The organism is Marivita sp. (assembly GCF_051859345.1).
GTDB lineage: Bacteria > Pseudomonadota > Alphaproteobacteria > Rhodobacterales > Rhodobacteraceae > Marivita.
In genome coordinates, this window is sequence record NZ_JBHYFV010000006.1 from 110,448 (window position 1) to 156,050 (window position 45,603).

Sequence of the window (45,603 nt, forward strand, 5' to 3'; positions counted from 1 at the left end):
ACCGTGTTGGTCCCCGATGCCCGTGTCGCGGCCATCCCGCCCAGACTTGCATCCGCGCCGGGATCGACCGTAAACATCAACCCCGTTGCGCGCAGCGTCTCATTCAACTGAACGCGCGTGACCCCCGGTTCGACAACAGCATCCAGATCGCTCTGGTTGATCTGCAACACAGTGTTCATCCGACTGGTATCAACCGTGACACCCCCCTGCACCGGCACGATATGCCCCTCCAGAGACGATCCGACCCCGTAAGGCACCACCGGGCACCCATGTTTCGAGCAGATGCGCAAAATCTGCGACACCTCTTCCGTGGTTTCGGGAAAGGCCACGGCATCGGGAAGAACCGGCTTGGTGTAGGCCTCGTCATGGCTGTGCTGATCCAGAACCGACGGCCCCGTCGACAGCCGGTCTCCCAACAGCGCCCGCAGGTCGGACACGGCGGCATCTATAGTGATGTTGGACATAAGGGACTCCCTGTTGCGCCACAGGTGTAGCCACAAGCGAGGACAGGGAAAAGCCCGCTTAACGGTCCAGCGGGTCGATCAGGTCCGGGCCAGACGCGCGGTTGGAATTCACCTTGGGATCGACGCGGTAAAAATCCATGGCAGCGTCGGGTGCAGCCTGCATCAGCCTTGCCGCCCCATGTCCTGCCTCACCCAGCCAGAGCGGCCAGTCCTCGGAGCGCAGGGTGACGGGCTGGCGGTGATGGATGGCCGACATCGTGTCATTGGCGGCTGTGGTGACAATGGCGCAGGTCCGGTGCGCAACGCCACCCTGTTCCCAGTCCTGCCAGACACCCGCAAAGGCCAATATCTCGGCATCGGTCGGAAAAATGTACCACGGCAGCCGATTGTCCTCGGCATCTTTGGTCCACTCATAGAACCCGGTCGCCGGGATCAGGCAGCGCCGTTCGCGGCAGGCCGCCTTGAAAGCGGGTTTCTCGGCAAGGGTTTCCGCGCGCGCGTTGATCAGCAATGGACCGCCGTTTTCCGACTTGTACCAATGCGGCAGAAATCCCCAGCGCATCGCCACAAGGCGCCTTTGACCGTCTGCATGATGCACGGCATGGACCAGATTGGTCGGACAGACATTGTAATTCGGCACATCCGGCAGCGCGTTGGCGGGCACAGCCGCAAAAAGCTGTGCCATCGCGTCATGCGGCAGGGTGATGGCGAAACGTCCACACATGACACCAATCTACCGCACCGGACGGAGGCAACAACCCATTGCTGCAATGTCAGGCATGCGACGGATCACGCGCCTCTTCGGCCCGTTCCTGCAAGGCTTGCCGCGTGATCTGCCATGCCGAAGACAGGAAAAGCCCTGCCATGATTGCAGCCACCACAAGGTCGGGCCAACCCGACGCTGTTCCCCAGACGCCAAGCGCCGCAACCATCACGGCCAGATTGCCGATCGCGTCATTGCGCGAACAAAGCCAGACCGACCGGACATTGGCATCCCCATCCTTGTAGCGCACCAGAAGCATCACGCTGACAAGGTTGGTGACAAGGGCCAGAACACCGATCACCCCCATGATCTCGGCTTCGGGAACACCGGCGTAAAACACCCGGTAGACCGTCGATCCGAACACGAACACCCCCATCGCAAACAGGCTGAGCCCCTTTGCCAGTGCCGCCATCGTGCGGACACGCACCGATGCGCCGATCACCGCAAGCGAGATCCCATAGGTGAGCGCGTCCCCCAGAAAATCCAGCGCATCCGCCTGCAACGCCTGCGACCGCGCGACTTGCCCGGCGGTCATCTCGACCACAAACATCACGGCGTTCAGCGCAATGACAATCCACAATCGCCGACGGTAATCTGCCGACACCCCGTCGAATCTGGCTTCAGAGCCACAACATCCTGCCATCTTGTCCTCGTTGAATTTGGTCAGATGATGATGTAGTCCCTCTAGTGGCTAGAGGTTCAAGAGGTATTTTCGATGTTGTCCATTGGTCAGCTTTCGCAACAAACCGGCGTCAAGGTGCCGACGATCCGCTATTATGAAGAGATCGGGCTGATGCCTTCAGCGGGCCGAACCGGTGGCAATCAAAGGCGCTATGACAGAATAGGGCTGGATCGTCTGGGCTTTATCAAACATGCCCGCGATCTCGGGTTTTCAATCGACGCGATCAAGTCGCTGATCGACCTGCAAGACCATCCCGACAGAAGCTGTGCCGAAGCGAATGTGATTGCCCGAACCCAACTGGCCGACGTGTCCAGAAAGATCTCCAGATTGCGTGCTCTGGAACAAGAACTTGAACGCATCACGCAGGGATGTTCCGGCGACGGCATATCCGGTGACTGTTATGTGTTGACCTCGCTCTCCGATCACGGCCTCTGCGAAACACCTCATTGAGCGTAAAAAGGCCGGACACTTCTGCCCGACCTTTCAATCATGCTCAACTCATCCACAGATCGGACAGGACTGTCCGACCGGCGCGACGGTTACTGGTTCACGGTGATCCGGCCATCCGTGTAAGGCTGGTACGGCGCGTTTTCCGCAAGGTATTCAGCCGTCACATCCGCCAGATCGGGGCCGAAGTCATAGGCGTTGTCCGCATTGACGAACATCGCGAATCCGTCGCCGCCATTGCGCACAAAGTTGTTGGACACCGCGCCATAAACCTTGTCCATCTCGATTGGCGCACCACCAACCATCAGGTCAGAGACACGGCTTCCCGGCTCCTTGCTCAGATCGGCGGTAAAGCTCATGCCCGCCACCTGAAGGAACCGGCCAGAGCCGTCAGCAACCTGGCTCACGGCGTTCTCAAGCGCAGCGACAAGCGTTTCGCCGGTGATCTGGAAAGTGGACAGCGTGTTCTGGAACGGCAGCACGGTCAGCACTTCGCCCATCGTCACGTCACCCGCGTCGATCGAGGCGCGCAGACCGCCACTGTTGGCCAGCGCGACGTCGATGCCCTGATCCTTGACACGTTCGAGCATGGCATCGGCCACCAGATTGCCCATCGAGCATTCCATCACCCGGCAAACATCGCGGTTGCCTTCGATCGCTTCGGCGGTCGAGGCCACAACCTTGTTGCGGATCTCGTCAAGCGGTGCCGCCGCTTCGGTGATCCGCGCCTTGGTCGCTTCGTCCTCGGCCACGGCAGCATCCATGATCAATGGCGCACCGGCGGCTTCGGTCACGTTGCCCTCGTCGTCGAAGGTCACGTTCAACTCGCCCAGGAACTTGCCATAGGCATAGGCCTGCACGATGGCGGTGCTGCCGACCATTGTCGGATAGCTGCCGGCTGCGCCATCCATGTCCCCCAAAAGGGTGTTGGAGTGGCCGCCGACAATCACATCGACCCCGGTGGTGTTCTCGGCCACGCGAATGTCGGTGTTGTAGCCCGAATGGCTGAGCACGATGATCTTGTTCACACCTTCCTCGGTCAGGCGATCCACCTCTTGCTGCACGGCACCCACCGGATCGGTGAAGATCACGTTTGGACCGGGGCTGGCCAGTTCGGGTGTGTCCTGCGGTGTCAGGCCGATCAGACCCAGCTTTTCGCCGCCACGTTCGATGATCACAGATTTCTGGATCGCGTCGGCCAGCTGCGCCTCCCCCGAGATATCGGCATTCGACATCAGAACAGGGAATTGCACCGAATCAACAAAGCCGCGCAGAACCTCGGGGCCATCGTCGAATTCGTGGTTGCCCACGGTCATCGCGTCATAGCCCATCTGGTTCATCATCTCGGCCGCCAGCATGCCCTTGTAATAGGTGTAGAACAGCGTGCCCTGGAACTGGTCGCCGCCATCCACAAGGATGTGGTTGTTGGTGCGGGCCTTGGCGTCCCCGATGGCAGTCATCAGACGCGCTGAACCACCAAAGCATTCGCCGGCGGTGTTATCCTCGGCGGAACAACCGGAATCATAGGCGCTGATCGGCTCGAACCGGGCGTGGAAATCGTTGGTGTGCAGGATGGTCAGGGAATAATCCGCCTGAGCCACCCCTGCTGTCAGCGCCAGGGCTGCGGCGCTGCTGAGTAGTCGATATGACATGTGAGTCCTCTCTGTCGTCGTGTTATCGTTTATGGCGCAATCGTGCATCGCCACGCGGGGGGAGTCAAAACTTACGCAAGGGCCCCCGCAATTTTGCCTCTAACGCGCCCCTTCAACAGGCAGATGACATGGCTTGACGCGGCGGCGCGCAAGCGGCACATCGCGGGCATGATCTACAAAATCCTCCGCTCTGACGAATGGGCCGCGTTGCAGGCCAGTGGCGAAACCGTCGGTGCCCCGATCGACGGGGCCGATGGCTATGTGCATTTCTCGACCGCCACGCAGGCCGCCGAGACCGCCGCCAAGCATTTCGCGGGCATCGACGGCCTGATGTTGCTGGCCTATGACGAGGCCGCCATGATCGGCGATCTGCGCTGGGAACCGTCCCGCGGAGGCGCGCTCTTTCCGCATCTCTATGGCCCCTTGCGCCTTGCCGACATGGTCTGGGCGAAACCGCTGCCTTTGGGCGACACGGGCCACATCTTTCCGGACGACCTTGCATGAGCGCCCTTGAACAGGCCGGTCTGCGCCTGCTGCACCGGTTCGATCCCGAAACGGCCCATGGTCTGGCGCTACGGGCCTTGCAACTGGGCCTGTCTCCAACCACCGGCACGGTCACCAGCACACGCTTGCGTACATCGCTGGCCGGTCTGACGCTGGCCAACCCCGTGGGCCTTGCCGCCGGGTTTGACAAGAACGCAACTGCCCTAAGACCCCTGTCCCGCGCAGGGTTCGGCTTTATCGAGGTCGGCGCCGCAACCCCAAGGCCGCAACGCGGCAATCCCAAACCCCGGCTTTTTCGCCTGAGCGAAGATCGCGCCGTGATCAATCGCTTCGGGTTCAACAATGACGGCATGACGACCATCGCCTCGAGGCTGAAAGACCGCCCGCGTGACGCGATCATCGGTCTCAACCTTGGTGCCAACAAGGACAGCGACAACCGCGCGGGTGACTTCGCAACGGTGCTGGCCACATGCGCCCCGCATCTCGACTTTGCCACCGTCAACGTCAGTTCGCCCAACACCGAAAAACTGCGCGACCTTCAGGGCAAGGCGGCGCTGTCGGCCCTGCTCTCCGGGGTGATGGACACCAATAAAAGCCTCGAACGCCCGATTCCGATTTTCCTCAAGATCGCGCCTGACCTGAGCGAGACCGAAATCACCGACATTGCCGAGGTCGCATTGACCTGTGGCATCGACGGGTTGATCGCCACCAACACCACCACACAGAACCGCGATGGCCTCCTGTCGGTGCATGCGCAGGAAAAGGGTGGTCTGTCGGGCGCGCCATTGTTCGAGACATCCACCCGCGTCCTGGCGCAGCTTTACCGCGCGACCCAAGGTAAACTTCCGATCATCGGCGTCGGCGGCATCGCTTCGGCCAAGGACGCCTATGCCAAGATCAAGGCAGGTGCATCTGCGATCCAGCTTTACTCGGCCCTGACGTATAGAGGCCTTGGGCTGGTCCCGGAAATCGCAACCGGACTCGATGCCCTGCTCAAGCGCGATGGATACGCAAATGTTGCAGAGGCTGTCGGTTCGGGACACTGATCCCGGATCTTCTCAGGTTCAAGAATATCTTGGCGAAGGCCGAAGGCCGGGGACAGAGCCCGATTTTCCGTCAATAGATACTCCCGGACCTGTAGACGCGTCCGCTACCGCATCACCGGACTGCGCGTCGCCTCGACAAATGACCGGATCAGACCGGAGTCCTTGATCCCCGGCGATGCTTCGACCCCCGAGGACACATCGACCTGCTTGGCACCAGTGAGGGCAATCGCTTGTGCCACGTTCTCGGGCGTCAACCCGCCTGCCAGCATCCACGGAACCGACCAGCGCCGTGCAGAGATCAACCGCCAGTCAAATGTCACGCCATTGCCACCCGGCAGAACCGCGGTCTTGGGTGGTTTCGCATCGACCAGGATCTGGTCCGCCACTTCGGCATAGAGGTCCAGCGCCGCCACGTCTTCGGAATCCGCCACGCCCACCGCCTTTATCACCGGCAAGCCATAGCGCACCCGAACCTCTGTCACGCGCGCCGGGCTCTCGCCGCCATGCAACTGGATAAAGTCCAGCGGCACCTGTGCCATCAGGTCGTCGAGAAAGGCATCATCCGCATTCACCACCAGACCAACCTTGGCAAGACCGATCGGGGCCTCGACGGCCAGGTTTCGGGCCACGTCGAACGATACGAAACGAGGGCTTTTGGGAAAGAAGTTCAGGCCGATATAGGCCGCGCCCGCCTCGGCGCAGGCAGCTACGTCCTCGGGCCGGGTCAGCCCGCAGATTTTTGTGCGAATTCCGGGGGTCATGGAACGGGTCTAACTGGCCTCGTCAAGAAGTGCCAGAACCTCGTCCTTGTCCTTGTCCCGCTCCGCCTTGGTGCGACGCAGTTCGCGTTCAAGCTTCTTGACCTCGGCCTGACGTTGGGCTGCCGCCGCACGATGCTTGTGTTCACGCAGCCATTCCCAGACAAAGCCAATCAACAGTCCGGCGATGATCCCGCCAAAGATCACGATGAACAGGGGCAGTTCGACCGACCGGTTCATTCCTGTCAGATCGGCCATGCCCGATGGCAACAGCTGAAGCATGACCATGCCACGGTTTGCCAAAGCCACGGACACCAGCACGATGGCCAGAACCGCAAGAAATGCATAGCGAATGTATCGCATCAGTTTTTACTTCCCGTTTAATCTGTCTCGCAGCAGCTTGCCGGTCTTGAAGAACGGCACATGTTTTTCCTCGACCTCGACCGCCTCACCCGTGCGGGGATTGCGTCCCACACGCGCCTCACGCCGTTTGACCGAGAACGCACCGAAGCCGCGAAGCTCCACCCGATCACCCCGCGCCATGGCGTCGATGATTTCTTCAAAAATGGTGTTCACAATACGTTCAACATCGCGCTGGTACAAATGCGGATTGTCGTCGGCAATTTTTTGAATCAACTCAGACCTTATCATAGCCTCGCATCCCCTTGGTCGAACACAACTTTGAACTGTGTTCTTGCGACCGAGTATACGCAGGACATCGCAAGACGGAAACCATAGCCTTTGCGACAAAGTCAGAAAGTTGTGGCATATGAGGTGCTTCAGGGCCGTTCCCGGTCTCGATTTCCGGCGAACTGTCGCCGACGGGCGTCTTCTGCCGTGTTGAGATCACATTACGATTCGGGTCGACAAACCGTGCCAAACCGGGTGTGATCACGCCCCGAACCGGGACTTGGGGCTGGACTTCTGCCATGCCGCTGGCTCATTACGGGCGCATCATTTCGGAGGGGGAAATAATGAAATTGCTGCGTTTTGGAGAGACCGGAACAGAAAAGCCCGGATTGCTGGATGATGGTGGCACGATCCGCGATCTGTCCGCCCATGTCGATGATATCGCCGGTGCCGACCTGTCCGATGCCGTTCTGGAGCGACTGCGCGCAATTGACCCGGACACCTTGCCGATTGTCGATTCAACATCCCGGATCGGGCCCTGTGTCGGCAATGTCGGCAAACTGATCGGCATTGGCCTCAATTTTGCGGACCACGCGGCCGAAGCCAACATGGCGCTGCCCGAAGAACCGATTGTGTTCTTCAAGGCCACGTCCTGCATCTCGGGGCCCAACGATCCTGTGCATATCCCGCGCGGATCGAACAAGACCGACTGGGAGGTCGAACTTGGTGTCGTGATCGGGACCACCGCGAAATATGTGACCGAAGCAGACGCACTGAACCACGTTGCCGGGTATTGCATCGTCAATGATGTCAGTGAGCGCGATTTTCAGCTGCACCGCTCGGGCCAATGGGTCAAAGGCAAATCCGCAGACACTTTCGGCCCGCTGGGCCCTTGGCTGGTGACGCGCGATGCCATCGCCGACCCGCAGGACCTTGCCATGACGCTGACCGTGAACGGCAAGACCATGCAGGACGGATCGACCCGGACCATGCATTTTTCAGTCGCAACCGTGATCGCGCATCTGTCACAGTTCATGACCCTGCATCCGGGTGACGTCATTGCAACCGGGACACCTCCGGGTGTCGGCATGGGTCTGAACCCCCCGGTTTTCCTCAAACCGGGGGATGAAATGACGCTGGCCATCGAAGGGCTTGGCACGCAGCGTCAAAGCGTCATTGCAGCACCATAGACCGTACGGTTGGTCGGCGGCTTTCGCGTCCTGCGTACGAGGCCGTCGCGCCAATCGCGCTGTGTGGCTGTTGATGCAAGATGGTCAGCCACCGGATTTGAGCAGCGCCGGTGTCGTCAAAGTGACCGGTGACGCATCACAAACATTGGGATCAATATCCCAAGAACAAGCAGCCGAAAAACGTGATGTCCTGCAACGAAGGCAGGCTCCAAACCCGTTTCCACGGCAAGCGCAGCCATGATCTCGACCCCGCCCGGAGCAAACGCCAGCAGGAGCGCAGCCGGCGGCAAGCCGGTGATCCGCGCTGCAACAATCGCTCCAACAGCCGCAACGGCGCAGACCATCAAGGTCAGGACAACACCCGCAGACAGGGCGCTGGCAAGTTCGCGTTTGCCAAACCCGCGGAACCGCGTGCCGATCAATGACCCCATACAGACAAACGCCGCAACCGTGAGCCATGACGGAATTGCTCCGGGCGTGACGCTGGTCCCATGACCGACGCTCGAGACAAGCATTGCCCCGATCAAAAGTGGTGCCGGCACCTGCAAGCGCTTGAACAGAAGCCCTGCGGCAATCGCCACCGGAAAGGTCATGGCAAGTGCCAAGGGTGCAATCGTGCCGTGATCGACAAGCCGCGACGTCCCCGCAACCCCCCAGAACGAGACCAGAACCGGCACCAGGAGGGTCAGAAGAAGCACCCGAACGGACTGCACCAAGGCGACCTGCCGAACATCAGCGGCGATGTCCGCAGAGATGCTTAGAACATAACTCAGGTGTCCGGGCGCGGCCGACATGAGCGCAGTCATCCTGTCAAAGCCGAAACCGCGCATCAGGACGGTCTTGCCCAGCATCAGCGCCACAAGAAGCGTGGTGCCAAGCACAAACAGCGACAAGGGCCATGCCATTGCGGTGTCGATCACCTCTGGTGTCACGGTGCTTCCGATTGTGATTCCGATCAGCAGAAACACCCCGTCGCGCAGAAGTGGCGGGATCATCGTCGGCATGCCAAGGATTGTCGCCACGGACACAGCAGCCGCTGGTCCGGTCAGCACCGCCGCCGGAAAGCCGATCAGCCAGAACAGCGCCGCACCCGCTGCACCGACCGCCAGCGTTCCAAGCGCCTCGACCCAGGCGCGCTTATTCCCCATCATAGGTCCAAAGATAGGCTGGCGGCGTCGGCCCCTTGTTGCGCCCGCCCTGCTGCATCTGTTCCCACGAATGTGCCAGCAGCCCGACAGAGCGCGACAGGCAAAAAAAGCCCCGCGCCAAAGGTGCCGGGCAATCCAGTTCAGCATAGATTACCGCCGTGGCTCCATCAATGTTCATCGGCACCGGCGCACCGCGTTTCGCTGCCAGATGGGCTTCGATGGCGCGGGCTGCTGCGGCATATGTGCCGGACACGGCGCCGGTTGCGGTGGCATCGTCCACCAGTTCCAGAAGGCGCAAAGCGCGGGGATCGGCAGGTGTGTGAAAGCGGTGCCCGAACCCCGGCAGATAGCGACCATGTTCGGCCTGCCAGGTGTCGAGCGTGTCAGCCAACGCTTCGGGTCCGGCATTCGCGACGCCGTGATACAGCGCGACCGCCTGCTCTCCTGCTCCGCCATGCACATTGCCAAGCATGTTCAGCCCGGTGGCCATTGCCGATTGCAACCCAACCCCGCAGGTCGCGGCCATGCGCGCAGCGGCGATCGAAGGGGCTTGCGGACCGTGATCCACGGCTGCCACCAAGGCCGCCTCGAACAGCGCGGCGCGCGCACCCTCGATGGTCTCACCGGTCACCATCAGCCAGATCATCTGGGCAAAGCCGGTTCTCCCGATCAAATCCTGTACGGGGTGACCGCGCAGGTGAATGCGGCCCGGTTCCATGTCGATGATTTTTGTTCGCCACCAATCGGCAACGTCATGCCCGTCGTTCAAATCACGCCCTCCGCTCGCAACTGCGCGATGTCTTCGCCGGAATAGCCCAGATCACGCAGGATGTCCTCGCTGTCGGCACCAAGTTCCGGTGGCGGCGTTGTCACGGCTGGACGGCCCCCGTCGATCATTGCGCCGATGCGGGCCACGTCAATCGCACGGCCAACGCCCGGCACGTCTTCGAACCGCGTCAGAAACGCGCGACCTGCCACCTGTGGATGCGCAAGGATGTCCGGCACGCGCATCACGGCCCCCGACGGTACACCGGCCGCGTTCAATTCCCGCGCCCAATCTTCCGCCGGGCGGGTTGTCAGCACGGTTTCCAGTTCGGCCTTGAGGCGCAGCCGGTTGCGTTTGCGATCTTCACGCGTGGCGAAAGCGGGCATCTCGAGAAGGTCAACCCGCCCCAGATGGGTGGCCAGAATTTCCCACTGTTCGTCTTTGTTCGCGGCAATATTCATCAGTCCGTCGGCACATTGAAACGCGCCGGATGGTGCCGATGTGGGATTCTCGTTGCCAAGTGGCACAGGGTCCACCCCACCGATCAGGTGGTTGGACACAATCCAACCCATGGTCGCCAGCACGGACTCCAACATCGAGACGTCGATGAACCCGCCACGCGTCGGCGCGTTCAGCGCGGCGCAGATCATCATTGCGGCGGTCAATCCGCCAACTGTATCGCCAATTGGATAGCCCACGCGCAAGGGCGCGCTTTGGGCATCGCCAGTGATGGACATCACACCTGACAGCCCCTGGATGATCTGATCATAGGCGGGTCGGTCCGCCCAGGGACCGTCCTGCCCGAAGCCAGAGATCGCGCAGTAGATCAGCCCGGCATTTTCTGCCTTCAGCGTCTCGTACCCAAGGCCGAGCCGGTCCATGACGCCGGGACGGAAGTTTTCGACCACCACATCCGCCGTCCTGACAAGGCGCTGGAATGCAGCCTTGCCGCGCGGGTCCTTGAGGTTCAGCGCAAGCGACTTCTTTCCGGCATTCTGCGCCAGAAAGCTGATCCCCATGCCACGCGCCGACAGGTCCGGATCAGCGCCAAGATTGCGGGCCAGATCGCCCTTGCCGACCGCTTCGACCTTGATCACCTCTGCACCCAGATGGGCAAGTTGATGACAGGCGAAAGGACCGGCAAGAACATTGGTCAGGTCAAGCACACGGATCTTGGAAAGGGGCCTTCGTGCCGCCTCGCCGTCAGTCACCATCGGCAACACCCTCGGCCCGCTTGCGCGCGCGGTAGGCACGGAAGCTCGGCAGGACCACCAGCAAGACCGCCAGCCCCAGCAGCCCCAGTGTCATTGGGCGTTCCAGCACGAAATCAAAGCCGCCATACAGCTGCATCGCCCGGGCAAAGTTGTTCTCGAGCATCACGCCAAGGATGAACCCGATCAACAGCGGTGCCAGCGGATAATCCGCAAACCGCAGGATCGTCGCGATCACGCCAAAGCCCACCAGGATCAGCAGTTCGGTGGAATTGTTCTGCCCCAGATAACTGCCCATCAACGTGAAAAACAGGATGAAGGGAATCAGGAAGGTGCGCGGAATGGTCAGGATCTTCGCGATATACGGGATCAACGGCAGGTTCAGAACCAGCAACACCAGATTGCCGATATACATGGAAATGATCACGGCCCAGAACACATCCGGTTCATCTACCATCAGCCGCGGCCCCGGTGTGACGTTCAGTGCCAACAACGCGCCGAGCAGGATCGCGGTGGTTCCCGAGCCCGGAATGCCCAGCGTCAGCAGCGGCACGAAAGACCCCGTACAGGCAGCGTTGTTGGCAGATTCGGGCGCGGCAATGCCCTTGATCGACCCCTTGCCGAATTCTGCCTGTTCGGCCCCTTTGGCGATGTTGCGTTCCACCGCATAGCCCAGGAAGGATGCGATCGTCGCCCCGGCACCCGGCAGCACCCCGATGAAGAAGCCCTGAATGGATTGACGCCCGATCACCGGCGCGATGCTACGCGCCTCGGAGCGCGAAATCCGCAGCCCGCTGATCTTGCCGCCATCGTCTGTGGCGGCGCGGGCGGGGTTCATGACCAGAAACAACGCTTCTGGAAGGGCGAACATCGCCATGGCCAGCGTGATGAACGAAAACCCGGATTGCAGATCCATCAAACCAAAGGTGAAACGCGGTGTGTTCGACAGCGCCCCTTCCCCGACAGTGCCCAGCATCAGCCCGAGGATCGTCATCATCAGCGCCTTGGCGACCTGTCCCGTGCCGGCAAACGCGGCGATGGCCGACAGCCCCACGACCATCAGCGCGAAATACTCGGCCGAATGGAACAGTAGTGCCACGGTGGACAGGGCGGGCGCGAACACCATCAAGAGGATCGCGCCGATTGTGCCGCCCGCGAAACTGGCGATGGCGGCAATGGTCAGCGCCTTGCCCGCCTGCCCCTTGCGGGCCAGCGGATAGCCATCGAACGAGGTGGCGACCGTGCCTGCGACCCCCGGCGCATTCAGCAGGATGGACGAGGTGGAACCTCCAAAAATCGCGCCGTAATAGACACCGGACAGCAGGATCAACGCGGATGTCGGATCACCGATGCCGATGGCCACCGGGATCATGATCGCAATGATCGACATGGGTCCAAGTCCCGGCAACATGCCGATCAACGTGCCGATGATGCAACCCATCACCACCATGACAAGGTTGAAAGGTGTTACGGCCGTGCTCAGTCCGATCAGGATACCTTCAATCATCTTCCTGCTCCTTACATGAACATGCCGGGCCAGGGGCGCAGGAAGATTCCCAACACCTCTTGCACCAGATACCAGATCGAGCCTGCCGCGATCACGGCAACCGGAATCAGGATGTGAAAACGCCGCTCACCAAGGATCAGAGAACCGATCAGCAGAAAGCCGACGGTCGCCCCGACAAATCCCAAGGGGCGCAGCATCAATGCATAGGCGACCATCAGGGCGATCAGCGCCAAAGCCTGCCCAATCTTGTAGTCCCCGAGGCGGGTCAGATCGATCGCCCCATCTTTCTTGGTCTCTCCCGGCGCGCGCTTGGCACCGAACAGAATGATGAAACCGACGATCAGCCCCAGAATTGTCAGGATTTTCGGGAATGTCGATGGCCAGACCGGATTGCGCCTCAGGATTGGCGGCAACTGGTCGTCCATTGTGAAAAATGTGGCATAGCCATAGACGCAGCACAGCGTGATAAAGGCCAGCGCAATCCAACGATCAAGCGCCATCGGTGGTCCCTCCCCCAGGAAATTCAGTTCAAAGTTGGCGCGGATGCCCCTTCGAGATTGGGGCATCCGTCTTGAAGTGTCATGCCACCAGAGGCGACAGTTTCGTGGCTCAAAGGAACCCGAGTTCACGCATCAGATCGCCGATCTGGGTTTCCTGTGCCTCCAGGAAGTTGGTGAATTCGTCACCGGGATAGAAGATGTTGACCAGTCCCATGCGGGCCCGGACTTTTTCCCATTCAGGGGTTTCCATCATCTTGGCCAACATGTCCTGATAGGCGGCCAGCTTTTCCTCTGGAAGGCCGGGGGCAGCAAAGAACCCGCGCCAGTTCACGAATTGTGCGTCGATCCCCATTTCCTTGAAGCTGGGCGCGGCGTCATAAGCCGGGACACGCTCGGGCGAGGTGACACCCAGAATGCGGACTTCGCCCTGGGACGCCAACGCGATCGCTTCCGAGAATCCTGTGGAAAGCGCCTTGATCTCACCCGAAAGGAGACCGGCCATGGCTTCGCCGCCGGCGTCATAGCCGATGTAGTTGAAGGCGGTCGGATCTTCGCCCGCGCCTTGCATGATGATCGCGGCAACAAGGTGGTCCATACCACCGGGAACCGAACCGCCACCGATGGTCAGGGCGTCGGGATCTTCGCGGTACAGCGCCAGCGCCTCTTCCATCGACGTGATCGGGCTGTCGGCGAGGACGACCAGCGCCGCATAGTCTCCGACGGTTCCGGCGACCATCGTCAGGTCACGGAAGCTTTGCGAGATTTCGCCGGTCAGGGCGCGGATCACGATGGGCGTGGAGTTGACCATCAACGTACCTTCGCTGCTGGCCGCGTTTTCGATCAGGTTGGCAATGGCCACACCGCCGCCGCCGCCGGACAGGTTTTCGAAGGTCGCATTGCCGACAAGGCCAGCGTTCATCAGCGCCTCACCCGTGCCGCGCGCCGTGCCGTCCCAACCACCACCGGCACCGCCGGGGATCAGGAAATGCACGGACTCCATCATCTGGTGTCCGTCGGCCTTGGCCATTCCGAGCATTGCAAAACTTGTCATTGCCGTTGCGATCAATGCACGGCGGGTCCACCCATAGGTGTTCATTGGTATTCCTCCCATTTGACAGGCGGTCCTCTGCCGCCCATAAATCCATTTAATCACGAAAAGCTGACAGAACCCTGACAAGTGTCCTGGGCCAGTCATTGTGCGGAGATGCGGGGGGTGTCGCGTGCGTTATCTTCTGGTCGAGGACAACATCGAACTTGCCGAAGCTGTCACCAAACGACTGGCGCTGGACGGACATGCCGTCGATCACGCGACGACTCTGACCGGGGCCGAAGACTGTCTTGCCGGTGCAACCTATGACCTGATCCTGCTGGACGTGATGCTTCCCGACGGGGACGGGCGCGATTTTCTGGCGCGCAACCGCGCCCATCTTGAAACTCCGGTGATTGTGCTGACCGCCCGCAGCCAGGTCTCGGACCGCGTCGGAGCGCTCGATCAGGGGGCGGATGACTACATCACCAAACCTTTCGACTTTTCCGAACTCGAGGCCCGCTGCCGCGCCGTTCTGCGCCGTCGGGGCGGCACGGCGCGCAACGAGATCGCGCTTGGGCCTGTCTCGTTCGATCTGCTTGCCGGAACCTTGCGACGCGGTGACGACACGTTGGAACTGCGCAGTCGGGAAATCCGCCTGTTGGAGGTGTTCGCCCGCAGTCCCGGCCAGATCCTGTCGAAGTCGCATCTCATGGACCGATTGTTTTCCTATGACACCACCGTCACAGAAAACGCGATCGAGGTTTATGTCGGTCGGTTACGGCGTCGGATCGACCCGATGGGCCTGCGGATCGAAACCGTGCGTGGCCAGGGATACCGGATAGAGACCGGAGGAAATGACTAGACACCGATCCATCGGCAGACGCCTGACGCTGTTGCTGGCGGTTGTGGCGGCCCTCTTGTCCGTGCTCAGTTGGGCCATGGTGACGGCGCTGGCGCGCGAGGCGACTCAGCGCACCCAAGACAACGTGCTGGCGGCCTCGGTCACGACGATTGCCGAAACCTTGCGCAGCGAACAGGGCGAAGTGCGGCTGGAACTGCCCTATGCCGCCTTTGCCATGCTCGGCGCGATCAGCGAAGACCGTGTGTTCTACCGCGTGACGGCGAACGAGCAAACCCTGACGGGCTACGGCGATCTGCCGTCCTTCGAAGCGGGGCGGCAAGGGCGGGTGATGTTCCATACCTCGGACTATCGCGGGGCCGCGATCCGCATGGCCGCGACGACGCGGGTGATCTCTGTGGGGGACGGACAAACGCCGGTCACGGTCACCGTTGCGCAGACCCGCGATGGCGCCGGGGCCATCGCCTCGGACCTGTCGCAGCTCGCGGCATTCCTGTCAGTCGCCTTCTTTGCGGTGGCGGTGGCGCTATCGGCAATCGTGGCGGCCACGTCGCTGCGACCCCTGAATGAAATCGCGGCGGCCGTGTCGCGGCGCGGACCTTCGGATCTGCGTCCGGTGCAACGCGCCGCGCCGACGGAACTTGTACCGCTCCTGTCGGCACTGAACCGGTTGATGGACCGGTTGCGGAACTCGATCCGCCGGTCCGAGGATTTCATCGCCGAGGCCGCCCATCGCATTCGCACACCGCTCGCGACCGTGCGCGCACAAGCGGAAATCGCGTTGCGCACGGTACAGGGCGACACCGAAAAGGACCGCTTACGGCGGATCATCCGCGCGGTGGATGAAAGCTCCCGCTCGGCGGGGCAGTTGCTGGATCATGCCACGGTTGCCTATCGAACCGAAAACCTGACGCGGGACCGGCTGGACCTGGCCGAACTGGCCGCAGACACGCTTGCCGCGATGGAACCCACAGCGTCGATGCGCGACATCCGCCTGCAACTGGACGGCGCACCGGCACCCATTGCAGGCGATGCGATCCTGCTCGAAAGCGCAATTCGCAACGTTGTGGACAACGCCATAAAATACTCGCCCGAAGACACAAACGTGATCCTCCGTATCACCTGCACCGCCGACGAAGCCCGGCTCGAGGTCTGCGACGAAGGACCGGGGCTTGGCGAAGAACCGTTTGACAGTCTGACCGAACGGTTCCGCCGCGGCGCGAACACTGGCGGCATCGTCGGATCAGGGCTGGGTCTGACCATCGTCGCCGAGGTCCTGGCAGCGCATGGCGGCCGACTCGAGCTTGCCTCATCCAACACCAGCGAAAGGAGCGGCGCATGCGTTTGCTTGGTCTTGCCTTCAGCCTGATCTTTTGGACGGCCAGCGTCGCCAGCGCGCTGGAGGTCGAAGAACACCAGCTCTTCCCCGGTAGCGGTGAGCGCGTGCTGAAGGTGTTGTCGACCACCGACCTTGACCTTTTCGCACCCTATGTTCTGGGGTTTCAGGCAATCCGGCCGGACATCGCGGTGGATTACACCGTGGTGTCGTCAAGCGAACTGCATCGGGCGATCCGTGACGGCGCGCAATTCGATCTGGCGATTTCTTCGGCTATGGATCTGCAATTCCAGCTGGCCAATGACGGGTTTGCCCTGCCCTACCGGTCCGATGCGGTGGCAGAGCTGCCCGACTGGGCGCGCTGGCGCAATCTGATCTTTGCCATCACCGCGGAACCGGCAGTTGTGGTCATCAACAAGGATCGCTTTGCCGGTCTTGATCTGCCTGCCACCCGTCAGGATCTGATTGGATTGCTGCGCGACAATCCCGACCGCTTCGCTGGCGCGGTGGGCACCTACGATGTGCGCGACAGCGGTCTGGGCTATCTCTTCGCAACGCAGGAAGACCGGGCCACGGATGCTTTCTGGCGCCTGAACGAGGTCATGGGGCGGCTTCGACCTCTGCTGTACTGTTGCTCGGCTCAGATGATCGACGATGTCGGCACGGGGCGTCTCGCGCTGGCCTACAACGTGCTGGGCAGCTACGCCGCCGACCGGTTGGAGGTAGATGAGCGCGGCCGGACACAAATCCTGCAAATGCAGGATTTCACAAACGTCATGCTGCGCACCGTGCTGATCCCCGCCACCGCACAGGAAACCCAAGCGGCGGGCGCGATGATCGACCTGCTTTCCACGCTGGGGATGCGCAATCTGCCCGGCGACTGGCCATTGCCTCCGCTGAGCCTTTCGGGCCCCCTGGAAAGCTCGGGTTTCGGTCCGATCCGCCTCGGGCCTGCCCTGATGGTGTATCTCGATCCGCTGAACAGGCGCAATTTCCTGACCGAATGGGAAAACGCAATGGAGCAGCAATAAGGTCTTGGCCCCATCTCGCAAGGCCATTGGCCGCTCTCAAACTGACGGTTCTCGGGTGGTTTGACTCACGCAGCGATCGACCCGAAACGGGCCTTGTCGATTTGCGGTCCCAGAACACATGGAGCAGACAGATCAGTCGTTTCTTGCGGCATGGCACCGATGAATTAGGTATGTCAGGCAAGGTGGCTCGGACCAGGAATAGTCGGGGAAGATATCATGCAGTTCTGGATCACGATCAGCCTGATCCTTGTCCTGTCCACGATCGGATTGACCTACGAAATTGCGGCCGGTCGCGTGCTTGCACCTTTTTTCGGCACCTCGCTGGTGACCTGGACCGCGGTGATCGCGACCATTTTGGCCGGATTCTCGGTGGGCAGCGCGCTTGGTGGACTCGTGGCGGAAAAAGAACGGCATGAGGCGACAAGAACCGTTCAAAAGGCGCTGGTTGCGACGGCGATCTTGATGGCACTGTCGCCCACCGTGCTTGGCCTGATCTACGCTCTGGGCGCACGGGACACCGGCGGGATGCTTCTTGCTGTTTTCGTCGCCTTCTTCCCGGCGTCGGTGCTTGTGACATTGCCATCGCCGCTGCTGGCCAGACTGGCGGTCGAGGCGCGACCGGGGCGGGAAGGCTCATCGCTTGGGCTTGTTCTGGCGGCGGGGTCGCTTGGCGCGATTTTCGGTGCGATCCTTGCGGGTTTTGTCGCGCTGCCGCTGGTCGGTTCGGTGGCCACCTTTGCGGGGTGCGCAATCGTGGCGCTGCTCTGTGTCCCGTTCATCAAGGGCAAATCACCGCGCGACGGCGGCAGTGACCAGAACACCGACCCAAGACGTTTGCTTGGGGTTGCGGGGGGTGTCATCCTGTTGAGCTTTGTCAGTGGTCCGGTCTGCCGCTACGAATCCGGGCTGTCCTGTATCGACGTGGTGGCCCAGGGCAGCACCGTTTTCCTGTATTCCGACCGCACCCAGCAGGCGGCCGAGCGGACTTTGACGAACGCGGACACACCCCAAGCGCCCCCCGACCTTGTGATGCCCTATGCGCAATGGATCTGGGCACGCATGGATCGCGATCTGGGGCCAGAGCCTTCGGTTCTGTTCATCGGTGGCGGCGGGTATACCCTTCCGACCAAGCTGTTGGAAACGCGACCCACGGCGCAGGCGGTCGCGGTGGAAATTGATCCGCTTGTCACGAATGTTGTGCGCCAGCACCTGCCTTGGGCCGGGGCGATGATCAAACGTGCAGGGTATGATGCGCAGTCCCGACGCGCTGACGAGGCTGGACGTTTGGGCATCGTCCACGCAGATGGTCGGGTGTTTCTGAACGAGACACATCGCGCGTTCGACGCCGTTGTGATGGACGCATTTTCGTCAGGGTCTGTCCCGGCGCATCTTGCCACGATGGAAACCTACACACGGCTTCGGTCAATCGTTGACGGGCCGGTCTATGTGAACCTGATCGATGTTCCCGATGGTCCTCTTGCCCGCGGCATTCATGCTATCCTCAGCGACCTTTACCCACATATCGACACGGTACAGGGTCCGATCAGCACGCGCGGGCGGGCGAATATCGTGCTGGCAGCATCTGCGACGCCTCTCGTACCGTTGAAGGCGCTGCCAACCGGATATGACCCTGTGCGGATCACGCCCGGACGTGCATTTACCGATGATCGTGGCTGGGTCGGTCACCGCTAGACGCCCAATCGCCCGAAGACATCTCGGACCAACGGTGTCCAATGCGACACCCAGACTTTTGGTGCCATCAAGTTTCGCTGACGAATAGCTGATCCTCAAGGCGGTGACGACCCCAAATGCTACAGCGTCAACTCACCTCAAATGGCGTCAGATCAGCCGCACTTGCTGTGTCCACAAGACCCACATGTCATGCAGCCTTCGATCATGCGCATGTCATACTGACCGCAAGAAGGGCAGGCTTTGCCACGCGGCGCGTCGAGGTTCACAACCTGCGCCTGCGGATCGGATTTGAGGCCCATACCTTCGCCTTCCAGAAACCCGATAGCGATGAAATGCTGTTCGATCACGCCGCCAATCGCGGCCAGGATCGACGGGATGTACTTGCCCTGCACCCATGCCCCGCCGCGCGGATCGAACACCGCCTTGAGTTCCTCGACCACGAAGGACACATCTCCACCCCGCCGGAACACCGCCGAGATCATCCGGGTCAGCGCCACGGTCCAGGCGAAATGCTCCATGTTCTTGGAGTTGATGAACACCTCGAACGGCCGCCTGTGCCCGCCGACGATGATGTCGTTGATCGTGAGGTAAATCGCGTGCTCGCTGTCGGGCCATTTCAGCTTGTAGGTTGCGCCTTCCAGCGCCTTGGGCCGATCCAAAGGCTCGGACATGTAGATCACGTCGCCATGCGGCTGCTGCGGTTCCTCATCCGACGAAGTCACCACCTCTGGTGCATCCGATGCCTTCTCTTCGGACACCGAAAGAACCGACCCCGTCACCTCGTTCGGCCGGTAGGTCGTACAGCCCTTACAACCGGTCTCGTAAGCCTCCATATAGACGTCCTTGAACGCCTCGAAGCTGATATCCTCCGGGCAGTTGATCGTCTTGGAAATCGACGAATCCACCCATTTCTGCGCCGCCGCCTGCATCTTGACATGCTCCAGCGGGGCCAGCGTCTGGGCGTTCACGAAGTACTCGGGCAAGTCGCGGTCGCCGAACTTTTCGCGCCACATCTGCACCGCGTAATCGACCACCTCTTCCTCGGTCCGGGTGCCGTCCTTCTGCAAGACCTTGCGGTTGTAGGCATAGGCAAAGACCGGCTCGATCCCCGACGACACGTTCCCGGCATAAAGCGAGATGGTGCCCGTCGGCGCAATGGATGTGAGCAGTGCGTTGCGGATGCCATGTTCGCGGATCGCCGCGCGCACGTCTTCGTCCATCTGCGCCATCGCCCCACTTGCCAGAAACGCATCGGCGTCAAAAAGCGGAAAGGCGCCTTTCTCCTTGGCCAATTGCACCGAAGCGAGGTAAGCGGCGCGGGCGATCGCGTGCAACCAGTCCTCGGTCTGTCGCGCCGCCTCGTCCGATCCATAGCGCAGGCCCAGCATCAGCAGGGCATCGGCCAATCCGGTCACACCCAGCCCGATCCGCCGCTTTGCCTGTGCCTCGCGCGCCTGCGCCTCCAGCGGGAATTTGGATGCGTCCACGACGTTGTCCATCATCCGCACGGCCAGGGCGACCAGTTCGTTCAGCGCGTCCACATCCAGCGCCGCAGCGTCGCCAAACGGGTCGGTGACCAGCCGCGCCATGTTGATCGAGCCCAGCAAACACGCGCCATAAGGCGGCAAGGGCTGTTCGCCGCAAGGATTCGTCGCCGCGATGGTTTCGCAATAGCTGAGGTTGTTGGCCTGATTGATCCGGTCGATGAAGATCACACCCGGTTCGGCATATTCATAGGTCGCCTTCATGATCCGGTTCCACAGATCGCGCGCCTGAACCGTGCGATAGACGGTGCCGTCGAATTCCAGATCCCACGACCTGTCTGCCTTGACCGCTTCCATGAAATCATCGGTCACCAGCACCGACAGGTTGAACATGCGCAGCCGCGCGGCATCCGCCTTGGCCCCGATGAAATCCTCGATATCCGGGTGATCGCAGCGCATCGTCGCCATCATCGCACCACGTCGTGATCCGGCAGACATGATCGTGCGGCACATCGCGTCCCACACATCCATGAAGGACAGCGGCCCGGATGCGTCCGCCGCCACACCTTTGACCCCTGCTCCCTTGGGCCGGATGGTGCTGAAATCGTACCCGATCCCGCCGCCCTGCTGCATCGTCAGCGCGGCCTCTTTGAGCATCTCGAAAATGCCGCCCATGCTGTCGGGGATGGTGCCCATGACAAAGCAATTGAACAACGTCACCGACCGCGCCGTGCCCGCGCCTGCCGTGATCCGGCCGGCGGGAAGGTATTTGAAATCCTCAAGCGCACCGAAGAATTTCTCTTCCCAGACCGCTGGCTCTGCCTCGACCTCGGCCAAAGACCGCGCGATCCGACGCCATGTATCCTCGACGGTGCGGTCCAGAACCGCCCCATCAGCCTCTTTCAGGCGGTATTTCATATCCCAGATCTGTTCAGCAATCGGGGCGGTAAAGCGAGACATGGCGGCGATTCTCCATTTGAGAGTGGGCGCTGAGGCGGGACTTGAACCCACAACCTCCCTGTCTTAGAGTTGCAGTGTGAGCTGCAGCAGGGTGCTCTATCCGCTTGAGCTACTCAGCGATTATTCCGGTCAACGGTTCATTACGAATCTTTGACCGGAATTACAAAATAGACGAACTTTCCGCATTTCCACAACGTATTGAATGCACGGGCAACACCCATACCACATCCTGCGCCTTCTGTGGAGAACCTTGTGGATAACTTCGCCTGTTCCCCTGACCGGACCAGACTCATTTTCCCCCATTCACCGATAGGCGTTGTAATTCGACCGGTGAAGGTCCATATGAAAAGTGCTAAGAATACTCCGTCGACCTTCTGTTTCCTCACGGCCTCAGTCGATCCTACGAAGACACTGAGCCGGGCCATCGCATGTTGCGGATGGCATTTACTTTAGGAGACGACACGATGGCAAATGGCACCGTGAAATGGTTCAACGGCCAAAAAGGTTTTGGCTTTATCGCACCCGAGCATGGCTCGAAAGACATCTTCGTTCACATTTCCGCCCTCGAGCGGGCCGGTATTCACCAGCTCGACGATGGTCAGGCAGTGACGTTCGATGTTGAAGCCGGCCGTGACGGCCGCGAAAGCGCGACAAATCTTGCTTTGGCATAAGCCACTGCGCGACTGATTGAAAAGCGGGCGCGGTCTTCGGACGGTGCCCGCTTTTTCATTTCTGCTCCCGAAACATCAGGCACGGCCACAAAGGCCCGCCCTCAAGGAGATTGAAAATGGCAAAACTGAACAAAGATACCCTGTTCAAACCCGCGGCCCCTCGTGCCGAAACGGTGATGGACAAGACAACGCGCGTCGTGCGCGACATCCTCGACACCGAAACCGAAAAACGCGAAGCCAAGACTCAGCGCCTGCGCAAGACCCGCCTTGAACGGGAAGCGGCGACACAGGACGACACCCCTGCGGCCAAACCCAAAAAACGCGCGGCAAAGTAATCCGCAGGCCAAGACGCCGAGAGGCGGCTTGGCGTCGATGCGTCCCGGTCGAAAATGACCCTGGACAGTCCAGCCCTTCGTCAGATCACAATTTGCCTTCGCGCCTCGACCGGTCCGCCCGTTTCGCAACGCGCGCCGCATGCCCCAGTCTCTGCTCCCGGTAGATGATCAACAGCCCTGCCAAGACAATCAAAAGCGCACCGGGCAGCAGATCGTCAATCGGGGCTTCATCAAAAAACACCCATCCCAGAACAAACGCGATGGGAATCCCGAAATAGCTGAAGGGCGCCAGGTTACTTGGCTCCGTCATCCGAAACGACACCACCAGGCACAGCACTGCCGATCCCCCGAACATGCCCATAAGCACGATGAATCCAAGGTCATTCAGGCTTGCAATCGGGGTAAAGCGACTGACCGACAGGGCCAGCAGAAACGATCCGACAGCGGCAAAAACCGAAGAATACAGATTGAACAGGGCCGTCGGCACGTCAGGATCAATCAAGCGCGCAACAACCCCCGAATAGGCATAAAGCGCCGATGCCCCCAGAGGCAACAGCATGTACCACGAAAATGACTCGCTTCCGGGGCGCATGATCATCACCACGCCAACGAATCCGAGCGCAACCGCCGACCACCGGACAAGACCCACGCGCTCCCTCAGAAGCGGATAGGCCAGCGCCGTGGTAAAAAGCGCCGTCGAATATGAAATTGTCGTCGTCGTGGCAAAGGCCATCAGACCCAGGGAAATATAGAACATCAGCTGCGCAAAAGTCACGGCAATGCCACGCGCAGCGGCAAGTTTCCACTGCCGTATCCTGAGACTGCGCCCACCCCTGCGCCATGTCGCGTTCAACCAAAGCGCGATGACACTGGGCACCAACCCGAAAAGATTGCGATAGGCCGACAGTTCCGCCGCGCTGTAGCGTGGTGACAGATGTTTGATGATCAAACCCATGAGATCGAACAGAATCAGCGCAAAAATGCTGATCACGATCGCAAGTGCGATTTTGTCTGTTCTCTCTTGCACGATGTGTCTTTCAAAGGTGATCCGTCTGATAAGGACCACGTTTCGCCACACAAGTCGACTGCGCAGGGTGCGGATAAAAAATTCGTCGGATGTGCGCAGGGACATGCGGCCTTCCCGTCACCTTAGCGTTGTTGCGGTTTCATGAAGGACGGCCACTTGCGCCCCCCTTCCCTCAGGCTATGTTGCGCACAAAGGGGGCACTCATGTCGGACCTGATCCATCTCATCAAACTCTCTGTCGGCTCCGAGAGCGTGGAACAGATCGAGGACTGGCAACGCAACCGTTCTAAACAACGGGCGGGCGGGCACTATTACCACATCACCCGGATGTGGCCCAAGCGCGAGAAAGAACTGTTGAACGGCGGGTCGATTTACTGGGTGGTCAAGGGACTCCTTCAGGCCCGGCAGCGCATCATCGGACTTGAAGAACGGATTGGCGATGACGGCATCCGCCGCTGTGCCATCGTTCTGGACCCGGACCTGATCCGCACCGCCACGGCCCCCAAACGCCCGTTTCAGGGCTGGCGCTATCTCAAACCCGAAGATGCCCCACCCGACCTTGGCAAATCGCGCGAAAACGACGATACACTGCCCCCCGAACTGGCCGGCGCGCTGGCCGAAATCGGGGTTCTCTGACGCCTTGGCGCACATGCCTTCTGCGCACCTGCACTGGTAGTTCCCGGCGCAGCCCTTAGGTTGGAGAACAAGAATGCAACGATCAGGACACATGACATGACCGACAGCTACACACCCCCCAAAGTCTGGACATGGGACGCAGAGAACGGTGGCAAATTCGCCAGCACCAACCGTCCCGTGGCAGGTGCCACCCATGACAAGACGCTGGATGTCGGCAAACATCCGTTCCAGCTTTACAGCCTCGCAACACCCAACGGGCAAAAGGTCACGATCCTTTTTGAAGAACTGCTCGCCGCTGGTCACACAGACGCCGAATACGATGCGTGGCTGATCAAGATCGGCGACGGTGACCAATTCGGTTCCGGCTTTGTCGACATCAATCCGAACTCCAAGATCCCGGCTTTGCTCGACCGCTCCGGTCCCGAACCAGTGCGCGTGTTCGAATCCGCCGCGATCCTGATGCATCTCGCGGAAAAGTTCGACGCTTTCCTGGGCTCAAAGGAAAACCGCGCCGAAATGCTAAGCTGGCTGTTCTGGCAAATGGGCAGCGCCCCCTATCTTGGCGGCGGTTTTGGCCATTTCTACGCCTATGCGCCGGAACCGATGGAATACCCGATCAACCGCTTCGCGATGGAAACCAAACGCCAGCTTGATGTGCTGGATCGCCAACTGGCAGATCGCGACTTCATCAGCGGCCCCGACTACACCATCGCCGACATGGCGATCTGGCCATGGTATGGCGGACTGGTGCTTGGCCGACTCTACAGCGCGGCAGAATTCCTTGACGTCGAAAGCTACAAGAACGTCCTTCGCTGGGCCAAGGCGATAGACGCCCGCGCAGCGGTGAAACGGGGTCGCATGGTCAATCGCGCCTCGGGCGACCCAAGCGAGCAATTGCGCGAACGTCACGATGCGTCGGATTTCGACACCAGAACGCAGGACAAACTCGAATCTGCGGAATGAACCGGATCGGCCTCAGATGGATTGCCGGATGCGCGGGCGGGGCAAACTGGTCCTGCTGGATTTCGGCGCGACCCGCACAGTTTCACCGGATCTGGTCGCACAGTCCCGTGCGATCCTGGCGCCATCGCTGAACAACGACCTGCCTGGAATGGCCCTGGGCCGCGACCGGTCGATCCGGCAGATCCCGCCAACCGAAGTGTTGTACCTGCAACGCAAGGCGGCGGGGCTGTTTCTTCTGGCAACGCGTCTCAGGGCACATGTCCCCCTGCGGGATCTGTTCCTGCGCTACGTTTAAGGCGCCAAAACGCGTCAACGCGTTTTGTCAAATCCTTCAAAGGATTTTCCCCCGCTACACCCCCAGCCGGTCGATCAATTCCCGCAAGACCGCGCGATCCGCGTCCGACTTTTCCGCCATCCGACTGCGGAACAGGGTCGCCTGACTTTCCAGAATCGGCGGTTCATCAAGGATTTTCAGATGGTTCGCCCGCAATGTTTCGCCGGTCGAGGTGATGTCGGCAACCGCCTCGGCCGTCAGGTTCTTGACCGTTCCTTCGGTCGCGCCCTGGCTGTCGACAAGCTGATAATCCGCCACGCCGCCGCGGCGCAGGTAATCCCGCACAAGCCGGTGATACTTGGTTGCGATCCGCATCCGGAATCCGTGCCGCGCCCGAAATGCCGCGGCAGCACCATCCAGATCGTCAAGCGTGTCCACATCGACCCAGCATTGCGGCACCGCCACGATCAGATTGGCCTGTCCAAACCCCAACGGCGCCAGCGGTTGGACCTTCTGGTCCCATTGCACCAGCTTTTCCTCGATCAGATCATTGCCCGTGACCCCAAGGTGAATGCGCCCCGCCGCCAGTTCGCGCGGAATTTCCCCCGCCGACAAAAGCACGAGTTCAACACCCGCGACCCCTTCCACCGCGCCCGCATATTCGCGGTCCGATCCGGTGCGCGACAACGTCACACCACGCGCGCCGAACCAGGCAAAGGTCTTTTCCATCAGCCGCCCCTTGGACGGCACACCCAGTTTGATCGTCATGGCAGCCCCCCAAGATCAAGCACCAGGTCGGGCCGGATCACCCCACCCACAGCCGGAATCTCGCGCCCCTGCCCCAATCGTCTTGTCAGGGCATCATAGCGCCCGCCTGTCGCCACCGGCGGAAGATCGGGTCGCGCTTCGGAATAGAAACCAAAGACGAACCCATCGTAATACTCCATCGAGGTGCGCCCGTAAGAGGCTTCGAACTGCAAACTGTCGACGTCGACACCGCGCCGCGCCATCGCCTCGCACCGCGCCTCGAACCGGTCAAGCGCAGGCAGGATGCCCGGCAGGTCCACCGAAATATCGCGCAGATGTGCAAGGGCGTTTGGACAGGTCTCGGACACTGACAGCACGGAAGAGATCAGCTCGACCTCTTCACCTGGCATCGGAGCCTCGGCAGCATCTGCGCGAAGCGCCTCGATCCGGACAGCGATCTCGCGCTCACTGCGAAGCCCGATCATCACGTTCTCTGCGTCCATGGGCACTGGCGACGCCAGCAGCGCAGCCCGCGACGGGGGTACCGGAGCGAGACCCGCAAAGCGTTTGACCAGCGCGGTGAACCGGGCCGGCCGCCAGATATGCCGCATCAGGGCCACGCGCCGTTCCGGGGTTGTGCGAAGCCCGCCGACCATCGCGATCAGGATACCGATATCTCCTGTCGCCGCCCGCAGGTTCAACGGGGCCAGCACCTCGGAGAACCGTCCGAACACTTGCGCATCCGCCTCGGCCGGATCGCGGCCACCGAACTGTTCGTAGCCGACCTGCATATATTCACTGCGCCGGTCGGGATGATCTTCCTGCTTGCGGAACACTTCTCCGAAATAGGTATAGCTGGCCGGGCGCCCATCGCCGTCCATGTGATACTGCACCACCGGCACGGTGAAGTCCGGGCGCAACATCATCTCACCCCGCTCCGGATCGGACGTCACATAGGCCCGCGCACGGATATCCTCGCCATAGAGGTCCAAAAGCACTTCCGCAGGCAAAAGGATATCGGTCTCGAACCGCGACGCCCCATCGGCAACGAAGCTCTCGCAGATCATCTCGGCCTCGATCCGGATGCGCGACTTTTCAGGGTTGCTCTGCGCCATCAGGAATAGCTTTCGAGGATCTCGCGCACCTTGGCGACCAGATCGGCACGCGGCACTTCGAACTGGTTGGGCCGGTCCTGCCACTCTTCCAGACTGGCGCTTTCCGCGATTTTCGCGCCAAGGATCAGATCCTTGATCTGCACCACGCCATTTGCCTTTTCGTCGCCGCCTTCGATCACCGCAACCGGCGCATTGCGCTTGTCCGCGTATTTCAACTGATTGCCGAAATTCTTCGGATTACCCAGATAGACCTCGGCCCGGATGCCCGCGCTGCGCAGTTCGGCCACCATCGCCTGATAATCGCCCATGCGGTCACGATCCATGACGGTGACCACCACAGGACCATGGCTCTGGCTGCCGATCCGGCCTTTTTCACGCAGGGCGGCGAGAAGCCGATCCACGCCGATGCTGACACCCGTGGCGGGGACCGGCTGACCGGTGAACCGTTTGACCAGATCATCATAGCGGCCACCGCCTGCGACCGATCCGAACTGCCGTTTGCGTCCTTTTTCGTCAATGATATCAAAGGTAAGCTCGGCCTCGAACACGGGGCCGGTGTAATAGCCAAGACCGCGTACAACCGATGGATCAATCTCGATCCGATCAGGGCCATAGCCGCCAGCACCCAACAGATCAGCGATCTGTTCAAGCTCTGCCACACCTTCCGCACCAATTGCACTGTCACCGACCGCCGCCTTCAGATTCTCTATCGTCTGCGCGGCAGTCTCACCCTTGGAGGTTAAGAACGCGATAACGGGCTCGACCTGGGCATCGCTCAGGCCAACGCCGTCGATATAAGCGCCAGAGGCATCCAGCCGCCCCTTGCCCAGCAACTCGCGCACGCCAGCCTCACCGACCTTGTCGAACTTGTCGATGGTGCGCAGCACGGCGTCGCGCTGACCGTCATCACCCAGACCAATCGACTCCAGCACTCCGTTCAGAACCTTCCGGTTGTTCACCCGAACAATGTAGTCCCCACGCGGAATCCCCACGGTCTCGAGGCAATCCGCCAGCATTGCGCAAATCTCGGCATCCGCCGCTACGGACGCGGCCCCAACCGTATCTGCATCACATTGATAAAACTGGCGAAACCGCCCCGGTCCCGGCTTTTCATTGCGCCAGACCGGACCCATTGCATAGCGCCGATACGGCAGCGGCAGATCGTTCCGGTGCTGCGCGTAAACCCGTGCCAGAGGAGCCGTCAGATCATAGCGCAACGCAAGCCAGTCGCCTTTGCCGTCGTCCTCGTCTTCCTGCCAGGCGAACACACCTTCGTTCGGGCGGTCCACATCCGGCAGGAACTTGCCCAGCGCCTCGACCGTCTCGACCGCGGCACTTTCCAGCGCGTCAAACCCGTAGCGATGATAGACCCCGGCAATCTGCGCCAGCATGTCGGCGCGTTCGGTCACTTCTGCGCCGAAATAGTCGCGGAAGCCCTTGGGCGTCTGCGCCTTGGGCTTGGGGGCTTTTTTGTCTTTTGCCATGGTCAATTCCCGCTTGGGCCTGAGTGTCGCGCCTCCTCTAAACGCTGCGACCCAGCGGGGCAAGCGGCGGCGCGGGTGGCGTTCGTGCCAGATGGGCAAAGACCGGTTAAAAGGACCGCTTCGGACCCAATGTTTCGCGCGCGAAACAATAGGGTTCGCGTGCTGACCCATTCCCCTCTTGCCATCGGGCGTCGGGATGCGCATCTGTCGCACATGGATATCACCGCCCTCGAAGAACGCCTTGCCCACCTGATCCGTGTCACCGACGACCTGTCGGATACGGTGGCGGCCCAAGCCAAGGAAATCGACCGCCTGACCGCGCGGGTCGAGATGTTGATGATGCGTGAGGCCCAGCGCGACTCCGAAGGCACAGGGGGCATCGTCCTTGGGGATGAACGCCCACCGCACTACTAGGCGCGGGGTCGTTTTTCGAAAAACGACGCGTTTTCCTTCAAAGGAAAACCCGCCCGGACTCAATTGCCGCGAATGTCCGTCTCGATCACGGTGCCATCATGGAGCAGGATCGTCTTCCACACCGGGTTCGATCCGAAGGTTCCGTACACGCTGACAAACACGGTATCGCGCGAAAGCCGGGACATCGCCGATCCGCAAGGCTTGCCCTTGCCAACCCGGCAAATCCGCGACTTGAGGGTTTCATACGCGGCGTCCGTCGTGGAGTAGGGTTGCACCTTGGAAGGCAGGCCATAGCGCAACTGCTCATGGGTTTCGGGGCTGCCGAACATGGCCAGCGCTGCTGTGAACTGTCGGGCACAGCCATCGCCAAACCCGGTCACAAAAAACGCGTGCGGCGCGGTGTTGCCCGGCTGGGAATCGTAAATGGCATAGGTGTTGCGTTTGTCGGGATAGCCCTCGACCCGCGCGCCAAGCTGGCGGTCCGGCACGTCACAGACACGGGCCAGCGTGCCATAAGGCAGCACGGTGCCCATCGGGACAATCCGGTAATCCGGGTCGTCGGGTCCGGGACCACCATTCGCGACGGCGTTGCCGAAAATGCCGGTTGTGGGCGCGTCGCTTTGTGTCTGCGGCGGGATGGCGGCAACCTCGGTGGTGCCCTCCCCGGCGGGCGCCTGGGCGTCGCGGGCGGCGCGGCTGAGAAAGCCCAACAGGCCGCCGCGCGGTGCTTCGGTGGTGTTGGTGGCGGATGTGTCTTCCGGTGCGGTTGCCGCTTCGTCAAGATCCGCTTCGGCCTCTGCTGGGGTCGGTTCAGGATCGGCGGCACCGCCCAGCAGGCGCCCGAGAAATCCCCGGCTTTGCGGAGCAGACGCAGCGTCGGTCACATCCCCTTCATCAGGCTCGGCACGAATAGCGGCCTGAATATCGCTGTCACTGACATCGGCGCCCGACAGGCGCGGCACGTCCTGCAATGGATCGGTGGCGCATCCGGCAAGCAGGCTGGCGGCGAAAAGCATCGCAGCGAAACGAGTCATGGAATCCCTCATATTCCCTCGGGGCAACGTAACGAGGGCCTGTGGTGTCGTCCAGCGACGTCCCCGTCAGGTGAGCGGCTTACAGCTCTTCAACATCAAGAACGCCGCCCAGCGACTTGATCGCGCCCTTGATTTCCGGTGTGACGGGAAACTCGCGCGCCAGCGCCACGTCCACCTCGCCCGGCAGCCCCGGCGCGTTGAGACAGCAGATGCGGATCGGACCCTTGCCCGCCTTCGGCAGTTGATCCGCCGCGCGCGCCAGAACCGACGCCACATGAGCCACCACATCGGGTTCATCGACAAAGATGCGCAATCCCATACTGATCGAATCCGCAACAGCGATATCGACCGGGGCCACGGATCGGCCCAGCAACTTGAGCTGGTCGGATTCCAGCGTCGCTTCGCAGGTCACCATGACCTTCGACCCGGTCTCCAGGTGATCGCGGGCTGCCTCCAACGTGTCCGAGAACAGCGTGACCTCATAAGCTCCCGTCGGATCGCTGAGCTGGGCAAAGGCAAAGCGGTTGCCACGGGCGGATTTGCGTTCCTGGCGGCCGGCAACCACACCCGCCATCTTGACCACGCAAGGCCCGTTCTGCGCCTTGGCCAGCACGTCATCCAGCGTCATCGCGCCCTTGCGCTTGAGCGCGGTCATGTAATCGTCAAGCGGATGTCCCGACAGGTAGAACCCGACCGCCTTGAATTCCTCGGACAGGCGTTCGGCGGGCAGCCAGTCGCTGACCGGCGACAGACGCGGTTCGGGCAGGTCGTCGCCTGCCTCACCGAACAGCGACACCTGCGCCGAGGCGCGTTGATCGTGGATCGCGGCGGAATAGCCCACCAGCGCGTCAAGGCTTTCATAGACGCGACGGCGGTTGCGATCCAGCTGATCGAACGCACCGGACCGGGCCAGCATTTCCAAGGGCCGTTTGCCGACGCGTTTGAGATCGACCCGGCGGGCAACATCGAAAAGGTTAACAAAGGGTTTATCCCCGCGCCCATCGACGATGAGCTTCATCGCCTCCACACCAACGTTCTTGAGCGCGCCCAGCGCATAGACCAGCGCACCGTCGCGTACGTCGAACATCGCCTGCGACCGGTTCACGCAAGGCGGCACCCAAGGCAGGCTTAGGCCTTTCTTCACCTCTTCGAAGAACACGCCCAGCTTGTCGGTCAGGTGAATATCGCAATTCATGACGCCTGCCATGAATTCGACCGGATGGTTGGCCTTGAGCCATGCCGTCTGGTAGCTGACCACCGCGTAAGCGGCGGCGTGGGATTTGTTGAAACCGTAATTGGCGAATTTCTCCAAGAGGTCGAACACCTCGCTGGCCTTCTTCGCCTCGACGCCGTTTTCCGCCGCGCCCTTTTCGAACTTGGGGCGCTCGGCGTCCATCGCCTCCTTGATCTTCTTGCCCATCGCACGGCGCAGCAGGTCGGCACCGCCAAGGCTGTACCCCGCCATGACCTGCGCAATCTGCATCACCTGTTCCTGGTAGACGATGATGCCTTGGGTTTCCTCAAGGATATGGTCGATCAAAGGATGCACCGACTCGCGCTCTTTCAGCCCGTTCTTGACCTCGCAATAGGTCGGGATGTTCTCCATCGGGCCGGGACGGTAAAGCGCCACAAGCGCCACGATGTCCTCGATACAGGTGGGCCTCATGCGCTTGAGCGCATCCATCATGCCCGAGCTTTCCACCTGGAAAACGGCCACGGTCTTGGCAGCGGCATAAAGCTTGTAGGTCGCCTCGTCATCGAGCGGGATCTGCCCGATGTCGTTCTCGGCCCCCTCGAACGGCTGGTAGAGTTCCGTTCCGTCGGCGGCGACATGCAAGGGCCGTCCCGTCTTGAAGATCATGTCCAGCGCGTACTGGATCACGGTCAGCGTCTTGAGGCCAAGGAAGTCGAATTTCACCAACCCTGCTTGTTCGACCCATTTCATGTTGAACTGGGTCGCCGGCATGTCCGAGCGCGGGTCTTGATAAAGCGGCACCAGCGCGTCCAGCGGGCGGTCCCCGATCACCACACCGGCGGCGTGGGTCGATGCGTTGCGCAACAGCCCTTCGACCTGCTGGCCATAGGTCAGAAGACGGTCCACCACCTCTTCCTCGCGCGCCATCTCGCGCAGGCGGGGTTCGTCCTTGAGTGCCTTTTCGATGCTGACAGGCTTCACGCCCTCCACCGGGATCATCTTGGACAGGCGGTCCACCTGACCGTAGGGCATCTGCAACACCCGCCCCACATCGCGCACCGCAGCCTTGGACAGAAGCGCGCCAAAGGTGATGATCTGGCCGACCTTGTCGCTGCCGTACTTGTCCTGAACATAGCGGATCACCTCTTCGCGGCGGTCCATGCAGAAGTCGATGTCGAAGTCGGGCATCGACACACGTTCGGGGTTCAGGAACCGCTCGAACAGCAGTTGATAGCGCAGCGGGTCAAGGTCGGTGATGGTCAGCGCATAGGCCACCAGTGACCCCGCGCCCGAACCGCGCCCCGGCCCCACCGGGATGTCGTGATCCTTGGCCCATTTGATGAAATCGGCAACGATCAGGAAATAGCCGGGAAAGCCCATCCCTTCGATGATGCCCATCTCGAATTCCAGCCGTTTCTCGTAGTCCTCCACCGGGGCCGCATGCGGGATCACGGCAAGCCGGTCCTTCAACCCCGCACGCGCCTGCCGTTTGAGTTCCTCGACCTCGTCATCGGCGAATTTCGGCAGGATCGGATCACGCCGATAGGCCATGAAAGCACAGCGCTTGGCGATTTCAACCGTATTATCAATCGCTTCCGGAAGATCGGCAAACAGCGTCACCATTTCCTGTGGCGACTTGAAGTAATGCTGCGGCGTCAGGCGGCGGCGCGGTTCCTGCTGGTCGACATAAGCCCCGTCCGCAATGCAGATCAACGCATCATGCGCTTCGTACATGTCGGATTTCGGGAAATAGACATCGTTTGTCGCCACCAGCGGCAGACCCATCGCATAGGCCATCTCGACAAAGGGGCGCTCGGTGGCGCGTTCGTTTTCGGGCAAGCCGGACTCGCCCGGATGGCGTTGCACTTCGACATAAAGCCGGTCACCGAACATCCCCGCCAGCCGCTGCATGACGGCTTCGGCCGCGCCACGATTGCCCTGCTGCAACACGCGGCCGATCGCGCCGTCAGGGCCACCGGTCAGGCAGATCACGCCCTCGCAGTGCCGCTCCAACTCGTCCAGCGTGACATGCGGCAGCTCTCCGTCATGGCGCAGATAGAGACAGGAGTTGAGCTTCATCAGATGCTCATATCCGATTTCGGATTGCGCAAGCAGAACCACGGGCGCTGGCGGCTTGGCGCGCTCTCCCGGTGCGGGATCGGCGATGCGCAGATCGACCTGACAACCGATGATCGGCTGGATTCCCGCATCCGCCGCACCCACCGAAAACTCGAGCGCGGCAAACAGGTTGTTCGTGTCGGTCAGGGCGACTGCCGGCATGCCCTTGTCGATGCACAGGAACGGCAATTTCTTGAGCCGCATCGCCCCTTCAAGAAGCGAATATTCGGAATGCACACGCAGGTGAATGAATCGGGGATCAGCCATGGCGCCACAGTATGCAGTACACGCGCGGCTGAAAAGCCCAAGACTTCGGTTCGACACGCTCTTCGCAATTCGGCCCGCGCCTTGGTCGGCAACGGCCCAAAAGGTCGCCGGAACAGGCAAACTTTGCGTCAGGTCAGGCGCAAAATCACGAAACCTCTTGCCAAACCATCGCCGCCTTGCCTAGCCTGAGCACATAACAGGGATACCCCGCGCATCTTCTACGCCGCATCGAGGGCGCGCAAAAACCGGGGCATGACGGTAAGGCGGCAGGTTATTTCACATGGATATCACCTTTCTTCTGAACGGAGAGAGCGTGGAGTTGCGAGACGTGTCGCCAACCGTCACGCTGCTTGACTGGCTGCGAGAAGAGCGTGGCCTGACGGGAACCAAGGAAGGCTGCAACGAAGGCGATTGCGGCGCCTGCACGGTGATGGTCACCGACACACGCGGCGCGCGGGCGCTCAATGCATGCATCCTGTTCCTGCCCCAGCTTGATGGCTGCGCGGTGCGCACGGTTGAAGGCATCAGCGGACCGGATGGTGTACTGCACCCGGTACAAGAGGCGATGATCGACCACCACGGTTCGCAATGCGGCTTTTGCACGCCGGGCTTCGTCGTGTCGATGGCTGTGGCGCATCTCAATGGCGACACCGGCCATGACGACGCGCTGGCGGGCAACCTCTGCCGCTGCACCGGCTATGCGCCGATCATCCGCGCGGCAGAAGCGGCGAAAGACGCATCCGTGCCCTCCTGGATGACCGACACGCTCCCGGCTTCTTTGGGCCATAAATACCCTTCGGGGGGTCTGGGGGGCAGACAGCCCCCCCGCGTCTCCGCGCCGCAAACGCTCGAGGACCTTGCGACGACCTACGCCAGGCACCCCGACGCGACGCTGATCGCAGGGGCGACCGATGTGGGCCTCTGGGTGACCAAGTCGCTGCTCGATCTGGACGACGTGATCTTCCTGAACCGCTGCACCGAGCTGCAACAGATCGAAGAGAGCGACGACACCCTCCGCATCGGCGCGGGTGTGACGATGGACCGGGTCTTGCGAGCGGTCAAAGACCTGCACCCCTCCTATGCCGAGATGATCCGCCGCTACGGCTCGGCGCAGGTCCGCGCGGCGGCCACCATCGGCGGCAATATCGCCAATGGTTCGCCCATCGGGGACAACCCGCCGGCGCTGATCGCGCTGGCGGCGACCCTGCACCTGCGGGCAGGCGATCACCGCCGCGAGATGCCGATCGAGGAATTCTTCGTCACCTATGGCAAACAGGACCGCGCCAAGGGTGAATTCGTCGAAGCGGTCACGATCCCGCGCCACGCGCCGGGGCTGAAGGTCTACAAGCTTTCCAAACGGTTCGATCAGGACATTTCCGCCGTGTGCGGCGCGGTCAATATCACCGTGACCGACGGCAAGGTCACAAACGCGCGCATCGCCTTTGGCGGTATGGCCGGAACCCCGAAACGCGCATCCGCTGTCGAGGCGGCACTGACACGCGCGGACTGGAGCGAAAAGACCATGCGCGCGGCGATGGCGAAGATGGGAGAGGATTTCACACCGCTTTCGGACATGCGCGCCTCTGCGGACTACAGGCTGCACGCGGCGGAAAACATGCTCTTGCGCTATTGGCACGAGGATCAGGGGATTGCGTCAAACGTGCTGGAGGTATCGGCATGAGCGTCAAACCGGAGGTTTGCACATGAGCATCGCGAAACCCCTGCCCCATGATGCCGCGCGCCTGCATGTCACCGGACAGGCGCGCTATGTCGATGACATCCCGACCCCGCGGGGCACGCTGCATCTGGCCTTTGGTCTGAGCAGCATCGCCGCCGGGCGGATCGCGTCGATTGATCTTGACCCCGTGCGTGCCGCACCCGGCGTTGTCGCCGTCTGGGAAGCGAAAGACCTGCCAAGCGAGTGTGACTGTTCCCCCTCGGCCCATGACGAACCGCTGCTGTCGGGCGCGACGATCCAGTACCTCGGCCAGCCGGTCTTTCTGGTTGCCGCCACCAGCCATCTTGCCGCCCGCAAGGCGGCGCGTCTGGGCCGGATCAGCTACGGCGAACGTGATGCGATCCTGACCATCGACGAAGCGCTGGCCGCAGATGCCCGGTTCGAAGACGGGCCGCGCATCTGGGAAAAAGGCGATGCAGGAGAGGCCATCGACACCGCGCCACACCAGGTTTCCGGCGTGATCGAGATGGGTGGGCAAGAGCATTTCTACCTCGAAGGCCAATCCGCCATGGCTCTGCCGCAGGAAGGCGGTGACGTTGTTGTACATTCCTCGACCCAGCATCCGACCGAGATCCAGCACAAGGTCGCCCACGCGCTGCACCTGCCGATGCATGGCGTTCGGGTGGAAACCCGCCGCATGGGCGGCGGTTTCGGGGGCAAGGAAAGCCAGGGCAACGCACTGGCCATCGCCTGCGCCGTGGTTGCGTCCGCCACAAGCAAGCCTGCCAAGATGCGTTATGACCGGGATGATGATTTCATGATCACCGGCAAGCGGCATGATTTCCGGATCGCCTATCGGGTTGGTTGTGACGACAGCGGCGTGATCGCAGGTGTCGAATTCGAGCAGTATACGCGATGCGGCTGGGCGCAGGATCTTTCGATTCCGGTGGCCGATCGCGCCATGCTGCACGCAGACAATGCCTATCACCTGCCCCATGTCCGCATCGAAAGCCACCGGCTCAGGACCAACACCCAAAGCGCCACCGCCTTTCGCGGCTTTGGCGGTCCGCAGGGGATGCTGGGGATCGAACGGGTGATGGACCACATCGCGCATGATCTGGGTCTCGACCCGGTCGCGGTGCGGCGGGCGAATTACTACATGGCAGAGGTCGAGGGGGGCCCCCCCCCCCCCCCCGGCGGCCCCCCCCCCCGGGGTTGGGGGCCGCTGGACCAACAGCGCAACCCCACGCGCCTTCGGCGCCCCCCCGGAGTTTATCGGGCAAGATGAAGCAGCAGGACATCGCCTCGCGCGGATCCGAAGAGCTGGTCGAGAACACCGGTGCGCAAGCTGCAACTGCGGAACAGACCACGCCCTATGGTCAGGTCGTCGAGGATTTCATCCTGCACGACATGACCGACCGCTTGCTCGAGACATCGGGTTATGCCGAGCGGCGGCAGGCAGCGGCTGACTGGAACGCAGGCAACAGCGTCATCAAGAAAGGTCTCGCCTTTACGCCGGTGAAGTTCGGCATTTCCTTCACGCTGACCCATCTCAACCAGGCGGGGGCGCTGGTGCATGTCTACCAGGACGGGTCGATCCACATGAATCACGGCGGCACCGAGATGGGACAGGGTCTGTTCCAGAAGGTGGCGCAGGTGGCGGCCAGCCGGTTTGGTGTGCCACTGGAGATGGTCAAGATTACCGCAACCGATACCGGCAAGGTGCCAAATACGTCGGCCACGGCGGCGTCGTCCGGTTCCGACCTGAACGGTATGGCGGTCAAGGCCGCGTGCGACACGATCCGGGACCGCATGGCGAACCATCTGGCGAGCCTGCACCAATGCGATGCGCGGGAGGTCGTGTTTGCGGATGGGAACGTCACCGTTCAGGGCGAGACCTACAGCTTTGCGCGGGTCGCGCAGATGACCTACGAGGCACGCTTCAGCCTGTCGGCGACGGGGTTCTACAAGACCCCCAAGCTCAGCTGGGACCGGATCAAGGGCCAGGGTCGACCGTTCCTCTATTTCGCCTATGGCGCGGCCGTCAGCGAAGTGGCGGTGGACACGCTGACCGGCGAATACCGCATCCTGCGCACCGACATCCTGCACGATGCAGGGTCGTCGCTGAACCCGGCGCTGGATATCGGGCAGGTGGAAGGCGGGTTTGTGCAGGGCGCGGGCTGGCTCACCACCGAAGAGCTGGTCTGGGACGATGGCGGCAGATTGCGCACCCATGCGCCCTCGACCTACAAGATCCCGGCCTGTTCGGACCGCCCCGATGTGTTCAACGTGGCACTGTGGGACGGGCGCAATCGCGAGGATACGATCTACCGGTCCAAAGCGGTGGGCGAGCCGCCTTTCATGTTGGGCAACTCGGTGTTTCTGGCACTGTCGGACGCGATTGCGTCCTGTGGGGAGCGCTATCCGGCGCTTGATGCGCCCGCCACGCCGGAACGGGTGCTGGCCGCGATCGAACGGGTGCGCGATGGCATTTGACCTCGACAGCTTGCGCGCGGCCGTGACGGCGCATGGCCGCGTCGCCCGCGTGGTGATTGCCGATGTGCAGGGCTCGTCGCCGCGCGAGGTGGGGGCGGCGATGCTTGTCTGGGACGGGGGCCAATCGGGCACGATCGGCGGTGGTGCGCTGGAGTATCAGGCGGCGGCGCAGGCGTTGGACAGGACCGGGTTCAGCCGCCATCCGCTTGGCCCGGAACTGGGCCAGTGCTGTGGTGGGGCGGTGACGCTTCTGACCGAGGTCCACAACGCGCAGACCCTTGGCGCGCTCGACGGCGAAACGGTGGTGGCACGGGGGGCGGGTGACATGCCGCTTGCCGTCAAACGCATGACCACCTGCGCACGCAACCAGGGTGTCGATCTGCGCCCGCGTATGGTGCAGGGCTGGTTCGTCGAACCGATGGCGCAGGCCACCCGCCCGGTCTGGATCTGGGGTGCGGGGCATGTGGGGCGCGCGCTGGTCGATGTCCTTGCGCCAATCCCGGAGGTCGAGATCACCTGGGTCGATACCGCGCCCAGCCGGTTTCCCGACGACCTCCCCAAAGGTGTGAACGCCCTGCCCGCAAGCGATCCGCTTCTGGTGGTCCGACACGCCCCGCAAGACGCCGCGCATATCATCTTGACCTATTCCCACGCGCTGGACCTTGGTCTGTGTGATGCGCTGCTGCACCACGGGTTTGGCTTTGCCGGGCTGATCGGGTCAGACACAAAGAAAGCGCGGTTTATGTCGCGCCTGCGCAAGATGGGTCATTCAGACGCCCAAATATCTCGCATTTGCTGCCCGATTGGGCAAAAATCACTTGGAAAACATCCTCAGACGATTGCCGTGGGTGTCGCTGCCCAGTTATTGACCCTTTCATTGACCAATGCAGGTGCTTTGTGCCCGACGACCTCCTTCGCCTCTCAGGCCTGACCAAAGCCTATCCCGGTGTTGTCGCAAATGACGACGTGACCTTCGACATCCGTGAAGGCGAAATCCACGCCTTGCTGGGCGAAAACGGGGCTGGCAAATCCACGCTGGTCAAGATGATCTACGGGCTGGTGAAACCGGACAAGGGCAGCATGACCCTGCGCGGTGCGCCTTATGCTCCGTCCGAGCCGAGTGCGGCGCGCAAGGCTGGCGTGGCGATGGTGTTCCAACACTTTTCGCTGTTCGATGCGCTGGACGTGGCCGAAAACGTCGCGCTGGGTATGGAGAACCCGCCAGCCCGCCGGGATCTCGCGCGCCAGATTCGTGAGGTGTCGGAAACCTACGGCCTGCCGCTTGATCCCGCGCGCACGGTCGGCACGCTGTCGGCGGGGGAACGCCAGCGGGTCGAGATCATTCGCTGCCTGTTGCAGGACCCCCGCCTTCTGATCATGGACGAGCCGACTTCGGTTCTGACGCCGCAAGAGGTGGACATCCTGTTCGAGACCCTGCGCAAGCTGAAGGCCGAAGGCACCGCGATCCTGTATATCAGCCACAAGCTCGAAGAGATTCGCGCGCTGTGTGATCATGCGACAATCCTGCGGCTGGGCAAGAAAGTGGCGACCTGTACGCCTTCCGAGACCACCGCGCGGACCATGGCGGAAATGATGATCGGATCGAGCTTTGCCTCGCCTGCCGCGAAACACACCACGCCGGGTGAGGTTCTTCTGCGGGTGGACAACCTGACGATGCCCGCACCGGGCGCGTTTGGAACGCCGCTCAGGGGTATCGGATTTGAACTGCGCGCGGGTGAGGTGCTGGGGATCGGCGGGGTTGCCGGCAACGGGCAGGATGAACTGCTGCTGGCGCTGTCGGGGGAACGGACAACACCACGCGGGACGATCTGGGTCAAAGGCGCGGATGTGAGCCGGGATGGACCGGTGCTGCGCCGCGCCGCCGGGTGTCTGACCGCGCCCGAAGAACGCCTTGGCCACGCGGCCGCACCGAACATGAGCCTGACTGAAAATGCCGTGCTGACAGCGGGGCGGCGGCAGAGGCTGGTCAGGAACGGCTTCATCAACTGGACGCGTGCCGATGACTTTGCGCAGGACGTGATCACGCGCTTTGACGTGCGCACCCCCGGCACCCATGTCGCGGCGCGCGCGCTGTCGGGTGGCAACCTGCAGAAATTCGTCATCGGGCGAGAGGTGGCACAGGACCCCGATATCCTTGTCGTGAACCAGCCGACCTGGGGCGTCGATGCGGCGGCGGCGGCGGCGATCCGGCAGGCGTTGCTTGACCTGGCCTCCAAAGGGGCTGCTATCCTCGTGGTCAGTCAGGATCTCGATGAGCTTCTGGAAATCGCCGACCGCTTCGGAGCATTGAACGAAGGGCGCTTGTCGGCCCTGAAGAAGGTCGCGGATTTGAACATGGAAGAGATCGGCCTGATGATGGGCGGCGCACACGACATGGAGGTGGCCCATGTTGAGGCGTGACGCAATTGCCCTGCGGCTTTGCAAGGTTGCAAACGCGGGTTTGCATATTTTTGAAAAGAAGAAGCCGGGATGGTGCGCTGTCTTTGCGGCTTCTTCTTTTTCCAAATATGCAAATTCCGACCCCTGCCACAGAAACCATCGGGAGGGCTGTGCATGATCCGGCTTGAAAAGCGCCCGCAGCCGTCGAAGGCGTGGACGGTGGCGACGCCGATCCTTGCCGTGATCCTGACGATGCTGTTCGGCGGCATCATGTTCGGGTTGATCGGCACTTCGCCGGTCGAGGCGATCCGCACGATCTTCTGGGACCCTTTGTTCCATCCGCAATTCGCGAATTTCTCGCGGCCGCAATTGCTGGTCAAGGCAGGGCCGCTGATCCTTATTGCCATCGGCCTGTCGATCGGGTTTCGGGCAGGCATCTGGAACATCGGGGCCGAGGGACAGTATATCATCGGTGCGATTTGCGGCGCGGGGGCCGGGCTGGCCCTGTACCCGATGGAGTCGGCGTTGATCCTGCCGCTGATGATCGTCGCGGGCGCGCTGGGCGGGTGGGCCTGGGCGATGATCCCGGCATTGCTCAAGGTGAAGTTCGGCACCAACGAAATCCTTGTGTCGCTGATGCTGGTCTATGTGGCCGAGAATATCCTCGCGTCAGTGTCTTCGGGTCTGTTGCGCAATCCCGAAGGCATGGGTTTTCCGGGCTCGCGCAACCTGTCGCAATGGTCCTCGTCGCAGAACCTTGACCTGATCCCGAACACGGGCATGCATCTGGGTGTGCTGACCGCCTTTATCGCGGTGATCCTCGCCTATGTGCTGCTGACGCGGCACATTCAAGGCTACAACATCCGCCTGACGGGCGAAGCGCCGCGCGCCGCGAAATTCTCGGGGGTGTCCCCGGCGCGCACGATCCTGTTCTGTCTTGGCATCGCCGGCGTTCTGGCCGGGATGGCGGGACTGTTCGAGGTGACGGGGCCGGCGGGACAGATCAGCATCGACTTCGGGTCAGGCTATGGCTTTACCGCCATCATCGTGGCCTTCCTTGGCCGGTTGCATCCGGTGGGCATCCTGTTGGCGGGCTTGTTGATGGCCTTGACCTATATCGGCGGCGAATTGGCGCAGCTCATGCTGGGTGTGCCCGGCGCGTCGATCCAGCTGTTCCAGGGGATGCTGCTGTTCTTTCTTCTGGGGGTGGATGTGTTGACCAACTACCGCGTCCGGTTTGGCACAAGCGAGATGGCGTAATGGATCTGAGCAATATCAACCCTATCCTTCTGGTCGCGTCGATCATGATCTCGGCCACGCCGATCCTGCTTGCTGCCATTGGTGAAATGGTGGTCGAGAAATCGGGTGTTCTGAACCTTGGCGTCGAGGGCATGATGATCACCGGCGCGGTGATCGGTTTCGTGGTGGCGATCAACAGCGGGTCTCCGATGTTGGGGTTTGCCGTCGCGGCGCTGGCGGGGGCCGTTGTTTCGCTGAGTTTCGGGGTGCTGACTCAGGTGTTCCTGTCCAATCAGGTGGCGACCGGGCTTGGACTGACACTGGTGGGTCTTGGGTTGTCCTCGTTGATCGGCAAGCCTTACGAGGGCATGAAGGCCGAAAGCCTGCCCAAGCTCGACATTCCGCTACTGGGTGATCTGCCGGTTGTCGGGCGGATGTTCTTCAGCCACGACATCATGGTTTATCTCAGTCTGCTTCTGGTCGTCGCCGTCTGGGCGTTCCTGAAATACACCCGCGCCGGGCTGATCCTGCGCGCGGTCGGTGAAAGCCACGAGAGCGCGCATGCGCTGGGTTACAAGGTGATCCGCGTGCGCCTGGCCGCGATCATGTTCGGCGGGGCCTGTGCCGGGCTGGGCGGCGCCTATCTCAGCCTCGTGCGGGTGCCGCAATGGACCGAGGGCATGACCGCAGGGGCAGGCTGGATCGCGCTGGCCATCGTGGTCTTTGCAAGCTGGCGCGCCGGCCGCGTGTTGATCGGTGCGTATCTTTTCGGCGGCATCACCGTTCTGCAACTCAATCTGCAGGCCGCAGGTCTGACCTGGGGTGTGCAGTACTTGTCGATGTCGCCATATCTGATAACGATCCTCGTGCTTGTTTTCATCTCGTCCAACCGCAGCCGCAGCAGCCATGATGCGCCCGCGAACCTTGGAAAGACGTTCCATGCGACCCGATGAAACAATCGGGCGTGTCCACTCAAACGGGGCGGCTGCCGCCCCACCAACCGGGAGACTATCCATGATCCGCAGAACTCTACTCGCGACCGCCGCCGCGGGGCTGACACTGGCCTTTGGTGCCCCTGCCATGGCGCAGGACGTGACCAAGGCGTGTTTCGTCTATGTCGGCCCCATCGGTGATGGCGGCTGGACCTACCAGCACCATCAGGGTGCCCTGGCCGTGAAGGAAGAATTCGGCGATGCCGTCGAAATCGCGTGGCAGGAAAGCGTGCCCGAAGGCGCCGATGCCGAGCGTGTCATCACCCAGATGGCGCTGTCGGGTTGCAACATCATCTTCACCACGTCCTTTGGCTATATGGACCCGACCAACAACGTCGCGGCCAAGTTCCCGGACGTGAAGTTCGAGCACGCCACCGGCTACAAGCGCGATCATCCCAATGTATCCACCTATGACGCGCGGTTTTACGAAGGCCGCGCAGTTCTGGGCCATATCGCGGGCAAGATGACCAAGACCAACAAGATCGGCTATATCGGGTCCTTCCCGATCCCCGAGGTGATCCAGGGCATCAACAGCTACTTCCTGCACGCCCAGAAGGCGAACCCGGATGTGGAACTGGTCGTGACCTGGGCCTACACCTGGTTTGACCCGGCGAAAGAGGCCGACGCTGCCCGCGCCATGATCGACCAGGGGGTCGACGCGATCGCAGCACATACCGACTCCACGGCACCTCTGGCTGAAGCGGCCAAGGAAGACGGGGCCGTGATCGGCTTTGGTCAGGCGTCGGACATGGCCGCCTTCAAACCCGCGCCGCGTGTGGCGTCGATCATCGACAACTGGAACCCCTACTACATCAAGCGGGTTCAGGCCGTGATGGATGGCACATGGGAACAGCAGGCAAGCTGGGCCGGCATGCCCGAGGGAGAGGTCGTGATCGGTGAAATCACCGAGACCGTTCCGGACGACGTCAAAGCCGAAGCAGAAGCGCTGATCGCGTCGATCACAGACGGTGACTACCACCCGTTCACCGGCCCGATCAACAAGCAGGACGGCAGCGTTTGGCTGGCCGAAGGCGAAGTGGCCGAAGATGGCACGCTGGCCGGAATGGACTTCTACGTCGAAGGCATCACGGGCGATATCCCGAACTGATCGGGGTGTGGTCTGGCTTCGGCCGTGTTGGCTGAGGTCGCGCAAGACAGAGAACGCCCGGGGGAATCCTCGGGCGTTCTTTTTGGGGGTGAGCGGGTGGACCCAAACTATCGGTCCCGGCGCGCCGTGGCATCCGAATCCGGCGCCACACATGTCGGGTTGGAGGCCACAGTCACCACCTCAAGATAGAGGCATTTCGCGCTTACAACATATCGACTACGTCGAGGACGGCCCTAACCGGCCACTCGTGAGGCATGCGGCGAACGGCCTGTCCAGCCGTAGCAGTCATAGTCCACGCAAGTTCGCGCCGACGTGTTTCAGCCATTCAATAAGATTTTGGCCATGCCGGAGTTGAAGTCGTGTTGGCATAAAGCGCGCAAATTCATCGTATACGCCTGGTGCAAATTCTGACGTGGTAGTAATCACGACCTTCGATGTGTCCTGCGCCATGCTAAGAACGCCATAAGCCGCACGGACATCATTCGCCGACACTCTTCTTCCTTCCGAGTAAGCCTTGGCCTGATCAAATATCTTAATTGCACCAAACCCGCTCTTTGAAGCGATGACATCTACGCCGCCATCATTGCTACTTGGCGTAAGTTCGACTTCGTAACCATCAAGCCGATAGGTGTCAGCGATAAACTCTTCAAAGGCTCTGGGGTCATCCCTAAAGTGGAATAGGCTGGCAGGATTTTTGATAATTTCCTGAAATATCGACTCCCATGGTGTCCGCAGTAGAAGTTGCGCATTGCTACTTTCGGATAACATTTGTGATTGTAGCGTTATCCCAAAATCTTGAAACTCATCAATCTCTTCCGATCGATGCTCTATCCGTTCAACATCCAAGTACTCACCAGAAAACGAATAGAAGCTAAGCCTGAAGCCTTCGAACTGCCTTGCGCGCCCGTTTTCGAATAAACCAAGCGTGGCAGCATTTGATGCGCCGACACCGGCCTCGGTTATAAGCATTACCGCTCCCGGCACATTCTCAAAGGCCGCTATCGTATCCCTTGCATGCTCAAAACTGGCCGAAGAATAATTTCCCGCCCAGTATGCAATCTTTGCATCTCTATTCGATCGGCCCATTGGCACGGTCAGATTGTCTCCGATATCCCTATAAGCCGCGTTCAGCAAGCGATTGGCTTTAGGTGCCATGATTGCAGGAACGAACATGCAGAGACCAAATCGATTTCGGCCTCTCGCCTCCAGAAATTCCGCGAAGGTGTCAGTGGGTGTCATTCAAAAGAATCCGTTAATCCGGCAATATTGGTCTTGACGCATCTCATCGCACGATACTTCGACAGTCCGCTCCTGTCACTGCTGAGACCCGTTACCCAGGGACGAAGCCGCTTCGCGGCATTGGCGCATTTGGCTGATGGATTGAGCCGCCCGTAGCGATGCGCATTTTGCGATCTGACCGACCTGTCTGACGATTGGGGCCTTCTCAATCATCAGACAGGAGGTTCCCATGACAGAGGAGAGAGTAACCCCGCTGCGTCAGCGGATGATCGAAGACATGCGCATCCGCGGGATGGGCGACAAGGCGCAGAAGTCCCACATCCGGGCAATCAAGGATTTCGCGGCGTTCCTCGGGCGATCACCCGATACGGCGATGCCAGAGGACCTGCGCGCCTATCAGCTCCATATGACAGACACGGGGATCACCCCATCGACCTTCAACACGCGTATTGTGGCGCTCCGGTTCTTCTTCGGGATGACCTGCGGGCGGGAGGAGATGAAGCGCTACATGC

At 61.3% G+C, this 45,603-nt stretch carries 44 protein-coding genes and 1 tRNA gene (1 of these 45 cut by a window edge); 23 read left to right on the plus strand and 22 right to left on the minus strand.

Going from position 1 to position 45,603, the window contains the following annotated elements; all coding sequences use genetic code 11:
* The 3 genes in view from ACTIEN_RS06355 to ACTIEN_RS06365 are tightly spaced (at most 58 nt apart) and all read right to left on the minus strand, a layout consistent with a single transcriptional unit that may run on beyond the window.
* On the minus strand, nt 1-464 hold the 5' end (the start) of the coding sequence (locus ACTIEN_RS06355; protein ID WP_439522277.1) for an FAD-binding oxidoreductase. It extends 922 nt beyond the left edge of the window; 464 of the gene's 1,386 nt are visible here — the first part of the coding sequence; it begins with the start codon at nt 462-464; its stop codon lies off the left edge, out of view.
* A gap of 58 nt (nt 465-522) precedes the next feature.
* The gene (locus tag ACTIEN_RS06360) at nt 523-1,188 is read right to left on the minus strand and encodes an SOS response-associated peptidase (protein ID WP_439522278.1); all 666 of its coding nucleotides are present in this window, start codon (nt 1,186-1,188) and stop codon (nt 523-525) included.
* Nucleotides 1,189-1,237: 49 nt separating this feature from the next.
* Complete coding sequence (locus ACTIEN_RS06365) at nt 1,238-1,870, minus strand: cation diffusion facilitator family transporter (protein WP_439522279.1); 633 nt, start codon at nt 1,868-1,870, stop codon at nt 1,238-1,240.
* Nucleotides 1,871-1,942: 72 nt separating this feature from the next.
* On the opposite strand from ACTIEN_RS06365, the gene ACTIEN_RS06370 reads away from it, so the two are divergent.
* Nucleotides 1,943-2,359, plus strand: coding sequence for a MerR family transcriptional regulator (locus ACTIEN_RS06370; RefSeq protein WP_439522280.1), 417 nt, complete (start codon nt 1,943-1,945; stop codon nt 2,357-2,359).
* An 89-nt stretch (nt 2,360-2,448) separates the two neighbouring features.
* Here the strand turns inward: ACTIEN_RS06370 and ACTIEN_RS06375 are convergent, their stop codons facing one another.
* Entirely contained in the window at nt 2,449-4,008 is a 1,560-nt protein-coding gene (locus tag ACTIEN_RS06375; RefSeq protein WP_439522281.1) for a bifunctional metallophosphatase/5'-nucleotidase, read from the minus strand.
* A gap of 123 nt (nt 4,009-4,131) precedes the next feature.
* Between ACTIEN_RS06375 and ACTIEN_RS06380 the strand changes: the two genes are divergently transcribed.
* Both ACTIEN_RS06380 and ACTIEN_RS06385 read left to right on the plus strand, forming a co-directional pair.
* Nucleotides 4,132-4,512, plus strand: coding sequence for a DUF952 domain-containing protein (locus ACTIEN_RS06380; protein ID WP_439522282.1), 381 nt, complete (start codon nt 4,132-4,134; stop codon nt 4,510-4,512).
* Nucleotides 4,509-5,558, plus strand: coding sequence for a quinone-dependent dihydroorotate dehydrogenase (locus ACTIEN_RS06385; protein WP_439522283.1), 1,050 nt, complete (start codon nt 4,509-4,511; stop codon nt 5,556-5,558). Before ACTIEN_RS06380 ends, ACTIEN_RS06385 begins: the two co-directional genes overlap by 4 nt.
* A gap of 104 nt (nt 5,559-5,662) precedes the next feature.
* On the opposite strand, the gene ACTIEN_RS06390 is transcribed toward ACTIEN_RS06385, so the two are convergent.
* Genes ACTIEN_RS06390 through ihfB form a run of 3 tightly spaced genes read right to left on the minus strand, consistent with a single transcriptional unit; the run spans nt 5,663 to nt 6,967 of the window.
* Nucleotides 5,663-6,319, minus strand: a complete 657-nt coding sequence (locus ACTIEN_RS06390; RefSeq protein WP_439522284.1) for a phosphoribosylanthranilate isomerase — start codon at nt 6,317-6,319, stop codon at nt 5,663-5,665.
* A gap of 9 nt (nt 6,320-6,328) precedes the next feature.
* On the minus strand, nt 6,329-6,679 hold the full coding sequence (locus tag ACTIEN_RS06395; RefSeq protein WP_439522285.1) for a lipopolysaccharide assembly protein LapA domain-containing protein: 351 nt from the start codon (nt 6,677-6,679) through the stop codon (nt 6,329-6,331).
* A gap of 6 nt (nt 6,680-6,685) precedes the next feature.
* Nucleotides 6,686-6,967, minus strand: a complete 282-nt coding sequence (gene ihfB / locus ACTIEN_RS06400) for an integration host factor subunit beta (protein WP_439522286.1) — start codon at nt 6,965-6,967, stop codon at nt 6,686-6,688.
* Between the two features lie 323 nt (nt 6,968-7,290).
* On the opposite strand from ihfB, the gene ACTIEN_RS06405 reads away from it, so the two are divergent.
* Nucleotides 7,291-8,136, plus strand: coding sequence for a fumarylacetoacetate hydrolase family protein (locus ACTIEN_RS06405; protein ID WP_439522287.1), 846 nt, complete (start codon nt 7,291-7,293; stop codon nt 8,134-8,136).
* A gap of 116 nt (nt 8,137-8,252) precedes the next feature.
* Here the strand turns inward: ACTIEN_RS06405 and ACTIEN_RS06410 are convergent, their stop codons facing one another.
* The 6 genes from ACTIEN_RS06410 to ACTIEN_RS06435 form a co-directional block, all read right to left on the minus strand.
* Nucleotides 8,253-9,284, minus strand: a complete 1,032-nt coding sequence (locus ACTIEN_RS06410; RefSeq protein ID WP_439522288.1) for an AbrB family transcriptional regulator — start codon at nt 9,282-9,284, stop codon at nt 8,253-8,255.
* Nucleotides 9,274-10,002, minus strand: a complete 729-nt coding sequence (locus ACTIEN_RS06415) for a citryl-CoA lyase (RefSeq protein WP_439522323.1) — start codon at nt 10,000-10,002, stop codon at nt 9,274-9,276. Before ACTIEN_RS06415 ends, ACTIEN_RS06410 begins: the two co-directional genes overlap by 11 nt.
* Nucleotides 10,003-10,049: 47 nt before the next feature.
* A complete protein-coding gene (locus ACTIEN_RS06420) occupies nt 10,050-11,264 on the minus strand; it encodes a CaiB/BaiF CoA transferase family protein (protein WP_439522289.1) in 1,215 nt (404 codons plus the stop codon).
* Entirely contained in the window at nt 11,254-12,768 is a 1,515-nt protein-coding gene (locus tag ACTIEN_RS06425; protein ID WP_439522290.1) for a tripartite tricarboxylate transporter permease, read from the minus strand. The genes ACTIEN_RS06420 and ACTIEN_RS06425 overlap by 11 nt, the downstream gene beginning before the upstream one ends.
* Nucleotides 12,769-12,779: 11 nt before the next feature.
* Complete coding sequence (locus ACTIEN_RS06430; protein WP_439522291.1) at nt 12,780-13,268, minus strand: tripartite tricarboxylate transporter TctB family protein; 489 nt, start codon at nt 13,266-13,268, stop codon at nt 12,780-12,782.
* 109 nt (nt 13,269-13,377) lie between these two features.
* Nucleotides 13,378-14,364, minus strand: coding sequence for a tripartite tricarboxylate transporter substrate binding protein (locus ACTIEN_RS06435; protein ID WP_439522292.1), 987 nt, complete (start codon nt 14,362-14,364; stop codon nt 13,378-13,380).
* 124 nt (nt 14,365-14,488) lie between these two features.
* Here ACTIEN_RS06435 and ACTIEN_RS06440 point away from each other — a divergent pair, with 124 nt between their 5' ends.
* The 4 genes from ACTIEN_RS06440 to ACTIEN_RS06455 all read left to right on the plus strand — a co-directional run bounded on the left by ACTIEN_RS06440 (nt 14,489) and on the right by ACTIEN_RS06455 (nt 19,216).
* Nucleotides 14,489-15,160 carry a response regulator transcription factor gene (locus ACTIEN_RS06440; protein ID WP_439522293.1) on the plus strand — a complete coding sequence of 224 codons (672 nt, stop codon included), beginning with the start codon at nt 14,489-14,491 and terminating at the stop codon, nt 15,158-15,160.
* Nucleotides 15,153-16,526, plus strand: a complete 1,374-nt coding sequence (locus ACTIEN_RS06445; RefSeq protein WP_439522294.1) for a sensor histidine kinase N-terminal domain-containing protein — start codon at nt 15,153-15,155, stop codon at nt 16,524-16,526. The genes ACTIEN_RS06440 and ACTIEN_RS06445 overlap by 8 nt, the downstream gene beginning before the upstream one ends.
* Nucleotides 16,496-17,524, plus strand: coding sequence for an ABC transporter substrate-binding protein (locus ACTIEN_RS06450; RefSeq protein ID WP_439522295.1), 1,029 nt, complete (start codon nt 16,496-16,498; stop codon nt 17,522-17,524). Before ACTIEN_RS06445 ends, ACTIEN_RS06450 begins: the two co-directional genes overlap by 31 nt.
* A 216-nt stretch (nt 17,525-17,740) precedes the next feature.
* A complete protein-coding gene (locus ACTIEN_RS06455; protein ID WP_439522296.1) occupies nt 17,741-19,216 on the plus strand; it encodes a fused MFS/spermidine synthase in 1,476 nt (491 codons plus the stop codon).
* A gap of 152 nt (nt 19,217-19,368) precedes the next feature.
* Here the strand turns inward: ACTIEN_RS06455 and ACTIEN_RS06460 are convergent, their stop codons facing one another.
* Together ACTIEN_RS06460 and ACTIEN_RS06465 are read right to left on the minus strand one after the other, a co-directional pair.
* The gene (locus tag ACTIEN_RS06460) at nt 19,369-21,660 is read right to left on the minus strand and encodes an adenosylcobalamin-dependent ribonucleoside-diphosphate reductase (RefSeq protein WP_439522297.1); all 2,292 of its coding nucleotides are present in this window, start codon (nt 21,658-21,660) and stop codon (nt 19,369-19,371) included.
* 23 nt (nt 21,661-21,683) lie between these two features.
* Nucleotides 21,684-21,779: transfer RNA gene (locus tag ACTIEN_RS06465), tRNA-OTHER, on the minus strand.
* A gap of 345 nt (nt 21,780-22,124) precedes the next feature.
* Here ACTIEN_RS06465 and ACTIEN_RS06470 point away from each other — a divergent pair.
* Complete coding sequence (locus tag ACTIEN_RS06470) at nt 22,125-22,331, plus strand: cold-shock protein (RefSeq protein WP_439522298.1); 207 nt, start codon at nt 22,125-22,127, stop codon at nt 22,329-22,331.
* A gap of 116 nt (nt 22,332-22,447) precedes the next feature.
* The gene (locus ACTIEN_RS06475) at nt 22,448-22,666 is read left to right on the plus strand and encodes a hypothetical protein (protein ID WP_439522299.1); all 219 of its coding nucleotides are present in this window, start codon (nt 22,448-22,450) and stop codon (nt 22,664-22,666) included.
* Nucleotides 22,667-22,751: 85 nt separating this feature from the next.
* Here the strand turns inward: ACTIEN_RS06475 and ACTIEN_RS06480 are convergent, their stop codons facing one another.
* Nucleotides 22,752-23,693 carry a DMT family transporter gene (locus ACTIEN_RS06480; protein ID WP_439522300.1) on the minus strand — a complete coding sequence of 314 codons (942 nt, stop codon included), beginning with the start codon at nt 23,691-23,693 and terminating at the stop codon, nt 22,752-22,754.
* A 203-nt stretch (nt 23,694-23,896) separates the two neighbouring features.
* Here ACTIEN_RS06480 and ACTIEN_RS06485 point away from each other — a divergent pair, with 203 nt between their 5' ends.
* The 3 genes from ACTIEN_RS06485 (at nt 23,897) to ACTIEN_RS06495 (ending at nt 25,586) form a co-directional block, all read left to right on the plus strand.
* Nucleotides 23,897-24,328, plus strand: a complete 432-nt coding sequence (locus ACTIEN_RS06485; RefSeq protein ID WP_439522301.1) for a DUF1489 family protein — start codon at nt 23,897-23,899, stop codon at nt 24,326-24,328.
* Between the two features lie 96 nt (nt 24,329-24,424).
* Entirely contained in the window at nt 24,425-25,291 is an 867-nt protein-coding gene (gene yghU, locus ACTIEN_RS06490; protein WP_439522302.1) for a glutathione-dependent disulfide-bond oxidoreductase, read from the plus strand.
* A gap of 16 nt (nt 25,292-25,307) precedes the next feature.
* A complete protein-coding gene (locus ACTIEN_RS06495; protein WP_439522303.1) occupies nt 25,308-25,586 on the plus strand; it encodes a hypothetical protein in 279 nt (92 codons plus the stop codon).
* Nucleotides 25,587-25,640: 54 nt separating this feature from the next.
* Here ACTIEN_RS06495 and hisG read toward each other — a convergent pair whose 3' ends face one another.
* The 3 genes from hisG to hisS are packed head-to-tail and all read right to left on the minus strand — an operon-like array spanning nt 25,641 to nt 28,911.
* On the minus strand, nt 25,641-26,333 hold the full coding sequence (gene hisG, locus ACTIEN_RS06500; RefSeq protein WP_439522304.1) for an ATP phosphoribosyltransferase: 693 nt from the start codon (nt 26,331-26,333) through the stop codon (nt 25,641-25,643).
* Nucleotides 26,330-27,427 carry an ATP phosphoribosyltransferase regulatory subunit gene (locus ACTIEN_RS06505; RefSeq protein ID WP_439522305.1) on the minus strand — a complete coding sequence of 366 codons (1,098 nt, stop codon included), beginning with the start codon at nt 27,425-27,427 and terminating at the stop codon, nt 26,330-26,332. Before ACTIEN_RS06505 ends, hisG begins: the two co-directional genes overlap by 4 nt.
* Complete coding sequence (gene hisS / locus ACTIEN_RS06510) at nt 27,427-28,911, minus strand: histidine--tRNA ligase (RefSeq protein ID WP_439522306.1); 1,485 nt, start codon at nt 28,909-28,911, stop codon at nt 27,427-27,429. The genes ACTIEN_RS06505 and hisS overlap by 1 nt, the downstream gene beginning before the upstream one ends.
* 213 nt (nt 28,912-29,124) lie before the next feature.
* On the opposite strand from hisS, the gene ACTIEN_RS06515 reads away from it, so the two are divergent.
* Nucleotides 29,125-29,325, plus strand: a complete 201-nt coding sequence (locus tag ACTIEN_RS06515; protein WP_439522324.1) for a SlyX family protein — start codon at nt 29,125-29,127, stop codon at nt 29,323-29,325.
* A 59-nt stretch (nt 29,326-29,384) separates the two neighbouring features.
* On the opposite strand, the gene ACTIEN_RS06520 is transcribed toward ACTIEN_RS06515, so the two are convergent.
* Together ACTIEN_RS06520 and dnaE are read right to left on the minus strand one after the other, a co-directional pair.
* Nucleotides 29,385-30,359: a hypothetical protein gene (locus tag ACTIEN_RS06520; RefSeq protein ID WP_439522307.1), complete on the minus strand. Its 975-nt coding sequence runs from the start codon at nt 30,357-30,359 to the stop codon at nt 29,385-29,387.
* 79 nt (nt 30,360-30,438) lie between these two features.
* Nucleotides 30,439-33,939: a DNA polymerase III subunit alpha gene (gene dnaE / locus ACTIEN_RS06525; protein ID WP_439522308.1), complete on the minus strand. Its 3,501-nt coding sequence runs from the start codon at nt 33,937-33,939 to the stop codon at nt 30,439-30,441.
* A gap of 280 nt (nt 33,940-34,219) precedes the next feature.
* Here dnaE and xdhA point away from each other — a divergent pair, with 280 nt between their 5' ends.
* The 8 genes from xdhA (at nt 34,220) to ACTIEN_RS06565 (ending at nt 43,852) form a co-directional block, all read left to right on the plus strand.
* Nucleotides 34,220-35,620 carry a xanthine dehydrogenase small subunit gene (gene xdhA, locus ACTIEN_RS06530; RefSeq protein ID WP_439522309.1) on the plus strand — a complete coding sequence of 467 codons (1,401 nt, stop codon included), beginning with the start codon at nt 34,220-34,222 and terminating at the stop codon, nt 35,618-35,620.
* Between the two features lie 22 nt (nt 35,621-35,642).
* The gene (locus ACTIEN_RS06535; protein WP_439522310.1) at nt 35,643-36,905 is read left to right on the plus strand and encodes a molybdopterin cofactor-binding domain-containing protein; all 1,263 of its coding nucleotides are present in this window, start codon (nt 35,643-35,645) and stop codon (nt 36,903-36,905) included.
* Nucleotides 36,902-38,113, plus strand: coding sequence for a molybdopterin cofactor-binding domain-containing protein (locus ACTIEN_RS06540; protein WP_439522311.1), 1,212 nt, complete (start codon nt 36,902-36,904; stop codon nt 38,111-38,113). The genes ACTIEN_RS06535 and ACTIEN_RS06540 overlap by 4 nt, the downstream gene beginning before the upstream one ends.
* Entirely contained in the window at nt 38,103-39,044 is a 942-nt protein-coding gene (xdhC, locus tag ACTIEN_RS06545; RefSeq protein WP_439522312.1) for a xanthine dehydrogenase accessory protein XdhC, read from the plus strand. Before ACTIEN_RS06540 ends, xdhC begins: the two co-directional genes overlap by 11 nt.
* On the plus strand, nt 39,011-40,534 hold the full coding sequence (locus tag ACTIEN_RS06550) for an ABC transporter ATP-binding protein (protein WP_439522313.1): 1,524 nt from the start codon (nt 39,011-39,013) through the stop codon (nt 40,532-40,534). The genes xdhC and ACTIEN_RS06550 overlap by 34 nt, the downstream gene beginning before the upstream one ends.
* A 153-nt stretch (nt 40,535-40,687) precedes the next feature.
* The gene (locus ACTIEN_RS06555) at nt 40,688-41,773 is read left to right on the plus strand and encodes an ABC transporter permease (RefSeq protein ID WP_439522314.1); all 1,086 of its coding nucleotides are present in this window, start codon (nt 40,688-40,690) and stop codon (nt 41,771-41,773) included.
* Nucleotides 41,773-42,705, plus strand: coding sequence for an ABC transporter permease (locus tag ACTIEN_RS06560; protein WP_439522315.1), 933 nt, complete (start codon nt 41,773-41,775; stop codon nt 42,703-42,705). Before ACTIEN_RS06555 ends, ACTIEN_RS06560 begins: the two co-directional genes overlap by 1 nt.
* 61 nt (nt 42,706-42,766) lie before the next feature.
* Nucleotides 42,767-43,852: a BMP family ABC transporter substrate-binding protein gene (locus ACTIEN_RS06565; protein ID WP_439522316.1), complete on the plus strand. Its 1,086-nt coding sequence runs from the start codon at nt 42,767-42,769 to the stop codon at nt 43,850-43,852.
* Nucleotides 43,853-44,137: 285 nt separating this feature from the next.
* Here ACTIEN_RS06565 and ACTIEN_RS06570 read toward each other — a convergent pair whose 3' ends face one another.
* The gene (locus ACTIEN_RS06570) at nt 44,138-45,091 is read right to left on the minus strand and encodes a restriction endonuclease (RefSeq protein WP_439522317.1); all 954 of its coding nucleotides are present in this window, start codon (nt 45,089-45,091) and stop codon (nt 44,138-44,140) included.
* A 229-nt stretch (nt 45,092-45,320) separates the two neighbouring features.
* On the opposite strand from ACTIEN_RS06570, the gene ACTIEN_RS06575 reads away from it, so the two are divergent.
* The coding region (locus ACTIEN_RS06575; protein WP_439522318.1) for a site-specific integrase at nt 45,321-45,603 on the plus strand (283 nt) is incomplete at its 3' end.

Coding starts and splice junctions, on each gene's coding strand:
- ACTIEN_RS06360 (WP_439522278.1), bottom strand. CDS start 1,188: ATGTGTGGACGTTTCGCCATCACCCTGCCGCATGACGCGATGGCACAG.
- ACTIEN_RS06365 (WP_439522279.1), bottom strand. CDS start 1,870: ATGGCAGGATGTTGTGGCTCTGAAGCCAGATTCGACGGGGTGTCGGCA.
- ACTIEN_RS06370 (WP_439522280.1), top strand. CDS start 1,943: ATGTTGTCCATTGGTCAGCTTTCGCAACAAACCGGCGTCAAGGTGCCG.
- ACTIEN_RS06375 (WP_439522281.1), bottom strand. CDS start 4,008: ATGTCATATCGACTACTCAGCAGCGCCGCAGCCCTGGCGCTGACAGCA.
- ACTIEN_RS06380 (WP_439522282.1), top strand. CDS start 4,132: ATGACATGGCTTGACGCGGCGGCGCGCAAGCGGCACATCGCGGGCATG.
- ACTIEN_RS06385 (WP_439522283.1), top strand. CDS start 4,509: ATGAGCGCCCTTGAACAGGCCGGTCTGCGCCTGCTGCACCGGTTCGAT.
- ACTIEN_RS06390 (WP_439522284.1), bottom strand. CDS start 6,319: ATGACCCCCGGAATTCGCACAAAAATCTGCGGGCTGACCCGGCCCGAG.
- ACTIEN_RS06395 (WP_439522285.1), bottom strand. CDS start 6,679: ATGCGATACATTCGCTATGCATTTCTTGCGGTTCTGGCCATCGTGCTG.
- ihfB (WP_439522286.1), bottom strand. CDS start 6,967: ATGATAAGGTCTGAGTTGATTCAAAAAATTGCCGACGACAATCCGCAT.
- ACTIEN_RS06405 (WP_439522287.1), top strand. CDS start 7,291: ATGAAATTGCTGCGTTTTGGAGAGACCGGAACAGAAAAGCCCGGATTG.
- ACTIEN_RS06410 (WP_439522288.1), bottom strand. CDS start 9,284: ATGGGGAATAAGCGCGCCTGGGTCGAGGCGCTTGGAACGCTGGCGGTC.
- ACTIEN_RS06415 (WP_439522323.1), bottom strand. CDS start 10,002: ATGGAACCGGGCCGCATTCACCTGCGCGGTCACCCCGTACAGGATTTG.
- ACTIEN_RS06420 (WP_439522289.1), bottom strand. CDS start 11,264: ATGGTGACTGACGGCGAGGCGGCACGAAGGCCCCTTTCCAAGATCCGT.
- ACTIEN_RS06425 (WP_439522290.1), bottom strand. CDS start 12,768: ATGATTGAAGGTATCCTGATCGGACTGAGCACGGCCGTAACACCTTTC.
- ACTIEN_RS06430 (WP_439522291.1), bottom strand. CDS start 13,268: ATGGCGCTTGATCGTTGGATTGCGCTGGCCTTTATCACGCTGTGCTGC.
- ACTIEN_RS06435 (WP_439522292.1), bottom strand. CDS start 14,364: ATGAACACCTATGGGTGGACCCGCCGTGCATTGATCGCAACGGCAATG.
- ACTIEN_RS06445 (WP_439522294.1), top strand. CDS start 15,153: ATGACTAGACACCGATCCATCGGCAGACGCCTGACGCTGTTGCTGGCG.
- ACTIEN_RS06450 (WP_439522295.1), top strand. CDS start 16,496: ATGCGTTTGCTTGGTCTTGCCTTCAGCCTGATCTTTTGGACGGCCAGC.
- ACTIEN_RS06455 (WP_439522296.1), top strand. CDS start 17,741: ATGCAGTTCTGGATCACGATCAGCCTGATCCTTGTCCTGTCCACGATC.
- ACTIEN_RS06460 (WP_439522297.1), bottom strand. CDS start 21,660: ATGTCTCGCTTTACCGCCCCGATTGCTGAACAGATCTGGGATATGAAA.
- ACTIEN_RS06470 (WP_439522298.1), top strand. CDS start 22,125: ATGGCAAATGGCACCGTGAAATGGTTCAACGGCCAAAAAGGTTTTGGC.
- ACTIEN_RS06475 (WP_439522299.1), top strand. CDS start 22,448: ATGGCAAAACTGAACAAAGATACCCTGTTCAAACCCGCGGCCCCTCGT.
- ACTIEN_RS06485 (WP_439522301.1), top strand. CDS start 23,897: ATGTCGGACCTGATCCATCTCATCAAACTCTCTGTCGGCTCCGAGAGC.
- yghU (WP_439522302.1), top strand. CDS start 24,425: ATGACCGACAGCTACACACCCCCCAAAGTCTGGACATGGGACGCAGAG.
- ACTIEN_RS06495 (WP_439522303.1), top strand. CDS start 25,308: ATGGATTGCCGGATGCGCGGGCGGGGCAAACTGGTCCTGCTGGATTTC.
- hisG (WP_439522304.1), bottom strand. CDS start 26,333: ATGACGATCAAACTGGGTGTGCCGTCCAAGGGGCGGCTGATGGAAAAG.
- ACTIEN_RS06505 (WP_439522305.1), bottom strand. CDS start 27,427: ATGGCGCAGAGCAACCCTGAAAAGTCGCGCATCCGGATCGAGGCCGAG.
- hisS (WP_439522306.1), bottom strand. CDS start 28,911: ATGGCAAAAGACAAAAAAGCCCCCAAGCCCAAGGCGCAGACGCCCAAG.
- ACTIEN_RS06515 (WP_439522324.1), top strand. CDS start 29,125: ATGGATATCACCGCCCTCGAAGAACGCCTTGCCCACCTGATCCGTGTC.
- ACTIEN_RS06520 (WP_439522307.1), bottom strand. CDS start 30,359: ATGACTCGTTTCGCTGCGATGCTTTTCGCCGCCAGCCTGCTTGCCGGA.
- dnaE (WP_439522308.1), bottom strand. CDS start 33,939: ATGGCTGATCCCCGATTCATTCACCTGCGTGTGCATTCCGAATATTCG.
- xdhA (WP_439522309.1), top strand. CDS start 34,220: ATGGATATCACCTTTCTTCTGAACGGAGAGAGCGTGGAGTTGCGAGAC.
- ACTIEN_RS06535 (WP_439522310.1), top strand. CDS start 35,643: ATGAGCATCGCGAAACCCCTGCCCCATGATGCCGCGCGCCTGCATGTC.
- ACTIEN_RS06540 (WP_439522311.1), top strand. CDS start 36,902: ATGAAGCAGCAGGACATCGCCTCGCGCGGATCCGAAGAGCTGGTCGAG.
- xdhC (WP_439522312.1), top strand. CDS start 38,103: ATGGCATTTGACCTCGACAGCTTGCGCGCGGCCGTGACGGCGCATGGC.
- ACTIEN_RS06555 (WP_439522314.1), top strand. CDS start 40,688: ATGATCCGGCTTGAAAAGCGCCCGCAGCCGTCGAAGGCGTGGACGGTG.
- ACTIEN_RS06560 (WP_439522315.1), top strand. CDS start 41,773: ATGGATCTGAGCAATATCAACCCTATCCTTCTGGTCGCGTCGATCATG.
- ACTIEN_RS06565 (WP_439522316.1), top strand. CDS start 42,767: ATGATCCGCAGAACTCTACTCGCGACCGCCGCCGCGGGGCTGACACTG.
- ACTIEN_RS06570 (WP_439522317.1), bottom strand. CDS start 45,091: ATGACACCCACTGACACCTTCGCGGAATTTCTGGAGGCGAGAGGCCGA.